The sequence below is a fragment of the Actinomadura sp. HBU206391 genome (genome assembly GCF_014323665.1).
In the GTDB taxonomy this organism is placed as follows: domain Bacteria; phylum Actinomycetota; class Actinomycetes; order Streptosporangiales; family Streptosporangiaceae; genus Actinomadura_C.
Window position 1 is genome coordinate 1 of the sequence record NZ_JABVEB010000042.1, and the last position, 43,327, is coordinate 43,327.

Genomic DNA, 43,327 nt, shown 5'->3' on the forward strand with positions numbered 1-43,327 from the left:
TGAATGCTTCCCTCCATGGGTGGAACTGGCGTCTGCTGGGTATGAGCTGATCACTTTGCCGGCCTGCTCGGAAAGGACGTCTTCGTGCTCGTAGCCTTCTCCGTCACCCCGATCGGCTCAGGTGAGGCCGTCGGCGAGATCGTGGCCGAGGCCGTACGCGTCGTACGGGCCAGTGGCCTGCCCAATCACACCGACGCCATGTTCACGACTCTCGAGGGCGAGTGGGACGAGGTCATGACCGTCATCAAACAGGCCGTCGACGCGGTCGCCGAGCAGGCGCCGCGGGTGAGCCTGGTACTCAAGGCCGACATGCGTGCGGGCGTGACCGATGCGCTGACCGGGAAGGTCGAGACCATCGAACGCGTACTGGCCGATGAGTGATCACGGCTCTTGTCGCTACACGGAATGCCGACATGCCGTCGCCGCGCTGTACGGCATCGGCGCGTTCGGCGGGCGGCACGGCGACCAGGCCGCTACGCGTCGTATTCGTCATGCAGCCGCCGCCATTGGTACGGCGCGGTCTGCGGGCGCCCCTCCGGCGAGTCCTCCCAGTCCTCCTGGCGGCCGAATGGCGTCAGGTCGAGGAAGGTCCAGTTCGAGCCGAGTGCCTCGACGCCCCGGCCGGACGTGAAGTAGGTACGGAAGACGCTGTCGCCGTCACGGAGAAAGACACTGAGGCCGAAGCCGTCGCCGTCGTCGGTCAGGACGCCGGCGTCGACGTTGAAGTCGTCACCGCGCGCCGTGAACCACGGAACGGTCCAGTCCATGCGCGTCCTGATCGGCTCGATCTCCGCCTGCGGTGCGCGTGACACCAGCACCAGGGACGTGTCGCGGGCACGCAGATGGGCGGGGTGTCCCATGTTGTCGACGAAGAGCGAACAGCCCTCGCAGAGGTGATCGGTGCCCGGTGGGAGCATGAAGTGGTAGACGATCAGCTGGCGGCGCCCGTCGAACAACTCAGGCAGGCTCGCCTCGCCGTCCGGGCCCTCGAAGACGTAGTCCTTGTCGATCCGGACCATCGGTTGTCTGCGGCGCTCCGCGGCCAGCGCGTCGCGCGCCCGGGTGGCCTCCTTCTCCTTGGCGAGCAGGCGTTCGTGCGCGACCTTCCACTCGGTCGGTGACACCACGGGCGGGCCTGCCCAAGGCCAGCCCCAACGTGCTGGCCCAGCGTCTGCGCGAGCTCGACCAGAGCGGGATCGTGCGGCGGCGCAAGCTGCCCCCGCCCGCGGGTTCGCAGGTCTACGAGCTGACCGAGTGGGGCCGCGAGCTCGAGCCGATCATTGCTCGACTCGGCCGCTGGGGCAGCCGCTCTCCGTACCTGCCCCAGGACGCCTGGATGAGCACTGACGCCCTCATCCTCGCTCTACGCACGCAGTTCTCCTCGCGCGCGGCGGGCGACCTCGCCGCGGACTACGAGTTGCGGCTCGGTGAGGATCGCTTCCATGCCGTGGTCGCCGACGGCCGGCTCGACCTCGCCCGCGGCGACGCCGATCGGCCCGACGCGGCCATCGAGTCCGATCCGGCCACCCTGAAGGCCCTGGTCTTCGGCGGCCTCGGCCTTGCCGGGGCGGTGCGCGAGGGGAACGCGACGATCGAGGGCGACCAGGCACTCGCCGATCGCTTCCTGTCCCTGTTCCCGCTGCCAGAGGCCGTCGCACCGCCCGCGGGCAGGACCTAGGGGCGTTGTCCACAGCCTGTGGACGATCTCAGGCGTCGCGGATTCCGGTCATCAGGTTGGCGACGATCGCTTGCGCGAACTCGTCGGTCAGTGGCAGGTCCGGGATGAGCAGCCGGTGGTAACAGGCGCCCCAGAGCTGGTCGATGATCACCTCGGAATCGACGTCGGCCCGTAGCTGACCGCGCTGCTTCGCCCGTTCCAGGGCCTCGACGGCCAGTGCTCTGCGCGGGGCCGAGTAGCGCTCACGATAGGCGGCCGCCAGTTCGGGATCGGTCTGGGCCTGGCCGATGAGCTCCGGTACGACGCGTCCCGCCCGGGTGTCGCGCATCAGGTGGACGAAGGCCTGGATCTGCGCGGTGAGGTCGGAGGCGATGTCGCCGGTGTCCGGAAAGGCCAAGGTGTGGCCGACGACGCTGAAATAGCCGTCCAGCGCCAGCGCGCCCTTGGACGGCCACCACTTGTGGAGGGTCACCCTGCTCGCGCCCGCGAGGGCGGCGACCTTCTCGACGGTGAAGCCGCCCATCCCTTCCTCGAGAAGTAGTTCGCCGGCCGCGCGCAGAACCTCGCTCCGCACCTGCTCGGCGGGGCGTCGCCCGCGACCTCGGCGTACGGGCTGGGGGGGCTGTGTCACGCGTCACCTTCCGGAATATATGGACACTGTGTTCACATTCATGTATATGTACATAGTGTAAACATAGTGCGGAAGGGAAATCCACCATGAGCACCACACCAGCCCGTGTAGCGATCATCACCGGAGGCTCCCGCGGAATCGGTCGTCAGACCGCCGGACGTCTGGCCGCGGACGGCTTCGCCATCGTGGTCAACTACGCGCACAACGAGGCCGAGGCCCAGGCCGCGGTCGACGCCGTCACCGACGCAGGCGGCCAGGCGATCTCGGTGCGTGCCGATGTCGCCGACGAGACCGAGGTGGCCGCGCTGTTCGACGCGGCCGAGGAGGCCTACGGCGGTGTCGACGTCGTCGTGAACGCCGCCGGACAGATGTCGCTGTCGCCGATCGCCGATTTCGACCTCGACGCCTTCGACCGCATGCTCCGTACCAATGTCCGCGGCACCTTCGTCGTGAACCAGCAGGCCGCCCGCCGGGTGCGCGGCGGCGGCGCGATCATCAACTTCTCGACGTCGCAGGTGGGGCTGCTCTTCCCGAGCTACGGGGGTTATGCCGCGTCCAAGGGCGCCGTCGAGGCGATCACCCGGATCCTCGCCCGGGAGATGCGCGGGCGCGACGTGTCCGTCAACGCCGTGGCCCCCGGGCCCACCGCCACCGCACTCTTCTTCAACGGCAAGGACGAGGAGACCATCGCCCGGTTCGCCGCCCAGCCTCCGCTGGAGCGCCTCGGCACGCCGGAGGACATCGCCGAGGTCGTCGCCTTCCTGGCGGGCCCGGGTCACTGGGTCAACGGGCAGGTCGTCCGCGCCAACGGCGGCGTGATCTGACCCGCTCGAAGAATTCGAATAGGGAACCTCCCATGAGCAAGACCATCGTCATCACCGGAGCCTCCAGCGGCTTCGGCGCCCTCACCGCCCGCGCTCTGGCTCGCGTCGGGCACACCGTCTATGCCGGCATCCGCGACACCGGCGGCCGCAACGCCCCCCGCGTCGCGGAGGCCGCCGGCTACGCCGCCGAGAACGGCGTGGACCTGCGGACCGTCGAGCTCGACATCGCCTCGCAGCCCTCCGTCGACGCCGCGATCGCCGAGATCCTCGCCGAGCGGGACCGGCTCGACGTCGTCATCCACAACGCCGGCCATATGGTCACCGGCCCCACCGAGGCCTTCACGCCCGAGGAGCTCGGCAGCGTCTACGACACCAACGTCCTGGGCACGCAGCGCGTCAACCGCACGGTGCTCCCGCACCTGCGGGCACAGGGTCACGGCCTGCTCGTCTGGGTCGGATCCAGCAGCACTCGCGGCGGCACACCGCCGTACCTCGCCCCCTACTTCGCCGCCAAGGCGGCGTTGGACGCCCTCGCCGTCAGTTACGCGGCCGAGCTGGCCCGCTTCGGCATCGAGACCTCGATCATCGTGCCCGGCGCCTTCACCTCGGGCACCAACCACTTCGCCAACGGCGGGCACCCCGCCGACCAGGCGACCGTGGAGGCCTACGAGACTCGATACCCCTCGCTCATGGACCAGGTCGGCACGCGCCTGGCCGAGCTGGCACCGCCCGACGCCGACGTGTCCGCGGTCGCCGACTCGATCGTCGCCGTCGTCGACGCCCCGAGCAGATCACGCCCGTTCCGCGTCCACATCGATCCGGCCGACGACGGCTCGCAGGAGGTCAGTGTCGTAGCCGACAGGATCCGCGCCGACTTTCTGCGCCGTATCGGCCTGGCCGACCTTCTCGCTCCGGCCGCTCACTGACACCACCGCTTCGACGCACCTTTCAAGGCGGGCGCTGTGAGGAGCACCGCCCCGCGCCCGCGAACAGGGCCGTTGTCAACGCGAGGCGTGACGTGTTCGCGGGCGCGGCGGAGAGGACGGCGCGGCACAACGCGCTCACCGGGTCAGGCTCCGGGAGGGGCCAGGCCGGCCTGCGGCGAGCCGAGGAAGGCCGGGTACTTCTCGCCGGGCTTCAGCTGGCCGCCATAGATCTCCGAAACGGTGACGAAGGTGAAGCCCTTCTGGGTCAGCTTGTTGAGGATCTCGGGCACCGCCGCCACGGTCGTCGGCTTGACATCGTGCAGGATGACGATGCTGCCGGGCTGGGTCTGGGTCACGACCCGGTCCGTGATCTTCTTTGTGTCGCGGTCTCGCCAGTCCACCGTGTCGACGGACCACAGGACCTCTGACAGCTTGTGCTGTTTGCAGATTCCGTCCAGCTGCTTGTCGGTGGAACCGTAGGTGGGGCGGAGCAGCGTCGGCCACTTGCCGGTCAGCTCACGGATGATGCGCTGGGTGCGGCCGACCTCCGTCTGCACCGTCGCCGCCGGCGCCCCCTGCAGTTTCGCGTGACTGAAGGTGTGGTTGCCGATCTCGTTGCCCTGGGCGGCCGCGCGCTTGAGAATGTCGGGGTACTGCGCGGCTTGCATGCCGAGCACGAAGAAGGTGGCTCGCGCGTTCTTGGCCTTGAGCATGTCCAGCACCTTCGAGGTGTCCATGACCGGGCCGTCGTCGAAGGTGAGCGCGACGCACTTCTGCTTACGGCAGTCCACTCTCTGCCGCTGCGCGGGGGCCGCCTGAGTTGGACGGGGATTGTGCACGGCCGGTGCGTTGAACAGGACGGTGGTCGTGGGGTCGGGAGCCGGCGCTAATTTGCGGGTTCCAGGTGCGAAGGTGCCCATCGCGCCCGCCACCAGCAGCGCGCCGCCCAGTGTGCCCCCAAGCGTGACGGCCACGACAGCCGGTCGCCGGATCACTTTGCCGATTTTCTGCTTCGATTTGTTTGCCACTTCTTCCCCCGCTCGCTGGTGTGTCGTGACTACGCACAGGAATCGGGGCGGCTGCGAGACAGCCGGCGGATATGCCGGATCTCGGCGATCGTGGACGGCCGGCCCCTTCCCCTGAGGTCATACCCACAACCGTCGGGCACCGGACAGTGCAGGGAGCGAACACGGAAGGACTTGACGTACCGATGAGGTCGAAGCGTGACCTCGCCGCTCAGGACCGCTGAGGGCGGCGCGTCCGGCCTTCCGAACGGCGGTGGATCCGACGGCCGCCGCCACCGGTGTCGCGGCGTACCGTGGCCAAGGCCGCCGCGCCAGAGGCGACGGTCCCGAGGCCGGCGATGATCGCCCCGAGCGCGGCACGCTCGAGGGCGGAGCCGTAGCGGTGAACGACGATTCGACCGTAGTGATCGGATCCGGATTCGAGCCGCCGGTCCTCCACAGCGCGATGCCGCTCAGGGTGAGAACCAACAGCACGATCGCTGCGACCGCCGCCACGCACCCGAGGCGCTACGAAGATCGTGGCGCCTGTGGCCGCGGTGTGGCCGCATTTCCCGGTAGTGACGGCATCGGACCGAGGCCCTGTTGTGGCTGCGGCTGCGACGCTTGCGGCCACCACGGTTGCTCCGCCTGCTCCGAGGCTATTGGTGTTCATCCCCGCAGGGAGGTGACTGTGGCTGGTGATCATGGCATATGTTGCGCGTCTGATCCACCGCCATCCGAATGTCGAAGTCGGGTCGTCATCTCCGACCTCTCTGTGAAAGGTGCCCGCACCGGGTGCCGTGCCATGAGGAGCGAAACGTGAAGTACCTGCTGATGATCTACATGAACGACGCCACCTGGGAGACCCTGTCGGAGGAGGAGCGCAGCGAGGTGTTCCGCGGCCACGATGAGTTCCTCAAGGCGATCACCGAGTCGGGAGAACTGGTGAGCACCGAGGCGCTGACCAACCAGTCGAACAGTGCCACCGTCCGGGTCCGAGACGGGGTGCCGGCGGTGACGGACGGGCCGTACCTGGAGGCCAAGGAGTATGTGGCCGGCTACTACCTGCTCGACTGCGAGAGCAGAGAACGCGCTATCGAGCTCGCCGCCCGGATCCCGGACGCGCGGTACACCGCGATCGAGGTGCGGCCGCTCATGACCCTGGGTGGGACCGAACTCTGAGGACGGTGTCCGGTCGGGACGGACGCCGGGGCGCGCTGTGAGTCGGTGCGGATGCCGACTTTGGTCGAGCCGCTCGCGACCCTTGGCCGCTGCGGGTGCGGGCGGCGCGGCGCATGCTGAACGGCATGATGCATGGTGGGCGGCTGCACTTGTACTGGCGGATCTCGCTCGTCGTGGTCGGCGCGCAGCCCGGGACCGGCCGCCTCACCTCGGCCGGCCGGATGCGGAGGTCTCCCCTGTGCGGGTGAGCCGGGTCGTTCCGGCGGGGGAGGCGGGCGGAACGGAGCGCGGGCGAGGCTGACGGGTGACGAGGCGCTCTCCTGGAGGTCGACGATGACGAACTCGTTCCGTGCCGGCCCGGCCATGTCCGTGACGGGGTGGTGGCGGCGGTGGCCGTCCTGGGCGGGGTATGCCGCATGCGTGTGGGCCGTGCTGTACGGCGGTGTGCTGCTGGCGGTCGCGTTCGCCGGCGGATCGCTGTTCGGCCTTCCCCATGGCGCGTGGGCGGCCGCCGTCGCCCTGTTCGCAGCCGGGGCGGCCGCGGCCGCCACCGTCCGCCCGTGGGGGCGGAGGGTTCCGCGCCGTGCCGTGGCGGCAGGCGTGTGGACCATGGCCGCGCTGACTCTGGTGGGCAGCGCCTTCGTGCTCCTGAACCTGATAGAGCTGGTCGTGACCGGAACCGTCAAGGATCGCCATGGCGACAGCGACTGGGCGGGCTTCACCCAGCGCGTGTGCTTCGCCGTGGCCGCCGCGCTGCTGGTCGCCACCGCGCTGTCGTGGCGGCACCGCACGGCCGCCACCTGCGCCCGCTGCGGCCGCGCGCATCCTGCGCATGCGGTGACGACTCTCGAACATCCGGCCGCGCATGCCGCGCCGAGGCCGGTGCGCCGGATCGCGTACGCGGGCTGCGCGGCGTTCCTTCCGTACTACGCCGTTCACGGCCTCCACGCGGCCGGCTACACCGTGGCCGGTTCGCGGCTCCGGCCCGACGAGCCCATCGGCCCGCCATGGCCGGTGTGGTTCGCCGGCGGAGTCCTCATCGCGCTCGCCGTCTTCTTGCTGCTGGGCCTGGTACGACCGTGGGGCATGGTGTTCCCGCGCTGGACCCTGTGGGCGGCCGGCAGGCGGGTGCCCCGTCTCCTGCCGCTGACGCCCGTGTGGGCGGTGGCGCCGACGCTGGCCGTGTACGGCACGGGAGGCGGCATTTACACGATCCTCGCCGCGACCGGCATGGTCGGCGACTACGAGACCGAGACAGTGGTGCTCGCCGGGGCGGCGATGACCGCGTTCGGAGGGTACGGCTGGGCGCTCGCCATCGCGGCCGTGTCGTATCGGCTCCGTACCCGGCCGCGCTGCGTACCTGCCGACGAGCCGTCCAAGATCGATGAGAGGTAGAGTCCCGATCGGCATTAACTGATGCGAGGTGCCCCCACGTGGGGAGAATCGGGAAGCCGGTGTGACTCCGGCACGGGCCCGCCGCGGTGACCGGGGAGCAGCCGCCCACGCGCGTATGCGCAGCCGTGCGTACGCGCAGCCACTGGCCGACAGGCCGGGAAGGCGGGTGGTGAGGCGCCGATCCGGGAGTCCGAAGACCGGCCTCGCTCCATCGGCCGCCGTCATGGTGGCACGACGCAGCGGGAGCCTGCCCATGAGCACCGATATCTACGACGTCATCCACCGCCGCCGTGACGTGCGCGGCGAGTTCACCGGCGCTCCGATCGCAGACGAGACGCTGGCCCGGATCCTGACCGCCGCGCATGCCGCGCCGAGCGTCGGGCTGTCGCAGCCCTGGGACTTCGTCATCGTCGCCGACGTGGCCGTACGCCGCGCCTTCCACGAGCACGTACAGACCGAACGCGACGCGTTCGCGGCGACACTGACGGGCGCCGTCGCGGACCGCTTCGCCCGGATAAAGATCGACGGCGTGCTGGAGAGCAGTGTGTCGATCGTCGTCACCTACGATCCCGAACGCGGCGGGCCGGCGGTGCTGGGCCGGCACGCCATCGCGGATGCCGGGCTCTACTCCGTCTGCCTGGCCATCCAGAACCTGTGGCTGGCCGCCACCGCCGAGGAACTGGGCGTCGGCTGGGTGTCCTTCTACCGTGAACCGTTCCTGCGGGAGTTGCTCGGCATCCCGGCGGGCATCCGGCCGGTCGCCTGGCTGTGCCTCGGCCCGCTCACTCACCTGGAGGCGGTGCCGGATCTGGAACGGCATGGCTGGCGGACGCGCCGTCCGCTCGACGCCGCCGTCCACCACGATCGCTGGTGACCGAGCCGATCGCTGTTGGTCATTCCCGGAGGTCGGGTGTGACGATGTGCCAGGTACCGGCGGGAGTTATCCAGATGAGCAGGCCGGGCCACAGCTGGAGAAGCCTCCACCTGGGGTGTTGTTTGATCCGGTGATGCCTGCGGCAGAGCGGGGCCAGATTGCAGCGGCAGGTGATCCCGCCTTTGTCGTAGGGCCGGGTGTGGTCGGCGTCGCACCGGGTGGAGCGTGCGTTGCAGGTCGGGAACACGCATGTGCGGTGGCGGTGTTCGATGAGCCGCCGCATCGCCGCAGGAGGCCGGTACCCGACGTGGCCATGCCGGCCGGGGTCGGTGCCGGACTCCCGGCACCAGGTGTCCTTGAGCGTCCGCAGGCCGTCGGCCATGGCCTGGACGGCTTGGACCACCAGCAGGCCGAGCCCGTCCAGTCGACCGTTCGCGCGCGCTCGTGCCAGCAATGCGGTGAGGTGCTCGTCGGCGATCCCCGCCAACGCATGGGCGATCTGCTGATCCATCGCCGCGAGTAGATCGGTGTCACCCGTGACGGCCCGTGTGGGTTCGCGGTGCTCCTCGCCTGGGGCCGGCGGGTCCCCCATGCTCGCGAGCAGGGCGCCGACGGCCTCGGGCAGCGCCAGCCCGCGAAGGAGGTGGTAGGCGAGGTCGGCGCGGATCTGATCGATCGGGCGGTCGTCTCCGTCGGCTTTCAGCGCCCGGGCGGCCGCGTTGACGCGGTTGTAGACCGCGTGGGCGTCCTCGGTGGGGAGGTTGCGTATCGACAGATCGCTGGTGCCGGTGGCGTTGTCGAAGACACCCAGGCCGCGGTCGCTGTGCGCGGCCTTCTTGCGCTCTTTGAACGCGTCGGGGTCGGCTGCCTTGATCGCTTGCTTGACACGATGGCGGAGCCGCCCGGTGGTCAGCATGGGCGCCTCGTCGGCGATGGTCTTCTCCACCGCGGCGGCCAGGGCGTGGTCGAGTCCGCGGAGGGCGTCGGCGATGACCTGCGCGCGTGGCCGGTCGATCCGCCCGGTGGCCAGGGCGGCACGTGTCGAGGGGAGGTCCTCGGCCAGTTGCTCGGCGAGGCACACCAGCGCGGCCGCCGAGGTGCCGGTGAGGGTGAGCGCGACGGCCACTTCCTCGATCACGATCTCGTTGATCTGCGAGGTCCACATGCCTCGCGAGGCCGGACCGGATTCCTCGTCATGGCGGCGGCGCGACAACTCGGCCACAGCGGCGAGCTCCAATGCCTGCGTCTATGAGACCTGCCGATGGGCGGCCGCCATTACCTCGATCAATTCCGCGTCCGGTAATTCCGTAAGTCTCGCGTCGGCGAGAGCACCGGCCAGTGCGGGCCCAGAAGGAGGTTGCACGCGACCTTCCCAGGCCGATGCAGTATCCGGCTGAACCGTCACCGGAGCCTCCATCGTCTCTCTAGGTCCGGTCAAATATTATCGAACACATGAGCGATGGGCAACCATTTCGTCATTCCCTCAAGACTTGTGCCAATTCATAATGCCCCTAATAATGGCGATACTCGGATAATTCGGTAGAGGACAGGCGTGTACCCCCCGTACACCGACGGTGGCGAGGAGGCCTGAGCGTGGCCGATGACGACGACGTCACCATCTGGGTGAGCGAGGTATGGAAGAGCGCGCAGCACCACGAGGCGTCGCTTCGGCTGTCCGAGACCAGGGCCGCCATCGGCAGGGCGATGCCGATGCTCACGGGGGATTTCACCCGCCAGGAGCTATCCGTCGCGGGCGGCCTGGGCGTGTAGCGGCTGGGTCACCTCACCCTCGTCATGGCGGACTCGTAGCCGCCTCCGCCCGGGTAGACCCATCCGCCGGTGACGGTGTTCCCGTCCGTGCTGAACGTGCCCCTGTAGTACGCGGGGGAGCCCTTCTCCCCACCCCAGATCGTCAGGATGTCGCCGTCGAGCTCGTACACATAGTCGAACGTGCTGCCCTGGCCGCCGTAGTAGCGGGACTTGATGTCCTCGCTCGGCCCGGCGGAGCCGAACGTCCGCTCCCGGCCGATGATCTCGATGCCCTTGATCACGTCGCCGTCATGCTCGAGGTCGACGTCCTGGGCGAGGAAGAAGCCGCCGTCCAGCCACCGGTAGGTGACCTCGCCGCGCGCGCCTCCCGAGACCTTCCAGGTGCCGACCAGCCGGTCCAGCCTCTTCAGTTCGGCGTCCGGCTCGGGCGTCTGCTGTGCGTGCTCGGTCATGACCGTTCCTCTCTTCGCGACTTCATGGCACCGTCGCGGTGCTCGCACGTCTGACGGGTGGGGTACCGGAAAGGAATCGGTCGCGGCGCGGATTTCTCGGCGAGTTCCTCAGAGCCTCGTCGCCAGCCGGAAGGCGGGGAACAGCTCGGGGCCGAAGGTGGTGATCTCGGCTACGAGGCCGTCCTCGATCCGCAGGACGTCGAGGTTGACCGGCTCGTAGTGCGGCTCGCCATGCCGCCGCACGTAGTTCGCCATCGCCGGCTGCCGGTTGGCGGCGGTGGCGACCGTACGCCAGTCGCCCCAGGCGTCCGGGCCCACCATGACCGGTGTCCACATGGCGAGGATCGCGTCGCGCCCCTCGAAGCAGGCCGGCTCCGGCGGCATGGTCTGCCGTGCGTCCTCGCGCAGCAACGCGGCCAGCGTCTTCGGGTCGGCCTGCTCGGAGGCGTCCATGAACCGCCGCAGCACCGTACGTTCCTCGTCGGTCGGACGGCTCGACGGGCCCCATTCCGACCGTCGCTCCGGCAGGTGCGTGCGCAGGGTCGCTCGGGCACGCTGCAACGCGCTCTTGAGGGAGGGAACGCTGATCTCCAGAGCCACGGCCGCCTCGGCTGCCGGCCAGCCCAGCACGTCGCGCAGGATCAGTACGGCACGCTGCTTGGGCGGCAGGTGCTGGATGGCGGCGAGATACGCGAGTTCGATGGTCTCCTTCGCGACCGCCACGGCGTCCGGTCGGCCGTCGGCCGGTGCGACCGCGTCCAGCAGATGATCCGGAGAGGGCTGCAGCCAGGGGATCTCCGCCATCGGCGACCGCGCTTCACCGGAGCCGGGGACCATGGGCAGCTCACGCGCGCGCGACGGACTGCTGAGGGCGTCGAGGCAGGCGTTCGTCGCGATCCGGTAGAGCCAGGCGCGGACCGTGGCCCGGCCCTCGAAGCTCTCGCGCTTGCTCCACGCCCGTAGCAACGCCTCCTGGACCATGTCCTCCGCGTCGGTGAACGAGCCGAGCATCCGGTAGCAGTGCACCTGCAGTTCGTGCCGGTGCCGCTCGACGAGCCGGGAGAAGGTCACCTCGTCGCCCACGCGGACCGCCGCCACCACCGCGCTCTCCTCGGCGCCCCCGGGCCCGCTCTCTCTCCCGTTCACACCGACCTCCGGTCTAGCGCACTGCCGATCAGCCGACCCCGCGGGTGGGCGTCATCGTAATGCGCCGCGATCCCCACTCGAGCGGATTCATCGCGCGCTCGGGTTCGAGGGTTCGAGGGCCCGGGCCAGATCCGGGGGTTCGGGCGCTGCCGGGCCGAGGTGGCCACACCCGGCCGGATCAAAATGGATGGAGACGGCCGGCGCCCGGGTGCTTGGATGTCCCGCGTGACTTCCGACGGTCGTGAACCGGCACTGCTGGACCGACTCGAGCAGTACTACGACGCGGTGCCGCGCCCCAGCGCCCGGGTCGAGGAGTTCGGTCCGCTCACCCTGTTCGTCAAGGAAGGCCGGGGCTGGCCGTTCTACGGCCGCCCGGCCAGGGGATGGCAGGGTGGGGTGGATGCCGCCGACGTGGCACGAGTCCGCACCCGGCAGCGTGAGCTCGGCGTCCCGGAGAGCTTCGAATGGGTCGCCGAGACCACGCCCGCGTTGCGGGCGGCGGTCGAGGAGTCGGGCCTCGTGGTGCACGAGCACCCCCTGATGGTTCTCTTCCCGGACGCGCCGGCGGCTGCCGGACCCGAGGTGGCGGCGGGGTCGCCGGTACGGATTCTGGGCCCGGACGACCCCACACTGCCGAGCGCGTCGGCCGTTCAGCACCTCGCCTTCGCCGAGCCCGGCACCGGCGTCGGCTCGGCGGACGTGGCCGATGTGGCCGAGGCGGTACGGGCCCGGCTCGCCGATGGGTCGGCCGAGTACCTGGCCGCACGCATCCGCAAGGGTCTGACCGTGATGGCCGCAGCGGTGCAGGACGGCACGGCGCTCTGCGCAGGCCAGCACCAGCCGGTGGGGGCGGTCAGCGAGATCGTCGGCGTGGGAACGCTGCCCGCCGCGCGCCGCCGCGGCCTCGGACGCGCCGTCACCGCGGCACTCGTCGCCGACGCGCGGTCCCGGGGCGTACGGACGGTGTTCCTGTCGGCCGGCGACGTCGACGTCGCCCGGATGTACGGCGGGCTCGGCTTCCGCCGCATCGGCACCGCGTTGATCGCCGAGCCCGCCGAGTAGACGTCAGCCGGATTCACCCGGGGTGAGGCGCCTCGTTCGTCCAGTCGGGCCCTTGGATCGCGCTGCGCTCCACCACCGTGCCGGGCCGCATCCCCGGGTACAGATCGCCGGCCCGGACCACCACCCGCTGATCGCCGAGAATCCGGTGCGTCTTCGGGTCCAGGATGAGCTGGTAGTCGAAGACGCCGTCGGCTCCGCCGAGCGTCGTGCCGCGTGCCGCCAGGGCGATCCCGGTGCGCCCCTTGAGGTCGTGGACCGTCCCGATGGGACGTACGCCGGGTATATCGGCGAGCAACTTGAAGATCGCAGCGCGGAGCTTCGGCGAGGAGGCCTGGTTGGTCAGGATCTGGAAGCTCGCACTGAGCTCATTCGCCGGGTTCCGGGTGATCTCCCTGCGAGCTTGCGGCTTGACCTGCGCCTCCTTCGCGATCCAGGGGAAGAGCAGAGCCTTGAGCCGCGTCGGATCGGACGCCACTCGCTCCTGCTGCTTCCAGCTCATCCCCCGGAATCCGGCCTTCTTCGAGCCGGCACAGCCCGGTGACGCCACGCAGATCTTCGCCTCGCGCCTGGCTCGATCCCTCTTCTGCGCCGGTGTCGTACGGACGCCGACCTCCCACCGCCCGGCCCGGGTCGACACGGTCAGCCGGTGACCGTCCTCGCCCCGGATCTGCCATGTCCGTGGTGAGCCCGCCTTCCGCCACGCCGCCTCGTCCTCCGATTCCCTTCACGCCCGGGATCACGGGCGCTGTCCGGGGTCTGTCGACATCGGTCATCCGGCTGTCTCCCGAAGGGAGGAGCGGTTCATCACCTCGGTGCGACCGGCAGCGGCGAGGCCGGTTTGATCTCTTCCATGCGCAAGGAGGTGATCAACCGCTGACCGCCGCGGAGGGACAGGCGGAGCAGAACCCGCTTGAGCTCGGCGACGTCCCGGGCGATGACCACCAGGATGGCGTCGGTCTCGCCCGCGACCCAGTCGGCGGCGATGACCTGGGGCAGCGCTCGTACCTCGTCCTCGAACGCGCGGGTGGTCCGCGGGTCGGAGCGGGACAGGGTGACCGACACGTACACGTGCAGCGGGAAGCCCGCCACCGCCGGGTCGACGCGTGCCGCGATCTGCCGGATGACGCCCGACGCCTTCAGCCGCCGGACCCGGTTGAGGGTGGCCGCGGGCGACATCCCCACGAGCCGGGCAAGCTCGACGTTGGTGCGGTCGGCGTCGACCTGCAGCTCCGCGAGCAGCCGTACGTCGATTTCATCAAGTGATTCGGCCATGTCACCGAATTTTATTTCGTCAGAGAGTCCGTTCGCCGAATTCGGCTCTGAGCCGAGCGACCATGGCCACATGCGTACCGACCATCGCCTCGCCCTCGCCACCGGCGTGCTCTGGGGCTTTTCAGGGCGGCCAGATAAAGTCGACTCCGTGTCCGGTTCCCGAGTGCTCTCCGGCCGGGGCGGCCGGCCGTGACGGCGGCCGTCGACGGGTTCGACCGGTGGATCAGACACGAGTTCGTCGATTTCAACACCGAGCTGGAAGAGGCATACTTCTCGGCTCGCAGCGAAGTGCTGTTCGGCCGTCCAGAGCTCGAAAAGATCAAACGGGCGATCATGCTGGACGGTGCCGAACTGATCGCCCGGATCACCGAGGACGGCGGAATACCGGCGGACGAGAAGGAGCGATACCGGCTCCTGGGTGCTGTCGGATTCTATCTCGGGGCCTGTCGAAGGCACGAGGCCGGCGGTCCGGAGAACCCGGATGCCGAGCGACTCTCCGCGGCGTGGTCACTGGCGAACATCCTGGGCTCGTCACTCGGTGTGGCGCCGAGATTCGTGTTCGCCCACCAATCCCTCCATAACCCGTCCGTCCGTGACTCCTATCGGACCTTCACCTCGCTCGAAGACGAGCGCGTCTTCATCACCTACAACGGGCTCGCCGTGCTGGCCTACCAGCGTGCGGCCGGCGCGCTGCGACGAATCCCCACGATGGGGGTGTCGAATCCGATGGCGACGTACCTCTTCGAGGACGCGCGCGCCGCGCTCGACGACGTGCTGAGGTTCAACCGCACGCTCAGCGAGAACCTCGACGTCGACCGCTTCTTCTTCAATATCAGGCCCTATTTCAAGCCGTACCAGGTCGGCGGCATCGAATATCGTGGCGCCAACGCCGGTGACTTCGCGGCGGTCAATGAGATCGATCTGCTGCTCGGCCTGTGCAAGGCGCGAGATCCCTTTTACCAAAACCTGCTGGCCGAAAAGTATGCCTACGTGCCACCTGAGGACCAGGTTCTACTGCGTACGATCGTCGTCGCCGAATCGCTGCTCGACAGGTTCCTGAGTGAGGCGGAAACAGGTCCGGTCACGCCGCGGTTCCGGCTGAACGCGGAGCTCTTCCTCGCGATATGCCGGGCGCATGGCGCCGCTTATGCCTACCATCACCACAAGCTCGTCAAGCCCTTTCTCGAAGCGCCGGCGAAGGCCGCGCCGAAAGAGCGTCTGTCGGACATGACGGCCAGCGGGCCGCCGCTCGAGATGGTGATCAGAGGGCTCGGGTACCTGAGCGATCTTCGTGCGGCCCGTGACCGGCCAGGCGTCGTCAGCGCACGGGCCTCGCTCGGCAGGCTCCGAGAACTGCTGTCGGCCGCTGACGCCTGACGGCCGGTCGGCGGCGTGAGCGCCGCCGACCGGCCACCGTCCGCTGCGTGGCCATCGGTGCCGGCGCTCTCGCGGTGGGCCTCCAGCGGGTTTGGCTGCAACTCACCAAGGCGGGCCGTGCCGCCTACCTCGCCCACGTCGCCGCTCTCCAGGCGATCGCCGGACAGTGACGCTTCACCCGGTCGCCCCATGACCGGGTGCAGCGACATTGTTCTCCGAGCTCACCGCCCAGGACCTGACCCTTTTCACGGCCTTTCACCGCCCCGTTGACCGGGTGTCGAGGGCGACGTACCTTAGCCGCTGAAACAATTCATTGATATCTACGAAATGTTTCGAAGCGAGCCCCGCCCACCCCCTCGACCGAATTCCGGCCGTGGCCTCCTGCGCCACCTCATCGGTGAATGCGCTGGTCAGCGGTTGTGTTCGGGGTGAACGGAAACTGAGGAGAGGACCGATGAAAGTGCTGGCGAAGGTGCTCGGTGCCGTTGCCGCCGCGATCGCTTTGATGGTCACGTGGCTGGTGTACGCGCCGTCGGCGCCGGCGGCCTCGCTGACCGAGGTGACCGGCTTCGGCACTAATCCGAGCAATCTACGAATGCATTTGTACGTCCCGAACAATGTCGCGGCACGGCCCCCGATCGTGGTGGCCGTTCACTACTGCACGGGTTCCGGCCCGGCCTTTTACTCGGGAACGGAGTTCGCGTCGCTCGCAGACCGGTACGGATTCATCGTCATCTACCCCTCGGCCACCCGCAGCGGCAACTGCTTCGACGTCTCCTCCCCGCAGGCGCTGAGACACGACGGGGGCAGCGATCCGGTGGGCATCGTCTCCATGGTCAGGTACGTGGAGCAGCGCCACAACGGCGACCCGGCCCAGGTGTACGTCACCGGTGCATCCTCAGGCGCCATGATGACCAACGTCCTGCTCGGCGCCTATCCCGACGTCTTCAAGGCCGGTGCGGCCTTCATGGGCGTGCCCTTCGGGTGTTTCGCCACCACGGACGGCTCCAGCTGGAACAGCGCCTGCGCCAACGGCCAATTGATCAAGACCGCGCAGCAATGGGGAGACCAGGCCCGCGCCGCCTATCCCGGCTACAGCGGATCCCGGCCGCGCATGCAGGTGTGGCACGGCACCGAGGACTCCACCCTGCGGTACCCGAACTTCGGCGAAGAGATCAAGCAGTGGACGAACGTCCACGGGGTGAGTCAGACGCCGTCCTTCACCGACCAGCCCCAGCCCAACTGGACGCGCACCCGGTACGGCGGCAGCGGCGTCAACGCTCCGGTCGAGGCCATCAGCATCCAGGGCGTCGGGCACAGCCTCCCGCTCGGTGGCCAGGCCGAGATGGCCATCAGGTTCTTCGGCCTGGCGGGCGGGCCGACCACACCGCCGACCACCCCCACTCCCACGCCGACGCCGACACCGCCCGGCACCCCCGGCGCATGCCGCGTCACCTACACGGTGAACGCCTGGAACTCGGGCCTGACCGGCGCCATCACCATCGCCAACACCGGCGACTCGGCGATCAATGGCTGGTCCCTCGTGTTCACGCTTCCCGGCGGGCAGACCATCACCTCGGGATGGAACGCCTCGTACGCGCCGACGAGCGGCCAGGTCACCGCGCGGAACGCCGGCTACAACGCCGCGATCGCCCCGAACGGCTCGGTCGGCGTCGGCTTCCAGGCCACGCACACCGGCAACACCGCTGAACCGACCGCGTTCACCCTCAACGGGGCCGCGTGCACGGTCGCCTGAGCACGGAGCCGGGTCGGCCGGCACAGAGCAGGCAGGGCGCCGCGTCGGGCGGGGCGCCCTGCCGCCGGTCGGGCCGCCATCTTCCAGGGCCTGGCCGTGGCGTTCCGCACCGTGGCCGACGTCTTCTCCTGACCCCTCTCATCGCTTCGTGCGGATACGGCCGGGCCCGGCCGTTCGACCGGGCCAACTCTTCACAAAGCCCGGCCGAAGGCACCGGCAACGGTTCAGGTATCGACCGGCGGTCCCTTCTCTTCGGGGCATGTGACGGCGCGGCTGTGTCGGGTGCTCGCCATCTCGCGCCAAAGAGTTCTCACGAGACCCGTTCCGCTGCCCGCCGCCGGATCATGCGCGTGAGAGTTTCCGGGTACTCCCACATGAGGGGGACAGGGCACGAGCACACGGGGGTGTCATGCCTGGCAGGATCCATCTGGCCCTGGCGGTCACGCTGGGCGTGGGAGCCGCCGCTCTCTGCGTCTCGGGCGTGGCGCAGGCAATGCGGGGGCGGCCCGACGCGCAGGCCGGCGCGGTCATCCGGAACGCCGAAGGCAGAGCCGTCGGCTCGCTCCGCATCGAGAACGAGCGCTATGGCAAGTCCAGGGTCACCGTCACCGTGACCGGCCTGCCCGCCGGCTACCACGGGTTCCACGTCCATACCAAGGGCGCCTGCGATCCCAGGTCGATCGACCCGGCGACCGGCAGCCCGTTCTTCAGCGCGGGCGGTCATTTCAATCTCGGCTCGGGCTCGCACCCCGAGCACTCCGGCGACCTGCCCGCGCTCCTGGTCGGCGCGGACGGCACCGGCAGCGCGTCCTCGTCCACGGATCGCTTCCGGGTGCGGCAACTGCTCGACCGCGACGGCAGCGCGATCATGATCCATGCCGGACCGGACAACCAGGCCAACATTCCCGACCGCTACCGGCAGGTCGACGGCACACCCGGGCCCGACGCCGAGACGCTCAAGACCGGCGACTCCGGCGCCCGCATCGCCTGCGGTGTGATCACCGCACGCTGAGTCACTGTAGGTCGACGATGACCTCTGCCCACATGAAGTCCGCCGGCGTTGTCGCGCCGTCGCGTGCGAGTCGCTCGACGTTCGACGGTCGGGCGATCTCGCAGGTGCTCGACAAGGAACACCTGCGAGATCACCGTGGAGCTCAGCCGATTCCGTAAGTCCTCAGCGGATCTCGTAGATCGCGGTGGTGCCGCTCACCTCGTTGCCGACGACGAGCAGCGGCCGGTGGGTCGGGCTGTCCCCGGCGGGAACGAACAGCACGCCCTCGGGGCCCACGTCGCCCGCGGTCCCGTCCTCGACAGAGCCCGCGAAGTCACGGGTGCTGACGTAGTCGGCGAGGACGGGGCGACGGGGGTCGCTCAGGTCATAGGCCACGATCCCGCTGACCCGCTCCAGCCCGGCGAAGGCGTAGGTGCGTGCCGTCATGGTGACCGTGCGAGGTCGTTCCCTGCGCCGGAGTGGTGATGAGGGCCAGACACGCCGCGGCCGTGCCGGCCACGGCCGTCAGCCGGGAGATCTTCGTGGTCCGCATGTGGCGGAGTGTCGTCAGACGCCATGAATGCTCACCGTCATCCAGATGGCCGGGGGGTGAAATACCAGGCTGCTGCGGTCTCTGCGGTGCAGCGCATAGGCGAGGGCGCGTGTGCGGAGGGTGAGCATTGGCTTGCCGGGGCGTGTGGGGTGGCACAGGTCACAACGCTCGGTGGGAGTAAAAGGGACAAATTGCCGCTTGATACAGACTGAAGCGAGCGTGACCCGGCTTCCCCAGTGCCCCACCTGACCGCCTCAGACGGCGGAAGCGGCGTGAGCGACGTGGCCGGGCGACCACGTCGAGCGGCTCATCGGCGAGCCGCCCGCAGGCACCGATCGCCGGCTCGACCCCCGCCATATCTGAACACTCTGTCCGACCCCGCAGCAGTCCCCGCCCGGCCGTTCGTTCGTTCGTCCAGGCGCTGAGCCGCGCGCATTGACCGGAGACAACTTTCTTCATGTCGACGACTGAACCGGCCCCTGACAGCCCCTTTCCCCGGCGCTGGATCGCGCTGATCTTCATAGCCCTTGCCCAGCTGATGGTCATCCTCGATGCCACCATCGTGAACATCGCGCTGCCGTCCGCGCAGCGAGCGCTGGACATCTCCGACGGCAACCGCCAGTGGGTCATCACGGCCTACACCCTCGCCTTCGGCGGCCTGCTCCTCTTCGGGGGCCGGATCGGCGACCTCGTCGGGCGCAAGCGGACCTTCCTCATCGGCCTGGTCGGCTTCGCCGGCGCGTCGGCGCTCGGCGGCGCCGCGCAGACCGAGGGACTGTTGCTCGCCGCCCGTGCCCTGCAGGGTGCGTTCGGCGCGCTGCTCGCCCCGTCCGCGCTCTCGCTGCTCGCGGTGACCTTCACCACCCCGCGTGAGCGCGCGAAGGCGTTCGGCATCTACGGCGCGATCGCGGGTGGCGGAAGCGCCCTCGGCCTGATCCTCGGCGGCGTGCTGACCGAGTACCTGAACTGGCGCTGGGCCTTGTACGTCAACGTGCCCATCGCCATCATCGGCTTCATCGGCGGCATGTCGTTCATCAAGGAACCCGCCACCCGGCACCGGTCCCACCTGGACGTCCCCGGAGTCGTCCTGGTCACCGCGGGCCTGATCTCCCTGGTGTACGCCTTCACCCGCGCCGAGTCAGAGGGCTGGGGCGAGGGCGGTGTCATCGGCCTGTTCGTCGCGGCCGGAGTGCTCCTCGTGTCCTTCGTCGTCGTCGAGAGCCTGACCAAGCACCCGCTGCTGCCGATGCGCGTCGTGGTCGACCGAACGCGTGGCGGCGCGTACCTGTCCGTCGGCCTGTCAGTGATCGGGATGTTCGGGCTCTTCCTGTTCATGACGTACTACCTGCAGACCATCAAGGACTACTCACCCGTCAGGTCCGGACTGGCCTTCCTGCCGATGACCGCAGCAATGATCACCGGTTCGACGCAGATCGCCGCGCGCCTGATGAACCGGGTGCCGCCGCGCCTGCTGATGGTGCCCGGCCTGCTGCTGGCCGCGGCCGGGGCGGGGCTGCTCACCCAGCTCGAAGTCGACACCCCCTACACGCACCTGCTGCTGCCCGCCGAACTGATGCTGGGCCTGGGGCTCGGCGTGACGTTCATGCCGGCGATGAACCTCGCCACCGCCGGGGTCGACCCCCGCGACGCGGGCGTGGCGTCGGCGATGGTGAACACCTCGCAGCAGGTCGGCGGCTCGATCGGCACCGCGCTGCTCAACACCATCGCCGCGACCGCGACCGCGGACTACCTCGTCGAGCACGCGAACGGCGTCCCGTCGCCGCAGGTGGCGGCGGTCGCTCTCGTGCACGGTTTCAACGTGGCCCTGTGGTGGGCCGTCGGCGTACTGGTCCTGGCCGCGCTCGTCGTCGCCGTACTGATCAACAACAAGGGCCGCGGGCGGCACGTCGTCTCGAAGGTCGACGATCCGACGGAGACGCCTCGGCTCGCGGCCGAGGTCACGGCAGAGACGGCGCCGGTCCGCGAGCTCGTCTCGGTCGGCGCGGGCACCGACCCGTACGGAAGCGACGACCAGGACGGCCGGGTGCGGCCGCTGACGTTGAGCGAGGTGCGGGCATCGGCCGGCGGCAACGGTGTCGGTAGCGGCAACGGCAGCGGCGTCGGTAGCGGCAACGGTGTCGGAATAAGTAACGGCAACGGTGCCGGAGTAAGTAACGGCAACGGGGCCGGGGGCTCCGCCGGAGGCGTGGCCCCCCGGATCCGCGGATACATCTGGGCCGGTGAGGGCGTTCCGATCGCGCGAGCCGCGCTCACCCTCATCGACCTCGGCGGGCACCAGGTCGGGCGGGGCGCCGCCGAGAACGACGGCTCCTACTCGCTGCCGGTTCCCGGCGCCGGCACGTACATGCTGATCGCCGCGTCGGACGGACACCAGCCGCAGGTGGCCACCGTCGTGGTGGGCGAGGAGTCGCTCTCCTACGACCTCACCCTCGCGGGCACCTCGGGTCTCGACGGCGTCGTGCTCAGCGCGACCACCGGGGCCCCGGTGGCGAGCGCCATGGTCGTGGTGACCGACGTCCGCGGCGAAGTCGTCAGCTCCGTCACGACGGGCGAGAGCGGCGCGTTCTCGTTCGACGACCTCGTGCCGGGCGCCTTCGTCATCGCGGTGAGCGCGAGCGGCCACCGGCCGAACGCCGTGCCGATCGAGGTCGCGGGCCAGGGCACCACGCACTGCCAGATCGAGCTCCAGGCCGGTGCCCGGGTGCAGGGCGTCATCCGCGCCGGAGAGACGAACACTCCGCTGTGCGATGCGCGGGTGACCCTGGTGGGCGCCACGGGCGACGTCGTCGGCACGGCCACCACCGGACCCGACGGGGAGTACGCCTTCATGGACCTGGACCCCGGTCAGTACACCGTGATCGCGAGCGGCTACCCACCGGTCGCCGCCGCGCTGACGCTCGACGGGGCCGGTGAGAGCGGATTCGGTCTCACACTGGGTCACCCCGCCGATGCCTGAGACGCGACGGGACGGGGCAGTGGACGAGCGGGGCCTGCGCACGCGGGTCGTGACCAAGAACGGCTGGGCGATACCGCACGCGGTCGTCACGGTCGCCGACCTGACCGGGCGGCAGATCGCCCGTGCGCAGGCGGACGCCGAGGGCGTGGTGCGTACCGACCCGCTGCCGCCCGGATCGTACACGGCGATCATCACGGCGGTCGGCTACGCGCCTTCGGCCGCCACCGCGATGGTCGGCCGGGCCGGCTCCGCGGAGCTCGGCAAGGTGACGCTGGAGCGCCGGGGCGGCACGGAACTGCCGCCCCCCGGGCCGTGGACCATCGACCCCGCGCACTCCAGCGTCATCGTCACCGCGCAGCACCTGGGCCTGTCGAGCGTCCACGCGCGATTCGAGGAGTTCGGCGGGCGGATCGACATCGCCGAGCACGTCGAGCGGGCACGGGTGGCGGCCGAGATCAAGGCCGCCTCGGTCGACACCGTGAACAAGACGCGTGACGACCACCTGCGCAGCGCGGACTTCCTGGACGTCGAGCGGTTCCCGGTCATCACCTACATCGGCACGCGCGTCGTCCCTGCGGGCGACGACCGCTGGACGGTGCACGGCGAGCTGGGGCTGAAGGACGTACGGCGCCCGGTGGAGCTCGACCTGGCCTACCTCGGCACGGGTCCCGACCTCTGGGGCGGTACACGCGCCGCGTTCCGCGCGACGACCGAGCTGAAGCGCGCCGACTTCGCGATCGTCTACAACCAGGTGCTGTCCGCGGGCATCGGGCTCATCGGCACCACACTCCGGGTCGAGCTGGACATCCAGGCGGTCCAGGGGGAGCGGTTGCCGGAAGGCTGATCAGCGCCGGCCGTGATCGACATGGTGGCGGGCGCGCGAGGCGAGCCGGCGTACCGCGGCGGGTGACCGGCCGACCACCTCGGCGACCTCGTCGAACGTCATGCCGAAGACGTCGTGCAGGAGGAACGCCGTGCGCTCGGCCGGTGACAGGTGCTCGAGTACGACGAGCAGGGCCATGCTCAACGACTCCTCCAGCGTGACCCGTTCGGCGGGGTCGGACGCGCCGGCCGGCGTGCGCCGCCCGCTGCCGCCGTCGTGGCGCGCGTTTCCGCCGTCACGCGGGCGCGGCGCGCTCATCGCCGCTCCGCCGTCAGCCAGGTCGCGAACGACGTCGCGCCGCGTACATCGGGCCGCTCGGCGGTCAGTGCCCCGCCGCGCAGCGCCCGCCCGAGCCGGCCGGTAAGCGGCACCGGCACCGGCACGCTCCGGCTCGGTACCCGCACGCCATGCCCGCGCGAGCGCGACTCCTCGGCGACGCGGCCTCCGAGCGACCCCGTACCTTCGACAATGGCGATTCTCATGCCCTCTTGACGACATGGAGCGCCTTTGTGTGACATTCACTTGCCATCGCTCAGGTCATACCTGATGAGCGGCCGGTGCCTCGGGCCGGCGAACGGCAGGTCGACGGCGTGGGCGAACATCGCGTCGTACAGCGCGGGTCGTCGTTCGGCGAACGCGGCGTACGCAGTACCGACGTTGGTGAGGGCCGGCCGCCGTCAGTCGATGTCGCGCCTTTTCACCAGCGCTCCCGTCATGACGGCGAAGGCCACGAGATAGGCGAGCGCGAGGGCGACGGCGGGCCCGCCGGACAGGTTCGTCACCACCCCTGGCGTCCCGCCCTCCTCTGACACCGGTGTGGCGCCGAGTGCCGCGGCGAAGGAGCCGGCCACCGTGCCGGGCATGACGTCGGTCACTGGCCCGAGCCAGTCGAGCAGCGTTCCCGCACCGCGCAGCAGGTTCTCGACCACGAGCACCCACACGGCACCGAGACCGACGGCGAGCGCGGGGCTCCGTGACAGGGTGCCGACGGCGACTCCGGCCACGACCCACATCCCGAGGATCAGGACGCCGCCGCTGAGCGCGCGGACGATGTCGTCCACCGCCGGCCAGACGATGCTCTGGCCCTCGATGGTCGCCAACGTCGAGGAGATGCCCAGGTCGACGGCGAACGTCACGACGACCAGGCCGACGACGATCACGGCGAGTGCGACCAGCGTGCCCGCCGCCACGGCCAGCCGCCCGGGCCCCTGGGTGAACGCGGACTTCCAGGTCCCCCACCCGTAGCCGCTGCCCGCGGCGAGCGCGCCGAGAGTCAGCATGATGGCACCGCCGAACATCGGCATGCCCTGCACCACCGCCTCCGGTACGGCGGCCGGCATGAGGCCGGCGAACAGTTCCTCGCGCGAGACGCCCTCGCTGCCGAAGCCGCCGCCGTTGCGATAGCCGAGATAGGTGAACACGTAGTCGAAGATGATGTTCAGCAGCAGCCAGACGCCGAGCATCACCCACAGGGCCGGCCAGCGCCGCAGCCTGAGCAGCTCGGCGCGGGCGCTGACCATCACGGTGATCATCGCTGGTCCTCCTCGGTGGCGGTCATCTCGAAGAACACCTCTTCGAGGGAGCGTTCGGACGGGCGTATCTCGTGGACGTCGACCTCCGCAGCCACCAGGGCCCTGGTGACCTCGGCGGCGCGACCCGGGTCGATGCTGAGCCGCATCGCGCCATCGATGACCGAGACGGCGTCGTCGCCGGCGATCCGCATGCCGACGGCCAGCGCGGTCTCCATCGGGTCGGCGCGCACGAGCAGCCGTTGACCGCCGCGCAGTTCGCTGACGGTCGCCTCGGTGATGAGCCGGCCGCGCGAGATCACCCCTACGCGGTCGCACACCTCCTGCACCTCACTGAGCAAGTGGCTCGACAGCAGCACCGTGTGCCCGGCGGCGGCCAGGTCGGCGACGAGCCGCCGCATGTCGTTGACGCCGGCGGGGTCGAGCCCGTTCGTCGGCTCGTCCAGGATGAGCAGCTCGGGGTCGCCGAGCAGCGCCGCGGCCACGCCGAGGCGCTGCTTCATGCCGAGCGAGTACGACTTGAACCGGTCGTCGGCGCGGGCGGAGAGGTCGACCTGCGCGAGCGCGTGCCGGACCTCCTCGTCGCCGAGGCCGCGATAGCGGGCGAGCACCCGCAGGTTGTCCCGGCCGCTGAGGTACGGGTAGAACCCGGGGCTTTCGACGAGCGAGCCGATCCGGCCGATGGCGGCAGGGGCACCGGGGTCCAGCCCGAGCACGGAGGCCGTGCCGCTCGTCGGGCGGACCAGGCCGAGCACCATGCGCAGCGTGGTGGTCTTCCCGGCGCCGTTCGGGCCGAGGAAGCCGTACACCTCGCCGCGCCGCACGGTCAGGCTCACCGCGTCGACGGCCACGTGGCCGCCGTAGCTCTTCGTCAGGAGCCGCGTGCGAACGGCCGCCGCCTCCGGTGGTGCGACCGTGTCAGTGAGTGTGTTCATGGCTTAGAGCGTCGCCGCACCAGGCCGCCACGTCGTCCCCTCAGCGGAGGCACGCTGATACGCAGGATCGGGTACGCGGCCTACGCCGAGGCGGGGACCGTCACGCGAGGTCGCAAGCCGCCGAGTTCTCTGCTCAGGATGGTCGCGCTCAGCCGGGGCGCACGGTGACGGTGACATGGTCGGCCGGTCGGGCGCCGGTCACCTCGACGACGGTGAGGGTGTGGCGGGTGAGCCTGACGCTGGTGCCGGGTTCGCCCTTGACGATGCGGAAGGCCTCACCGGGGCCGGTGACCTGCAGCAACGCGGTGCGGCCCTGTACGGACGCCACGACGACCTGCAGGTCGGTCACGTACACGGGCCCGTGACCGGGTCGCAGTTTCTGGGTGGCAGGGCCGGTCCGCGCGACCGAGGCCCGTTGTGAGGGGGACATGGAGGAAGGCTTCGCCTTCGGTTCTCGATCGCCGGAACACCCGGCCAGAGAGGCGACGAAGGCGGCAAGACCCACAGCGATGGCGGCCTCCCGAAGGGAGACTTTCATTTGGCTGCCACGGATCCGATACTGATGTTGATGAAGGTGTCGCTGAAATCCTTCCATGACATGGTGACCTCCGGATAACTGGAGCCCCAAGGGTTCTGCACGGTCACCGTTTTATCCTGTTCGTTCACCTCTGTCAAAAAATACTCATGGTCAGTTGTTATCTCGCCGTTTTTAACGTAGTCGGTCGGCGGGCCGACATTTCCTATCAGTTGCTGGGCTATAGGGTTGACGACCCCTGCGGTTATCGGATTTCCGGAGTTGAATTCGGTGGCCAGCTCGTCGAAGTCGATCGGCTTGTTCCATGTGGCGGTATGGATGCTCAGGAAAACCGGGCTGCGGACCTCTCTTGATTTACCCGTGAGCACTCCGAACCGATCAGTGAACTTCCCGCCCTCTATATCGCCATACCCGCCCTTGATCTTCGCATAGGCCTTCTCCATGAGACCTGGCCATATCTCTTCCCTGTTCGAGTCGATGTCTCCGGTACCCGCGAACGCGGGGTTTCCGTTTTCGTCGGTGGGAAGGTCGGGAGTCACCGTGACCTCGGTGCGCACATTACCTGGAAACAAAGTAACGGTATAGGTGCCGTTGGCGTTCTCGCGGATGGCCTTCTGGATGATGTCGGGCCGCTTCAACGCGAGCGCACCCAGCGAGGCTATGAAGTAGCAGTCGCCGAGCCGACCCTGGCTGACGTCGCTCGGTTCGACTGGATACAGATTCCCGTTGATGAACGGCACTCCGCCCTTGACCGGCTTCAACTTGATGCCCTCACTGTCATCGGGAAGGCTCGGCTCGATGGTCGAGTCGTATTTCGCGATCCGACGGATCAGATCCAGCGGGGCGGTGCGCATGAGGCTGTCAGTGATCTTTCGGCGATCCGGCTCGACCTCACCGGCGGCGGTCGTGCCGAAGATCTTTTTGAGATCGGCGTCGCTGAGCCTGCCGAGGACGGCGTCACGTTCACGGGACGACAGCCCGTCGATGGCGCGGTGGATGCCGTTCATGTCGCGTGCCGTGACGAAGAGGTCGCCCTTGATGTCCTCGGCGACCTCGTGCAGCTGATCTGCCGCATTTTTGATCTTTGTGGTGTCGAAGCTGCCCGGATCATCGGGATTCAGCGAGGAGTCATGTTCCGCCAGTCGCCGCAGCGTGTCCGGGGAGGCATTGTTGCGGAGGATCTCGGTGAGCTTGTCCCTGATGTCCGCGGCGTCCATGTTGACGGTGCCGGAGTATCCGGTACGGCTGGCGAAGATCTCTTTGAGTTCGTCGTCGCTGAGTGCGGCGATGGCCGCGTCGAGGTCGGGGCCTTGGAGCTTCGACAGAGCCACCATGATCGGCTGCATCTGTTCAGGCAGGATGACGTCGCTGATCTTGTCATCAAGGGCGTCACGAACCTTCTCGACGGTCTCGTCGACCTTCTCCTCGTCCACCGCGAGCCCCGTATTCGGTGTCGCGGCCGCCGATGCCGCACGAGCGAACGGTTGACCGGCCTTCGCGGGCGCGCCCTTCCGTGTACCGGCTGTGCAGAAGAATTCGAACCACCGGCATCCGTCGTCAGCGGCTCGGCCGCCCACCTTCCCCGGGGGCCGGTCCTTGGCGGTGCCGTCGGCGTCGGCGACCGGCTTCGACGCCGGACCGTCGTCGCAGGCGGGATCGGACACCCTGCACACCGCGCCCGTGATTCCGCCGGTCACCACCCCGGGAAGGCCGCTGACCGCCACGGCCCCCGAAACGGCCGCGACGAGCAGGACCACCCCGAGATGGCTGATCGCGCCTTCGCCACGGTCGGCCCCCGAGAGGCGAAGTCTTGACATATATGAATTATCTTGATCATTAAGGACCGGAACAGGGTCTCAGGGCCCATGCCCACTGGACCTACCTTGGGCCGGTGCGGAGCCGCCCTGCGAGGTCAGAGGACGTTCAGGTCGGCCGCTGCGGCGATGGCCTGGGCCCCGGAGTCGTTCGGGTGCAGATGGTCGCCCGAGTCGTAGGCCGGCAGCAGCGCGTCGGGATCCGCGGGGTCAGCGTCGCGCCAATGATCTTGATGCCGCGGGCGCGCGCGGCACGGACCAGTTCCCGGTGCCCGTCGATGAGCTGAGCCACCGACACCACGGGGGAGCGGCGCAGCCGATGTCGCGCCCGCCGAGGCCGATGTCATTGGTCCCCTGCAGCACGATCACGGAGCGCACACCGGGCTGGTCGAGCACGTCATGGCCGAACCGGGCGAGGCCACGGTCGCCGCCCGAGCAGGGATGGTCGGTGAGCAGTAGGTTGCCGCTGATCCCGGCGTTGAGCACACCGAGGGGCCGGCCGGCGGCGACGAGCCGCTCGGCCGGGTAGCGGTTGTCGGCGCCTGGCGTCGACCCGAACCCGTCGGTCACCGAGCTCCACAACGTGACGGTCAGTTTCTCCAGCGGCCGCGCCGGCAGCCACGCCGGCCCGTCGCATCGAGGGTACTCGCGCGGGACGGCCGGGTCGTCCCGCAGCGGCGCGCCGTGGCTACGCGGGATCGCGTACGGGGGCTACGCCCGGCCGGGGATGCTCCAACGCCCGCGGCCTTCTATCGTCGAGGTCGTGACGAGGGTCAGGGAAGGTGCGCGGCGTTGGCTGCCGGACGCATCGCTCTGCGTGCTCTTTCTCGTGCTGGGCTTGATCGGTACGGAGCCCGCCGCCGGCTTCCAGCCACAGGCGTCCCAGGCCCCTGACGCCCTCGCCTACGTGCTGGTGGTCGCCGCGGCCCTGTCGCTCGCCGTGCGCCGCAGACCGGGGTTGTGCCTGGCGCTCAACGGAGCGGTGGTCACCGCGTACCTCGCGGTCGGGTATCCGTACGGGCCCATCCTGCTGACCGTTCCCGCCGCGGTGTACGGGGTCGGGGTGCGGTGGCCGCTGCCCCGGGCAGGCGTGGCGGTCGCCGCGGACTTCGTCGTACTGCTCGTCGCGGGGTTCGCCAAGCGGGCGCGTGAGCCGGGCGGCGCCGACGTCCTTGAGCACAGGATCTGGCACACGCTCGCCTGGGGAGCGGTCATCGCCGCCGCGCTCGCGGTGGCCGCGGCGGTCCGGGTACGCCGCGAGTCGGTGGGCAAGGTGCGCGTCGAGCTGGCTCGTCGCGTCGCCTCGGAGGAGCGGCTGCGGATGGCGCAGGATCTGCACGACTCCATCGGTCACGGGCTGGCGGTCATCGCGATGCAGGCCGGTGTGGCGCTGCATGTGCTCGACCGAGATCCCCAAGGGGCCAGGGACGCCATGGAGGCGGTGCGGGCGACCAGTCGTGAATCGCTGGAGAACCTCCGTGCCGAGCTGGAGGTGCTGCGCAGCCCCGGTGCGGCCGCGCGGCGGCCCGCCCCCGGTCTCGGGGACCTCGACCGGCTCACCGACCGGGTGCGGGCGGGTGGTGTGGCCGTGCGCTTGGACATCGATCCCGATCTATCGGCGGTGCCGCCGGAGGTGAGCGCCGCCGCCTACCGCATCCTGCAGGAGTCCCTGACCAATGTGCTGCGGCACGCCGGCGCCGCGGCGGCCCGGATCCGGGTCGGTTGCGAGGACGGGACGCTGCTCGTCGAGGTCACCGACACTGGCCCGGTCGACACCGCCGAGGGCGGGCCTGTCGGCCCCGCCGGCGCCCGGCCCGGCGCGAACGGCGGTGGCCACGGCATCCGCGGCATCCGGGCGCAGGCCGAGGCGCTCGGCGGTACGCTCCACGCCGGCCCTCGCCCGTCCGGCGGATTCGCGGTCGAGGCATGTCTGCCGCTGTACGGCGGGAAGGACCGGTGATCCAGTGATCCGGGTCGTCGTCGTGGACGATCAAGCGCTCGTACGCGTCGGGGTGCGCACGCTGCTGGGCTCCGAACCCGACATCGAGCTCGTGGGCGAGGGTGCCGACGGGCGCACCGGTGTGGCCAGGGTCCGAGCCGCGGTTCCCGACGTGGTGCTCATGGACATCCGGATGCCGGAGATGGACGGCCTGGCGGCGCTTCGCGAGATCTCCGGAGATCCCGCGCTCAGTGCGGTGCGGGTCGTGATGCTCACGACGTTCGGACTCGACGAGTACGTGTTCGAGGCGTTGCGCTCCGGGGCGAGCGGTTTCGTCCTCAAGGACGCCGAGCCCGAGGAACTGCTCCGGGCGGTGCGCGTCGTCGCCGACGGCGGATCGCTGCTGTCGCCTTCGGTCACCCGCAGCGTCATCGCCCGCTTCGCCCGGCCGGGCCCGGCGGCAGTGGCGCACCCGGGCGTCGAGCGGCTGACCGATCGCGAACGCGAGGTGGTGGGCTGGGTGGCCACCGGCATGTCGAACGACGAGATCGCCGCCCAGCTGGTCGTCAGCAGCGAGACCATCCGTACCCACGTGAGCCGGGCGATGCTGAAGATGCACGCTCGCGACCGGGCGCAGCTCGTCGTCTTCGCCATGCAGTCCGGCCTCGGCCCACCCGCGTGAGCCGAGAACCTGGTCACCCGGGCGACCTTCATACGCCACCGCGTTGAGCCGGCGGCCGGGGGCCTCGGCTGCGTCTGGCCGAGCAGCGTGCCGCCGAAGGCGATGACCATGCCGAGCAGCTGCACCGGGGTGAGGTCCTGGCCGAGGAGCGCCCAGCCCAGGACGGCGGCCGACAGCGGGCTGAGCAGGCTGAGGAAGGCGACCGAGGTGGCGGGGAGGCGCGAGATGCCGCGGAACCAGACCCAGTACGCGACGGCGGTGCCGATGACGCCGAGGTAGGTGTAGCCGAGCAGGTTCTCGCCGGTGAGGTTGGGCGGCGCGCCTTCGATCAGCAGGGCGACGGGGGTGAGCAGCAGCCCACCCGCGGTGAGCTGCCAGGCGGTGAGGCTCAGCGCGCCGACGCCCTCGGGGCGGCCCCAGCGCTTGGTGAGCACCGTACCGGCGGACATGGAGGCGGCCCCGGCCAGCCCGGCGAGCACTCCCGCGGTGTCGAGCCGTGCGTCGGCGCGCAGGACGATCAGGCCGACCCCGAGCAGCCCGGCGAGGCCGGCGAGCAGCTTGCGCGTCGTCGGCCGCTCGGCGAGCAGCGCGGCGGCGAAGGCCAGCGCGAACAGCGGGCCCACCGCGCCGAGCAGGGCCGCGACCCCGCCGGGCAGCCGGTACGCGGCCAGGAAGAGAAGCGGGAAGAACGCGCCGATGTTCAGTACGCCGAGCACCGCCGCCCGCCAGATCCACACGCCGCGCGGCAGCACCCGGGTGACGGCGAGCAGCACCAGCCCGGCCGGCAGCGCTCTCATCAGCGCGGTGAAGAGCGGGCGGTCGGGCGGCAGGAATTCCGTGGTGACGACGTAGGTCGAGCCCCAGGCGAGCGGGGTGAGCCCGGTGACGGCGAGGTCGCGGGCGTTCGGAAGGGAGGAACCTGCGCGCGGGGCGGCGATGATCGCCATCTGGATCACTCCTTATTGATAATCTCAACGTTGAGATAACAACACGGCGAGAACCTCAACGTCAAGTAGATGAACGTTAAGATTCTTAGTGATAAGGGAGTGTCATGGGCGACGCGGTGGACGTGGTGCTGGCCCAGTGGCGGCGGGAGCGGCCCGATGTGGACCCGTGGCCCATGGGCGTCATCGGCCGGATCTCCAGGTTGTCGCGGTTGCTGGACCGGGAGCTGAAGGAGTTCTTCGCCGGCCACGGGCTGGAGGGCTGGGAGTTCGACGTGCTGGCCACACTTCGCCGGGCCGGGTCGCCGTACGAACTGACGGCGGGCGCCCTGAACCGGGCGGCGATGGTGACCTCTGGAGCGATCACCAACCGGATCGACCGGCTGGCCGCGAAGGAACTGGTCGAGCGGGTACCCGACGGGACGGATCGGCGCTCGGTCCGGGTCCGGCTCACCGAACGAGGACTGGCGACGGTCGATGAACTGGTCGGGCTGCACGTGGCGAACGAGGCGCGCCTGTTGGCCGGCCTGGACCCGGGGGAGCGGGATCAGCTGGTCAGCACGTTGCGCGGGCTGCTGGAGTCGATGGGCGACACGTCACTGGAGTAGGCGGCCGCCTCCGGCTCTGACCGGCCGGGGCCGGGCGCCGATCAGCTCGGATGCCGCCCACCGGCCGACCGTACGTGACATCGGCTCGGTCGGATCGCCTCAGCGGACCCGCACCGCATCGGCGACGAGGTCCAGGACCGGGCGCGGCGGCCCGTCGAGCAGCGCGGGCAGGTCGCTGTCGCGTTGTTCCAGGAGACCGGCGTTGAGGTTGGCGAACATCGAGATCGAGTGCCCCACCTGGTACGGCTCGAGCCCGGCCTCGGTCAGGGCGGCACGGGTCCCGGTCAGCGATGCCGTCTCGTACCGAACCTGGCGGGCGAGCACTTCGGTGAGCATCGCCGCGATGTCGTCCCCGCCGACAGAGGTCGTGCCGACGAGTTCGTACGTACGCCCGGCGTGCCGGCGGCGACCATCGGCGGCGAGGTCGGCATGCGCTTCGGCGGCGACCCGCGCGGCCACGTCAGCGAGGTCTTCGCGGGCGACGACCGAGACCTTGCCGTCGCCGAACGGTGCCGCGAACACGCCGGTGGCGGCGGCCGTTCCAGCCGCTCCCGCCGCGATACCGGCCGCGATCTCGGCGTAGAGCCCGTTGCGCAGGATCGTGACGTCGAACGGGGCCTCGGCCAGCCGGGCCTCGGTCCACCGGTGGGCCAGCGCGATCGTGAGCCGGTCACCGGAGCCGGCCAGGCTGGTGTAGATCACGTGCCGGATCCCCGCCTCGGTGGCCGCCTCGATCACCGCGCCATGGCGGGTGAACACCACGTCGTCCTCGGCATATCCCGCGGAGACGAACACCAGCACCTCGACTCCGGTGAACGCCTCGGCCAGCGTTCCGGGCTCGTCGAAGTCGACCCGCCGTGTGTTGGTGCCGTCGCCGGTCCGGGTCCCCCCTGCCACATCGAGGCCGGGAACGCGGGCGAGCCGGTCGAGGACCAGTCCGCCGAGTGCGCCGGACACGCCGGTGACGAGAATCATGTGTGCTCCCCAGGTGTTGTGCTCGTTGACCGTCCACAGCATCGCGGCCGCTCGTCGCCGCCGTAAGGAGGCACTCTCATGTCCGTCGGGCATACCGCCGTAACCCCCCAGGTCGGCACGGATTCCCAGGTCAGCGCGGATTCCCAGGTCGACGTTGAGCAGACCGGGCCGTGTGGCGATGACGACTGCGGCATCCGCGAGGTCCTGGACCGGATCGGTGACCGGTGGACCGTTCTGGTCGTCGTCGAGCTGTCCAAGGGCGTACGGCGGTTCCGCGAGCTGCAGCGGGCGATACCGGGGATATCGCAGCGGATGCTGACCCTCACCACCCGCAGGCTGTGCCGTGACGGGCTCGTCGAGCGCACGGCCTACGCGACCATCCCGCCCCAGGTGGAGTACCGGCTGACCGTGATGGGGGAGAGCCTCGCAGAGATGATCTCCGGCCTCGCCGACTGGTCACGTGATCACAAGGACGCGATAGCCGTGTCACGACGGCAGTGGGACGCCGACCGCGGGTGACAGCGGGCATGTCCGGTCGGATCGGTGCAGGCCGCTCTCGGTCATCCCGCTCGGCGGGCCGCTTCGGCCGGCCGGTCGACGCCGCTGCCGGCTGCGGCCCCGAACGCCTCGTCGTACCGGTGGACGATGAGCCGCGCCAATGCGCGGTGCACGCCGAGCGGCCGGCTGACGTCGTCGGCGCCGGCGGCGAGGACACGTTCGTGAAAGAACCCCGGCGCGATGAGGTACGAGGCGATCGCGATCCGGCGTGCGCCGCGCGCCCGCAGGTCGGCCACGACGTCGGTGAGCGCCGGGCCGGCCGATGCCGCGAAGCCGTAAGGCACCGTACGGCCGAGACGGCGGCCGAGGAGCCGCGCGGCGGCGGCGACGTCGGCGACCCCCGACGGGTCCGAGGTACCGGCCGCTCCGAGCACGATGGCGTCGGCCGGGCGCGTTTCGCGCAGGCGCTCGGCCAGTACCTCGGTGAGCAGCGGATGCGGGCCGAGCGGGCGGGCGACCACGGCCCGGCCGCGGATCCGCCCCGGGATGTCGGCGCAGGCGTGGTGGCCACGGCCCAGCATCAGCGGAACCGCCACCACCGGACCGGTCTGGGGCCGCCCCGGCAACGCCGTCAGCGCCGCTTCGAGGGACGGCTCAGTGATCTCGGCGTACGACTCCGCCACCGTGAGCGCGGGCCGGAGCGACCGGACCCGGTCCAGGACGGCGCGAACGGTCGCGACCCCCGCCGGGTCGCGGGTGCCGTGACCCACCGCGAGCAGCGTCACCGCGCGCCCTCCTCAGGATGCCCGGTCGTGGGCCGTGGGCGCCGGATCGCAGGCCAGCCGGTAACCGCGTTTGACCACCGTCTCGATGAGGCCGCTCCGGCCGAGACACCGGCGCAGCCTGGCCACCGCCATCTCCACCGCGTGCTCGTCGGCCCGCGGACGGCCCGTCAGCAGGCCGCCGCCGGGTGAGCCGCTGGGCAGTGCCCGGCGCAGCTCGGCGCGGGAGACGACGTGGCCGGGACGGCGCGCGAGCACCTGGAGGATCGCCATCGGCGCACGCGGTATCGGGCGTAGTTGGCCGTCGACCACGACGGCGTGCCCGCGAAGCTCCAGAGCATGACCGTGCACGGCCAGCCGGCTGGTCCGCCGTACCGGCAGTTCGGCGACCAGAGCCCGGACCAGCGCGCCGAGCCGGGCGCGTTCCGGGCAAACCGTCGGCACGCCCCGCTCGTCCAGCGGGCGGGCCGTCACCGGTCCCACGCACGCGGCGACCACCTGGGTGCGCAGCGCGCTCAGCAGCGACTCCTCCGCGTCGTCCGACGCGGCGGCGGCGAGCGTCGCGGTGACGGCGGGCGCGCTGGTGAAGGTGATCGCGTCCACGGTGCCGGCGACGGCGTGGCCGACGAGGCGGCGCAGGGGCAGCGGGTCGTCGGCCGATGCCCACCGGTACACCGGGATCTCCAGTACCTCGGCTCCGGCGCGGCGCAGCGGGTCGGTGAGCAGCGGGGTCGGCTCACCGTAGAGCTGGACGACGATCCGCCGGCCGGTGACGTCGTCGCGCAGGAGGTGACTGAGGACCTCCTCGCAGCTCTCCGACTCCGGTGACCACGCTTCGGTCATCCCGGCCGCGCGTACGGCTCCGCGCGCCTTCGGCCCGCGCGCGAGGATCCGGGTGCCGTTCAGGTGTCCGATCAGGGCGTCGCGCAGGCCCCAGCCGTCGGCGGTCTCGAGCCATGCCCGCAGGCCGATGCCGGTGGTGACGACCACGTCGTCGACCGGATGCGCGAGCGTTTCGCGGGTGGCGGCGAGGAGCGCGGAGTCGTCGGCCAGCGGCATCAGCCGGATCGCGGGGGCGTACACCACCTGGGCTCCACGGCGTTCCAGCAGCGCCACGAGCTCCTCATGGCGGCGGGCCGCCGTGACGCCCACGGTGAATCCGGCCAAGGGCTCCTGGCTCACGGCTCGGCCACCTCCACGCGGGTGCCGTCGAGCCTGATGCGGAACGTCGGCACCGAGACGTCGGCGTCGTCGAGGCAACGTCCGGTCGCCAGGTCGAAGACCTGTTTGTACATCGGCGAGGCCACCGTGGCGTACCCGCCCCGCGAGCCGACGATCCCGCGGGCGAGGACGTACGCCCCGCTGAACGGATCCCGGTTGTGCAGCGCGAAGAGCCGTCCGTCGTGGGTTCGGAAGATCGCGACCTGCTGGCCTCCGACCAGCGCGCATTCACCGCGCTCGGGGAGCAGATCGTCGTAGTGGCAGATCTCCGCCCAGCGTGTGGCGGTCAGGGTCACGGCGTCATCACCTCCAGTAGAACGGGCTTGATCTGGTCGCGTTCGGGTGTGAAGACGATGCTCGGATCGGGGGTCCCTGGCGCGTTGATGAACGACACGAATCGGCGCAGTTTCTCCGGATCATCGAGCGTCGCGCGCCATTCGTCGGTGTAGCCCTCGACGTGCCCGGCGATCGCCGCGTCGAGCTCGGCGCAGATGCCGAGGCGGTCGTCGACGATGACCTCGCGCAGGTAGTCCATGCCGCCGTCGAGGCCCTCCAGCCACGAGGCGGTGCGCTGCAGCCGGTCGGCGGTACGGATGTAGAACATCAGGAACCGGTCGATGTACCGGATCAGTGTCGGCTCGTCGAGGTCGGTGGCGAACAGGTCCGCGTGGCGCGGCCGCATCCCGCCGTTCCCCGCCAGGTACAGGTTCCAGCCGTTCTCGGTCGCGATGATCCCGAAGTCCTTGCTCTGCGCCTCCGCGCACTCCCTCGCGCACCCGGACACCGCCGACTTGATCTTGTGTGGGGCGCGCAGGCCCCGGTAGCGCAGCTCCAGGCGGATGGCGAGGGCGACCGAGTCCTGTACGCCGTAGCGGCACCAGGTGGAGCCGACGCACGACTTCACGGTGCGCAGCGCCTTGCCGTACGCGTGCCCGGACTCGAAGCCCGCGTCGGTCAGGCGCTTCCAGATGCGCGGGAGCTGCTCGATCCGGGCCCCGAACAGGTCGATCCGCTGAGCCCCTGTGATCTTGGTGTAGAGGCCGAACTCACGGGCGACCTCACCGATGACGATCAGCTTCTCGGGCGTGATCTCACCACCGGGGATCCGCGGCACCACGGAGTAGGTGCCGTTCTTCTGGAGGTTCGCGAGGAAGTGATCGTTGGTGTCCTGCAGGCCGCCCTGCTCGCCGGCCAGGATGTGACCGTTGCCGAGACTGGCGAGGATCGACGCGACCACGGGTTTGCAGATGTCGCAGCCGCGCCCCCGCCCGTGCTCGGCGATCAGCCGGCCGAACGTCGTGATGCCCCGCACCCGGGCGATGTCGAACAGCTCGGCACGGCTGTGATCGAAGTGCTCGCACAGTGCCCTGCTCACCTCGATCCCGGCGGCGGTGAGCTCGGCGTCGAGGATGTTCTTCACCAGCGGCACGCAACTGCCGCAACCGGTTCCGGCTCTGGTGCAGGCCTTCACGGCGGGCACGTCGGTGAGGCCGTCGCGGGCGATGGCCGAGCGGATCGCCCCGGCGCTGACATTGTTGCAACTGCAGATGACCGTGGCCTCCGGCAGCGGGCCGCCGCCCGCGGCCTCGGTCGCGCCGAACAGCGCCTGTTCCGGGGTACCGGGCAGCTTCGCACCCACGTACGCGCGCAGCGACGGGTACGACGACGCGTCGCCCACCAGCACCCCGCCCAGAAGGGTCTGCGCGTCGTCGCTGACGACCAGCCGCTTGTAGATCCCGGCGACCGGATCGGTGTAGGTGACGTCGAGCGCGTCCGCGGACGGGTCGCCGAAGCTCGCCACCTCGACGCCCATGAGCTTGAGCCGGGTGGACAGGTCGGCGCCGGTGAACCGCGCGTCTCCGCCGAGTAGGCGGTCGGCGACCACCTCGGCCATCGTGAAGCCCGGCCCGACCAGCCCGTACACCATGCCGTTCACCAGCGCGCACTCGCCGATCGCGAAGACCCGCGGGTCCTCGGTGCGGCAGGTGTCGTCGACGACGATCCCGCCCCGCTCGCCCACCGCGAGCCCACCGGCGCGAGCGAGGTCGTCGCGCGGCCGGATGCCGGCCGAGAAGACGACGACGTCGGCCTCGATGACGGTGCCGTCGGCGAGGTGCACGGACCGGGTCTCGTGGTCCTCCTCGATGCGTTCCAGCCCGGCCCCGGCGTGCACGCGCAGGCCGAGCTCCTCGATGTGCCGCCTCAGCATCGCCCCGCCGCCCTCGTCGAGCTGCCGGGGCATCAGCCAGGGCGCGACCTCGACGACGTACGTGTCGGCACCGAGGCCCTGCATGGCCCGCGCCGCTTCGAGCCCGAGCAGGCCACCACCGACGACCACCCCGGACACCCGGCGTCCCGGCGCGAGGGCGGCCGGCCGCGTGACGGCGGCGCGGAGGTCGTCGAGGTCGTCGATGGTCCGGTAGACGAGGGCGGTCTCGGCGCCCGGCACCGGCGGGACGAACGGGACCGACCCGGTGGCCAGTACCAGGGCGTCGTAGCGCAGGACCCGCTCCGCCTCGGTCGTGACCGTGCGCGCCCCGCGATCGACGGCGATGACCCGGTCACCGGTGTGCAGTGTCACGGCCTCGCCATGCGGTGGATACGCGAGATCAGCGCCCTCGGTGAGATAGGACGTCAGGGCCACCCGGTCGTAGGCCGGGCGGGGTTCCTCGCCGACGACGGTGATCTGCCACCGGCCCTCGGTGTCACGCTCGAGCAAGGCCTCGACCAGGCGGTGGGCCGCCGGGCCGTGCCCAACGACGACGAGATGGTCGGCCATCCGATCAACCTCCTGACACGGCTCACCGCGATCCTGGCGACGCGGCGTTTCCAGCCGGAGTCCCGGCTGTTACCGAACTGCTAGAAGCCGCTCACGCCCGCCCGCACCGAGGTGTGAGGCCGGGCGTCGGCTCACCGCACGGTCTCTTGGGCGTCGAGCCACCCGAGGATTCCCTCGACCGCGTCCCGGCAGCCCCCGCAGCCGGTGGTCGCCCTGGTCTGGGCGGCGACGGCGGAGACCTCCCGGGCCCCGGCCTCCCAGCACGCGCGGATGCGGCCCTTGGTCACGTTGTTGCAGTCGCACACGGTCGCCGCGTCCGGGATCCGTACCGGCGTGTCGGCGGGGGTCGCCGCCGACAGTCCCGGGAACAGCAGCCCGAGCCGGTCCGCGGGCAGCGGCGCCACGCGGTCGTACAGCTGGGTGAGCAGCCCGGCCGTTCCGGTCTCGCCGAGCAGGATCGCGCCGACCAGCCGGTCGCCTCTGATGACGACCTTCTTGTACGTCCCGCGGGTCGGATCGGTGAATCGGACCACCTCGGCCTCATCGTCGCCGAGACCGGTCTCGCCCATCGCGGCCAGCTCGATCCCGGCCGCCTTGAGTCGCGTCACCAGCCGGGATCCGGTGTAGCGCGCGTCGCCGCCGGTCAGGACGTCGGCCAGGATCGCCGCCTGCTCCCATGCCGGGGCCACGAGCCCGTACACGTTGCCCTGGTGCTGGGCGCACTCGCCGATCGCGTGAACGAAGGGGTCGTCGACGGAGCGCAGCCGGTCGTCGACGACCACGCCGCGATCGACGGTCAGGCCCGCCGCCCGGGCCAGGCCCGTCACGGGCCGCACACCGCAGGCGAGGACGACCAGGTCCGCGGGGAGGACGGTGCCGTCGTCGAGCTCGACACCGGTGACACGACCGTGCTCGGTGTGCGCGGCGGTCAGCCGGGCACCGACCAGCGTGCCCACGCCGAGTCCGGCGATGGTGCGCTGGAGGACATCGCCGGCCTCCGCATCGAGCTGCCGGTCCATCAGGTGCCCGGCGACGTGGACGACGGTGACGCGCAGCCCGCGCCCGGCCAGACCGCGCGCCGCTTCGAGACCGAGGAGTCCTCCGCCGACCACGACCGCGCTGCGGGCCGTTTCGGCGTGGCGCAGAATCGCCTGGCAGTCGTCGATCGTGCGGAACGCGACGACGCCGTCGGCGTCCAGCCCCGGAAGCGGCGGGACGACCGGCGCGCTGCCGGTCGCGAGCACCAGCCTGTCGTACGGCGTGACGTCCCCGTCGGCGGAGAAGACCACCTTCCGCTCCCGGTCGATGCCGGTGACCTCGGCACCGAGCCGGGCGTCGACGTCGTTGGCGGTATACCACCCGGGGTCGATGAGGCGGATGTCGCCGGCCCGCGCGGCCCCCGTCAGCATGCTCGACAGCAGGACCCGGTTGTACGGCTGCCACGCCTCGGCGCCGAAGACCGTGATCCGCTGATTCCGATCCCTGGCCCTGAGCTCCGAGACCAGCCGCGAGCCCGCCATGCCGTTGCCGACGATCACGATGCGCACCGGCGCTCCCCCTCGCATCAGGCCATCTCCGCGCGGATCTTCTCGACGTGGATCTTCTCGACGCGGACGGCGCAGACCTTGAACTCGGGCATCCGCGACGTCGGATCGAGCGCCGGATTGGTGAGCAGATTGGCCCGCGCGGCACCGGCCCAGTGGAAGGGCATGAACACGGTGTCGCGCCGGATCGCCTCACTGACCCGGACCGCGGCGACCACGCTGCCCCGCCGGCTGGTGACCCGGACGGATGTGCCGTCGGCGACGTCGAGCCGCCCGGCGAGATCGGAATGGAGCTCGACATAGGCGTCGGGCACGGCGTCGAGCAGCGCACGCACCCGCCTGGTCTGCGTTCCGCTCTGGTAATGGGCCAGGACGCGCCCGGTGGTCAGGTAGAGCGGATAGGCGTCGCACACGTCCTCCGCCGGGCCGCGGTGCTCGACCGCGATCAGGCGGGCGCGGCCGTCCGGTGTGGCGAAGCGGTCCAGGAAGACCCGTGGTGTGCCGGGGTGTCCCTCACCCGGGCAGGGCCAGAAGACCCCGGTCTCTTTCACGATCCGCTCGTACGTGATGCCGGAGTAGTCGGCGAGCCCGCCCGCGCTGGCGGTGCGGAGCTCCTCGAAGACCTCCTCGGGCTCGGTGGCGTAGCGCCCGGCGGCCTTCAGGCGCTCGGCCAGCGCGGCGATGATCTCTAGGTCGCCGCGTACCCCGGCGGGCGCGGGCTGGGCGGCCTGGCGTAGCAGGACCCGGCCCTCCAGGTTCGTGATCGTGCCGGTCTCCTCCGCCCACTGCGCCGTCGGCAGCACCACGTCGGCGCGCACGGCCGTCTCGGACGGCAGGAAGTCGGCCACGACGAGGAGGTCGAGCGCGGCGAGGCGTTCCTCGACGCGGGTGGAGTCCGGCGCGGACACCACCGGGTTGGAGCCGAACACCAGCAGCGCGCGCGGCCCGCCGGTGGTGCCGAGCGCGCCGAGCAGTTCGGTCGCGGACAGGCCGGGACCGGGCAGGTCGCCAGGCTCGACCCCCCAGACGCGTGCGACGTGCTCCCGCGCCGCCGGGTCGTCGATCCTGCGATAACCGGGCAGCTGGTCGGCCTTCTGCCCGTGCTCCCGCCCGCCCTGCCCGTTGCCCTGTCCGGTCAGGCAGCCGAAGCCGGAGCCGCGCCGCCCGGGCAGACCGAGTCCCAGCGCCAGGTTGATGAAGGCGGTCACGGTGTCGGTGCCCGTGGCGTGCTGCTCGGCGCCGCGCGCGGTGAGGACGAGCGCCGTGGCGGCGGTGCCGAGTAGGCGCACGGCCTCGCGCATCAGCGGCACCGGCACGCCGGTGATCCGTTCGACCCGCTCGGGCCAGTACGCGTTGACCACGGTACGGACGGCCTCGAACCCTCTCGTGCGCCGGGCGAGGTACCCCTCGTCGATCAGGCCCTCGGCGATCGCCAGATGCAGGAGCCCGTTGGCGAGCGCGAGGTCGGTTCCGGGCGTCACCTGCAGGTGCAGGTCCGCCCGACGGGCCGTCGACGTGTTCCTGGGGTCGATGACGATGAGCCGCCCGCCCCTGTCCCGTTGCGCGGTGAGGTGACGGACGAACGGCGGCATCGTCTCGGCGACGTTGCCCCCGGCCAGCAGGATCACGTCGGCCTCGGCCACATCGTTGATCGGCACCGGCAGCCCGCGGTCCAGCCCGAACGCGCGATTCTGCGCCGCTGCGGCCGACGACATGCAGAAGCGGCCGTTGTAGTCGATGTTGGCCGTGCGCAGGGCGACGCGGGCGAACTTGCCGAGCTGGTAGGCCTTCTCGTTGGTGAGCCCGCCGCCGCCGAACACCGCGACGGCGTCCGGGCCGTGCGCCCGCTGGATCCGGTGGATCTCGGCGGCGATCCGCTCCAGCGCCGCGTGCCATGAGACCTCTTCGAGCGGGGCGTCACGGTGCGCGCGCATCAGCGGAACGGTGATCCGGTCCGGGGCGGTCAGCAGCTCGCCGGCCGTCCAGCCCTTCTGGCAGAGCGCCCCACCGCTGTTCGCCGGGATGTCGTCGCGCGGTGTGATGGTCCCCGCGTCGACGAACATGCCGCACTGCAGTGCGCAGTACGGGCAGTGCGTTGCCGTCGGAGACATGTGGCGATCGTGTGCCCGGCGGGTTTCGCCCCCGCGTCCCGCGCGTTACCCGGCCGCTACATGCGCTTCACCGTGGGTGTGACCGCGTTGTGCGGCCCGGCTCCCGGCTTCCTCACAGCACGGATCTCGCCGGGTGAACGAAAGTCAACACCGCCGCATCACCCCGTCCGTACTCCGGAAATCCCCGGTTCCTACCGTCCAGGCCAGTCGACCAATCAGGAGGTCTCCATGGCGGTCATCGAGCAGGACCTTCCGGGCACGGGTGCGGGTGGACGTTGGGTCACCGACTGGCGGCCCGAGGACCGGGAGTTCTGGAACAGGACCGGTGCGAAGGTCGCCCGGCGCAACCTCGTCTTCTCCATCTTCGCCGAGCACATCGGTTTCTCCGTCTGGAGCCTCTGGTCGGTGCTGGTGCTGTTCCTCGGGCCGGAGTACGGCATCGACCCGGCCGGCAAGTTCGTGCTCACGATGGTGCCCACGGCGCTCGGCGCGGTGCTGCGGCTGCCGTACACGTTCGCGGTCGCCGTGTTCGGGGGGCGCAGGTGGACCGTCATCAGCGCGGCGCTGCTGCTGATTCCCGCGATCCTGGCGGCCGTGCTGATCGAGCCCGGGGTGTCGTACGGCGTCCTGCTGGCGATCGCCGCGGTCGCGGGTGTCGGCGGTGGCAACTTCGCCTCCTCGATGGCGAACATCAACGCCTTCTACCCTCAGCGCCTCAAGGGCTGGGCGCTCGGAGTGAACGCGGGCGGCGGCAACCTCGGGGTCGCGGTGGTGCAGCTCGTGGGCCTGGCGGTCCTGGCGACGGCGGGCGCGGGGAATCCGCGCCTGGTGGCCGGGATCTACATACCGCTGATCGCCGCGGCCGCCCTGGCCGCCGCACTGCGGATGGACGACCTCGCGGGGGTGCGCAACGACAGGCGGGCGATGCGCGACGTGGCCCGGGACGCGCACACCTGGATCATGTCCGTCCTGTACATCGGCACCTTCGGCTCGTTCATCGGCTTCGGATTCGCCTTCGGCCAGGTGCTCCAGGTGCAGTTCGCGGCCGATTTCGAGACCCCGATCAAGGCGGCGTACCTGACGTTCCTGGGGCCGCTGCTGGGGTCGCTGATCCGACCGGTCGGCGGCTGGGCGGCGGATCGCCTGGGCGGAGCGAAGGTGACGTCCTGGACCTTCGCGGCGATGGCGCTCAGCGCGAGCGTGGTGCTCCTCGCCTCGACGCGCACGTCGCTGCCGCTGTTCATCGCGGGCTTCATGATGCTGTTCGTCTTCAGCGGGATCGGCAACGGTTCGACGTACAAGATGATTCCGGCGATCTTCCGGGCGAAGACCTCGGTGGCCGACGAGGCCCGGCGGCTGTCGGGGGCGCTGCTCGGCATCGCCGGTGCCGTCGGCGCCTTCGGCGGCGTGCTGGTCAACCTGGCCTTCCGGCAGTCCTTCCTGACCTACAAGACCGGCAACGCCGCCTACCTCGCCTTCATCGCGTTCTACGTCCTGTGCTTCGCCCTGACCTGGGTGGTCTATCTGCGCGCGTCGTCCCGGCGGCTACCCGGCGTTTGACTCCGCGGCGACCCACCGGAGCCACCGAGTGAGCGGCATGGTCCGGGGTCGGTCCCCGGTGGCCGGTCAGGGGTCGGGGCCGTTGAGGTACCAGTGGCCGGTGGGTGTGATCCACAGT

General features: G+C 70.4%; 44 protein-coding genes, 1 pseudogene and 1 riboswitch. Of the genes and pseudogenes, 21 read left to right on the top strand and 24 right to left on the bottom strand.

Annotated features, from left to right (window positions below; genetic code table 11):
- Nucleotides 1-84 precede the first annotated feature (84 nt).
- A complete protein-coding gene (locus tag HKK72_RS15765; RefSeq protein WP_187235124.1) occupies nt 85-381 on the top strand; it encodes an MTH1187 family thiamine-binding protein in 297 nt (98 codons plus the stop codon).
- Nucleotides 382-473: 92 nt separating this feature from the next.
- Here HKK72_RS15765 and HKK72_RS15770 read toward each other — a convergent pair whose 3' ends face one another.
- Nucleotides 474-1,127: a DUF899 domain-containing protein gene (locus HKK72_RS15770; RefSeq protein WP_187235125.1), complete on the bottom strand. Its 654-nt coding sequence runs from the start codon at nt 1,125-1,127 to the stop codon at nt 474-476.
- On the opposite strand from HKK72_RS15770, the gene HKK72_RS15775 reads away from it, so the two are divergent.
- Nucleotides 1,118-1,678, top strand: a complete 561-nt coding sequence (locus HKK72_RS15775; RefSeq protein WP_187235126.1) for a winged helix-turn-helix transcriptional regulator — start codon at nt 1,118-1,120, stop codon at nt 1,676-1,678. The genes HKK72_RS15770 and HKK72_RS15775 overlap by 10 nt on opposite strands.
- A 28-nt stretch (nt 1,679-1,706) precedes the next feature.
- Here the strand turns inward: HKK72_RS15775 and HKK72_RS15780 are convergent, their stop codons facing one another.
- Entirely contained in the window at nt 1,707-2,309 is a 603-nt protein-coding gene (locus tag HKK72_RS15780; protein ID WP_315987280.1) for a TetR/AcrR family transcriptional regulator, read from the bottom strand.
- 86 nt (nt 2,310-2,395) lie between these two features.
- On the opposite strand from HKK72_RS15780, the gene HKK72_RS15785 reads away from it, so the two are divergent.
- Nucleotides 2,396-3,133, top strand: coding sequence for an SDR family oxidoreductase (locus HKK72_RS15785; protein WP_187235127.1), 738 nt, complete (start codon nt 2,396-2,398; stop codon nt 3,131-3,133).
- 32 nt (nt 3,134-3,165) lie between these two features.
- Nucleotides 3,166-4,059 carry an SDR family oxidoreductase gene (locus HKK72_RS15790; RefSeq protein ID WP_187235128.1) on the top strand — a complete coding sequence of 298 codons (894 nt, stop codon included), beginning with the start codon at nt 3,166-3,168 and terminating at the stop codon, nt 4,057-4,059.
- A 143-nt stretch (nt 4,060-4,202) separates the two neighbouring features.
- On the opposite strand, the gene HKK72_RS15795 is transcribed toward HKK72_RS15790, so the two are convergent.
- Nucleotides 4,203-5,054 (bottom strand): polysaccharide deacetylase family protein, encoded by an 852-nt coding sequence (locus HKK72_RS15795; RefSeq protein ID WP_187235129.1) that lies wholly within the window; start codon nt 5,052-5,054, stop codon nt 4,203-4,205.
- A gap of 828 nt (nt 5,055-5,882) precedes the next feature.
- On the opposite strand from HKK72_RS15795, the gene HKK72_RS15800 reads away from it, so the two are divergent.
- The 4 genes from HKK72_RS15800 (at nt 5,883) to bluB (ending at nt 8,514) form a co-directional block, all read left to right on the top strand.
- Complete coding sequence (locus HKK72_RS15800; RefSeq protein WP_187235130.1) at nt 5,883-6,245, top strand: YciI family protein; 363 nt, start codon at nt 5,883-5,885, stop codon at nt 6,243-6,245.
- Between the two features lie 125 nt (nt 6,246-6,370).
- The gene (locus HKK72_RS41000) at nt 6,371-6,493 is read left to right on the top strand and encodes a hypothetical protein (RefSeq protein WP_261986860.1); all 123 of its coding nucleotides are present in this window, start codon (nt 6,371-6,373) and stop codon (nt 6,491-6,493) included.
- A gap of 85 nt (nt 6,494-6,578) precedes the next feature.
- Nucleotides 6,579-7,640 carry a hypothetical protein gene (locus tag HKK72_RS15805; protein ID WP_187235131.1) on the top strand — a complete coding sequence of 354 codons (1,062 nt, stop codon included), beginning with the start codon at nt 6,579-6,581 and terminating at the stop codon, nt 7,638-7,640.
- 9 nt (nt 7,641-7,649) lie between these two features.
- A riboswitch (cobalamin riboswitch) is annotated at nt 7,650-7,861 on the top strand.
- Nucleotides 7,862-7,893: 32 nt separating this feature from the next.
- Nucleotides 7,894-8,514 carry a 5,6-dimethylbenzimidazole synthase gene (gene bluB, locus HKK72_RS15810; protein ID WP_187235132.1) on the top strand — a complete coding sequence of 207 codons (621 nt, stop codon included), beginning with the start codon at nt 7,894-7,896 and terminating at the stop codon, nt 8,512-8,514.
- A gap of 19 nt (nt 8,515-8,533) precedes the next feature.
- On the opposite strand, the gene HKK72_RS15815 is transcribed toward bluB, so the two are convergent.
- Entirely contained in the window at nt 8,534-9,751 is a 1,218-nt protein-coding gene (locus HKK72_RS15815) for an HNH endonuclease signature motif containing protein (protein WP_187235133.1), read from the bottom strand.
- A gap of 356 nt (nt 9,752-10,107) precedes the next feature.
- Between HKK72_RS15815 and HKK72_RS15820 the strand changes: the two genes are divergently transcribed.
- Nucleotides 10,108-10,284: a hypothetical protein gene (locus tag HKK72_RS15820; protein WP_222720768.1), complete on the top strand. Its 177-nt coding sequence runs from the start codon at nt 10,108-10,110 to the stop codon at nt 10,282-10,284.
- Nucleotides 10,285-10,292: 8 nt separating this feature from the next.
- On the opposite strand, the gene HKK72_RS15825 is transcribed toward HKK72_RS15820, so the two are convergent.
- Complete coding sequence (locus HKK72_RS15825; protein ID WP_187235134.1) at nt 10,293-10,736, bottom strand: hypothetical protein; 444 nt, start codon at nt 10,734-10,736, stop codon at nt 10,293-10,295.
- A 108-nt stretch (nt 10,737-10,844) separates the two neighbouring features.
- Complete coding sequence (locus tag HKK72_RS15830; RefSeq protein WP_315987281.1) at nt 10,845-11,882, bottom strand: RNA polymerase subunit sigma-70; 1,038 nt, start codon at nt 11,880-11,882, stop codon at nt 10,845-10,847.
- A gap of 216 nt (nt 11,883-12,098) precedes the next feature.
- On the opposite strand from HKK72_RS15830, the gene HKK72_RS15835 reads away from it, so the two are divergent.
- Nucleotides 12,099-12,944, top strand: a complete 846-nt coding sequence (locus tag HKK72_RS15835) for a GNAT family N-acetyltransferase (RefSeq protein WP_187235135.1) — start codon at nt 12,099-12,101, stop codon at nt 12,942-12,944.
- A 13-nt stretch (nt 12,945-12,957) separates the two neighbouring features.
- Here the strand turns inward: HKK72_RS15835 and HKK72_RS15840 are convergent, their stop codons facing one another.
- Both HKK72_RS15840 and HKK72_RS15845 read right to left on the bottom strand, forming a co-directional pair.
- Nucleotides 12,958-13,581: a hypothetical protein gene (locus tag HKK72_RS15840; protein WP_187235136.1), complete on the bottom strand. Its 624-nt coding sequence runs from the start codon at nt 13,579-13,581 to the stop codon at nt 12,958-12,960.
- A gap of 167 nt (nt 13,582-13,748) precedes the next feature.
- Complete coding sequence (locus tag HKK72_RS15845; RefSeq protein WP_187235137.1) at nt 13,749-14,216, bottom strand: Lrp/AsnC family transcriptional regulator; 468 nt, start codon at nt 14,214-14,216, stop codon at nt 13,749-13,751.
- Nucleotides 14,217-14,405: 189 nt separating this feature from the next.
- Here HKK72_RS15845 and HKK72_RS15850 point away from each other — a divergent pair, with 189 nt between their 5' ends.
- The 4 genes from HKK72_RS15850 (at nt 14,406) to HKK72_RS15865 (ending at nt 18,361) form a co-directional block, all read left to right on the top strand.
- Entirely contained in the window at nt 14,406-15,593 is a 1,188-nt protein-coding gene (locus tag HKK72_RS15850) for a monodechloroaminopyrrolnitrin synthase PrnB family protein (RefSeq protein ID WP_187235138.1), read from the top strand.
- Nucleotides 15,594-15,640: 47 nt separating this feature from the next.
- The gene (locus HKK72_RS15855; protein ID WP_261986861.1) at nt 15,641-15,763 is read left to right on the top strand and encodes a hypothetical protein; all 123 of its coding nucleotides are present in this window, start codon (nt 15,641-15,643) and stop codon (nt 15,761-15,763) included.
- 284 nt (nt 15,764-16,047) lie between these two features.
- Nucleotides 16,048-17,349, top strand: coding sequence for a PHB depolymerase family esterase (locus HKK72_RS15860; protein WP_187235139.1), 1,302 nt, complete (start codon nt 16,048-16,050; stop codon nt 17,347-17,349).
- 409 nt (nt 17,350-17,758) lie between these two features.
- On the top strand, nt 17,759-18,361 hold the full coding sequence (locus HKK72_RS15865; RefSeq protein WP_187235140.1) for a superoxide dismutase family protein: 603 nt from the start codon (nt 17,759-17,761) through the stop codon (nt 18,359-18,361).
- A 162-nt stretch (nt 18,362-18,523) separates the two neighbouring features.
- On the opposite strand, the gene HKK72_RS15870 is transcribed toward HKK72_RS15865, so the two are convergent.
- Nucleotides 18,524-18,787 (bottom strand): choice-of-anchor I domain-containing protein, encoded by a 264-nt coding sequence (locus tag HKK72_RS15870; protein WP_187235141.1) that lies wholly within the window; start codon nt 18,785-18,787, stop codon nt 18,524-18,526.
- A 563-nt stretch (nt 18,788-19,350) separates the two neighbouring features.
- Here HKK72_RS15870 and HKK72_RS15875 point away from each other — a divergent pair.
- Both HKK72_RS15875 and HKK72_RS15880 read left to right on the top strand, forming a co-directional pair.
- Nucleotides 19,351-21,870: an MFS transporter gene (locus HKK72_RS15875; protein ID WP_187235142.1), complete on the top strand. Its 2,520-nt coding sequence runs from the start codon at nt 19,351-19,353 to the stop codon at nt 21,868-21,870.
- Nucleotides 21,863-22,714 carry a YceI family protein gene (locus HKK72_RS15880; RefSeq protein WP_187235143.1) on the top strand — a complete coding sequence of 284 codons (852 nt, stop codon included), beginning with the start codon at nt 21,863-21,865 and terminating at the stop codon, nt 22,712-22,714. The genes HKK72_RS15875 and HKK72_RS15880 overlap by 8 nt, the downstream gene beginning before the upstream one ends.
- Here the strand turns inward: HKK72_RS15880 and HKK72_RS42165 are convergent, their stop codons facing one another.
- The 7 genes from HKK72_RS42165 to HKK72_RS15915 form a co-directional block, all read right to left on the bottom strand.
- Entirely contained in the window at nt 22,715-23,011 is a 297-nt protein-coding gene (locus HKK72_RS42165; RefSeq protein WP_222720769.1) for a sigma factor-like helix-turn-helix DNA-binding protein, read from the bottom strand.
- Nucleotides 23,008-23,235 carry a hypothetical protein gene (locus HKK72_RS15890; protein ID WP_187235144.1) on the bottom strand — a complete coding sequence of 76 codons (228 nt, stop codon included), beginning with the start codon at nt 23,233-23,235 and terminating at the stop codon, nt 23,008-23,010. Before HKK72_RS15890 ends, HKK72_RS42165 begins: the two co-directional genes overlap by 4 nt.
- A gap of 195 nt (nt 23,236-23,430) precedes the next feature.
- Nucleotides 23,431-24,285 (bottom strand): ABC transporter permease, encoded by an 855-nt coding sequence (locus HKK72_RS15895; protein ID WP_187235145.1) that lies wholly within the window; start codon nt 24,283-24,285, stop codon nt 23,431-23,433.
- Nucleotides 24,282-25,217, bottom strand: coding sequence for an ABC transporter ATP-binding protein (locus HKK72_RS15900; protein ID WP_187235146.1), 936 nt, complete (start codon nt 25,215-25,217; stop codon nt 24,282-24,284). Before HKK72_RS15900 ends, HKK72_RS15895 begins: the two co-directional genes overlap by 4 nt.
- Before the next feature lie 148 nt (nt 25,218-25,365).
- Nucleotides 25,366-25,647, bottom strand: coding sequence for a hypothetical protein (locus tag HKK72_RS15905; protein ID WP_187235147.1), 282 nt, complete (start codon nt 25,645-25,647; stop codon nt 25,366-25,368).
- A gap of 104 nt (nt 25,648-25,751) precedes the next feature.
- A complete protein-coding gene (locus tag HKK72_RS15910; protein WP_187235148.1) occupies nt 25,752-27,569 on the bottom strand; it encodes a C2 family cysteine protease in 1,818 nt (605 codons plus the stop codon).
- 207 nt (nt 27,570-27,776) lie between these two features.
- Nucleotides 27,777-28,136, bottom strand: coding sequence for a hypothetical protein (locus HKK72_RS15915; RefSeq protein ID WP_187235149.1), 360 nt, complete (start codon nt 28,134-28,136; stop codon nt 27,777-27,779).
- A gap of 193 nt (nt 28,137-28,329) precedes the next feature.
- On the opposite strand from HKK72_RS15915, the gene HKK72_RS42170 reads away from it, so the two are divergent.
- Together HKK72_RS42170 and HKK72_RS41015 are read left to right on the top strand one after the other, a co-directional pair.
- On the top strand, nt 28,330-29,526 hold the full coding sequence (locus HKK72_RS42170; protein ID WP_187235150.1) for a sensor histidine kinase: 1,197 nt from the start codon (nt 28,330-28,332) through the stop codon (nt 29,524-29,526).
- A 4-nt stretch (nt 29,527-29,530) separates the two neighbouring features.
- Nucleotides 29,531-30,187 carry a response regulator gene (locus tag HKK72_RS41015; RefSeq protein WP_187235162.1) on the top strand — a complete coding sequence of 219 codons (657 nt, stop codon included), beginning with the start codon at nt 29,531-29,533 and terminating at the stop codon, nt 30,185-30,187.
- 140 nt (nt 30,188-30,327) lie between these two features.
- On the opposite strand, the pseudogene HKK72_RS15930 reads toward HKK72_RS41015, so the two are convergent.
- Nucleotides 30,328-31,134: pseudogene (locus tag HKK72_RS15930) on the bottom strand (EamA family transporter); the annotation flags it as partial.
- 104 nt (nt 31,135-31,238) lie between these two features.
- Here HKK72_RS15930 and HKK72_RS15935 point away from each other — a divergent pair.
- Nucleotides 31,239-31,739 (top strand): MarR family winged helix-turn-helix transcriptional regulator, encoded by a 501-nt coding sequence (locus tag HKK72_RS15935; RefSeq protein ID WP_187235151.1) that lies wholly within the window; start codon nt 31,239-31,241, stop codon nt 31,737-31,739.
- Nucleotides 31,740-31,838: 99 nt separating this feature from the next.
- Here the strand turns inward: HKK72_RS15935 and HKK72_RS15940 are convergent, their stop codons facing one another.
- A complete protein-coding gene (locus tag HKK72_RS15940) occupies nt 31,839-32,714 on the bottom strand; it encodes an NmrA family NAD(P)-binding protein (protein WP_187235152.1) in 876 nt (291 codons plus the stop codon).
- A 78-nt stretch (nt 32,715-32,792) separates the two neighbouring features.
- Between HKK72_RS15940 and HKK72_RS15945 the strand changes: the two genes are divergently transcribed.
- Nucleotides 32,793-33,233 (top strand): winged helix-turn-helix transcriptional regulator, encoded by a 441-nt coding sequence (locus HKK72_RS15945; RefSeq protein ID WP_187235153.1) that lies wholly within the window; start codon nt 32,793-32,795, stop codon nt 33,231-33,233.
- A 41-nt stretch (nt 33,234-33,274) separates the two neighbouring features.
- Here HKK72_RS15945 and HKK72_RS15950 read toward each other — a convergent pair whose 3' ends face one another.
- The 6 genes from HKK72_RS15950 to HKK72_RS15975 form a co-directional block, all read right to left on the bottom strand.
- A complete protein-coding gene (locus HKK72_RS15950; protein WP_187235154.1) occupies nt 33,275-33,997 on the bottom strand; it encodes a sirohydrochlorin chelatase in 723 nt (240 codons plus the stop codon).
- Between the two features lie 12 nt (nt 33,998-34,009).
- On the bottom strand, nt 34,010-35,176 hold the full coding sequence (locus tag HKK72_RS15955; RefSeq protein ID WP_315987282.1) for a uroporphyrinogen-III synthase: 1,167 nt from the start codon (nt 35,174-35,176) through the stop codon (nt 34,010-34,012).
- Nucleotides 35,173-35,511 (bottom strand): nitrite reductase small subunit NirD, encoded by a 339-nt coding sequence (gene nirD, locus HKK72_RS15960; RefSeq protein ID WP_187235155.1) that lies wholly within the window; start codon nt 35,509-35,511, stop codon nt 35,173-35,175. The genes HKK72_RS15955 and nirD overlap by 4 nt, the downstream gene beginning before the upstream one ends.
- Entirely contained in the window at nt 35,508-37,994 is a 2,487-nt protein-coding gene (gene nirB / locus HKK72_RS15965; RefSeq protein WP_187235156.1) for a nitrite reductase large subunit NirB, read from the bottom strand. Before nirB ends, nirD begins: the two co-directional genes overlap by 4 nt.
- 131 nt (nt 37,995-38,125) lie before the next feature.
- Nucleotides 38,126-39,541 (bottom strand): FAD-dependent oxidoreductase, encoded by a 1,416-nt coding sequence (locus tag HKK72_RS15970; protein WP_315987283.1) that lies wholly within the window; start codon nt 39,539-39,541, stop codon nt 38,126-38,128.
- Between the two features lie 17 nt (nt 39,542-39,558).
- Nucleotides 39,559-41,649 (bottom strand): molybdopterin oxidoreductase family protein, encoded by a 2,091-nt coding sequence (locus HKK72_RS15975; RefSeq protein WP_187235158.1) that lies wholly within the window; start codon nt 41,647-41,649, stop codon nt 39,559-39,561.
- Between the two features lie 228 nt (nt 41,650-41,877).
- Between HKK72_RS15975 and HKK72_RS15980 the strand changes: the two genes are divergently transcribed.
- A complete protein-coding gene (locus tag HKK72_RS15980; protein ID WP_187235159.1) occupies nt 41,878-43,209 on the top strand; it encodes a nitrate/nitrite transporter in 1,332 nt (443 codons plus the stop codon).
- Nucleotides 43,210-43,327 lie beyond the last annotated feature (118 nt).

Bases quoted from the DNA above. Each gene is read 5' to 3' on its own strand.
- HKK72_RS15785 (WP_187235127.1), top strand. From the start codon at position 2,396: ATGAGCACCACACCAGCCCGTGTAGCGATCATCACCGGAGGCTCCCGC.
- HKK72_RS15790 (WP_187235128.1), top strand. From the start codon at position 3,166: ATGAGCAAGACCATCGTCATCACCGGAGCCTCCAGCGGCTTCGGCGCC.
- HKK72_RS41000 (WP_261986860.1), top strand. From the start codon at position 6,371: ATGATGCATGGTGGGCGGCTGCACTTGTACTGGCGGATCTCGCTCGTC.
- HKK72_RS15805 (WP_187235131.1), top strand. From the start codon at position 6,579: ATGACGAACTCGTTCCGTGCCGGCCCGGCCATGTCCGTGACGGGGTGG.
- bluB (WP_187235132.1), top strand. From the start codon at position 7,894: ATGAGCACCGATATCTACGACGTCATCCACCGCCGCCGTGACGTGCGC.
- HKK72_RS15825 (WP_187235134.1), bottom strand. From the start codon at position 10,736: ATGACCGAGCACGCACAGCAGACGCCCGAGCCGGACGCCGAACTGAAG.
- HKK72_RS15835 (WP_187235135.1), top strand. From the start codon at position 12,099: ATGTCCCGCGTGACTTCCGACGGTCGTGAACCGGCACTGCTGGACCGA.
- HKK72_RS15845 (WP_187235137.1), bottom strand. From the start codon at position 14,216: ATGGCCGAATCACTTGATGAAATCGACGTACGGCTGCTCGCGGAGCTG.
- HKK72_RS15860 (WP_187235139.1), top strand. From the start codon at position 16,048: ATGAAAGTGCTGGCGAAGGTGCTCGGTGCCGTTGCCGCCGCGATCGCT.
- HKK72_RS15865 (WP_187235140.1), top strand. From the start codon at position 17,759: ATGCCTGGCAGGATCCATCTGGCCCTGGCGGTCACGCTGGGCGTGGGA.
- HKK72_RS15870 (WP_187235141.1), bottom strand. From the start codon at position 18,787: ATGACGGCACGCACCTACGCCTTCGCCGGGCTGGAGCGGGTCAGCGGG.
- HKK72_RS15875 (WP_187235142.1), top strand. From the start codon at position 19,351: ATGTCGACGACTGAACCGGCCCCTGACAGCCCCTTTCCCCGGCGCTGG.
- HKK72_RS15880 (WP_187235143.1), top strand. From the start codon at position 21,863: ATGCCTGAGACGCGACGGGACGGGGCAGTGGACGAGCGGGGCCTGCGC.
- HKK72_RS42165 (WP_222720769.1), bottom strand. From the start codon at position 23,011: ATGAGCGCGCCGCGCCCGCGTGACGGCGGAAACGCGCGCCACGACGGC.
- HKK72_RS15890 (WP_187235144.1), bottom strand. From the start codon at position 23,235: ATGAGAATCGCCATTGTCGAAGGTACGGGGTCGCTCGGAGGCCGCGTC.
- HKK72_RS15895 (WP_187235145.1), bottom strand. From the start codon at position 24,285: ATGATCACCGTGATGGTCAGCGCCCGCGCCGAGCTGCTCAGGCTGCGG.
- HKK72_RS15900 (WP_187235146.1), bottom strand. From the start codon at position 25,217: ATGAACACACTCACTGACACGGTCGCACCACCGGAGGCGGCGGCCGTT.
- HKK72_RS15905 (WP_187235147.1), bottom strand. From the start codon at position 25,647: ATGTCCCCCTCACAACGGGCCTCGGTCGCGCGGACCGGCCCTGCCACC.
- HKK72_RS15910 (WP_187235148.1), bottom strand. From the start codon at position 27,569: ATGTCAAGACTTCGCCTCTCGGGGGCCGACCGTGGCGAAGGCGCGATC.
- HKK72_RS15935 (WP_187235151.1), top strand. From the start codon at position 31,239: ATGGGCGACGCGGTGGACGTGGTGCTGGCCCAGTGGCGGCGGGAGCGG.
- HKK72_RS15940 (WP_187235152.1), bottom strand. From the start codon at position 32,714: ATGATTCTCGTCACCGGCGTGTCCGGCGCACTCGGCGGACTGGTCCTC.
- HKK72_RS15945 (WP_187235153.1), top strand. From the start codon at position 32,793: ATGTCCGTCGGGCATACCGCCGTAACCCCCCAGGTCGGCACGGATTCC.
- nirB (WP_187235156.1), bottom strand. From the start codon at position 37,994: ATGGCCGACCATCTCGTCGTCGTTGGGCACGGCCCGGCGGCCCACCGC.
- HKK72_RS15975 (WP_187235158.1), bottom strand. From the start codon at position 41,649: ATGTCTCCGACGGCAACGCACTGCCCGTACTGCGCACTGCAGTGCGGC.
- HKK72_RS15980 (WP_187235159.1), top strand. From the start codon at position 41,878: ATGGCGGTCATCGAGCAGGACCTTCCGGGCACGGGTGCGGGTGGACGT.